This window comes from Kitasatospora sp. NPDC087861 (assembly GCF_044742585.1).
In the GTDB taxonomy this organism is placed as follows: domain Bacteria; phylum Actinomycetota; class Actinomycetes; order Streptomycetales; family Streptomycetaceae; genus Kitasatospora.
Window position 1 is genome coordinate 1 of sequence record NZ_JBIUUS010000003.1, and the last position, 57,671, is coordinate 57,671.

The window sequence follows — 57,671 nt, forward strand, 5'->3', positions numbered from 1 at the left end:
CCCCCGTCATCACCCTCGACGCCCGCCGCCGCGACAGCGCCAAGAGCGCCCTCATCACCCTCGTCGAACACGCCCTCCTCGCCCGACTGCGATGACGGACACGGCCGTGACCCACGGACCTTCGCGCGGAGGTCCGTGGGCCGCGGCCGTACCGGGCGCCCGCTACGCGGTGGGCTCCAGCCCGGCCCGGATCAGCCCGTAGGTGTAGGCGTCCTCCAGCGCCAGCCAGGAGGCGGCCACCACGTTGTCGGCCACCCCGACGGTGGACCAGGTGGACGTGCCGTCGGTGGACTCGATCAGCACCCGGGTCTTGGAGCCGGTGCCGTGCTGGCCCTCCAGGATGCGGACCTTGTAGTCCACCAGCTCGAACCGGGCCAGCGGCGGGTAGATCCCCTCCAGCGCGATGCGCAGCGCCTGGTCCAGCGCGTTCACCGGGCCGTTGCCCTCGCCGGTGGCGATCCGGCGCTCCCCCTTCGCCCAGAGCTTCACCGTCGCCTCGTTGCCGGTGAAGCTGTTCGGACCCTGCTCGCTGATGGTCCGCCAGGACTCCAGGGTGTAGAAGCGGTCCCGGCTGCCGCTCACCTCGTCGCGCAGCAGCAGCTCGAAGGAGGCGTCGGCGGACTCGTAGGTGTAGCCGAGGTTCTCCTGCTCCTTCACCTTGGCCACCACCCGGCCGGCCAGGTCCCGGTCGGTGGACAGGTCGTAGCCGAGTTCCTTGCCCTTGAGCTCGATCGAGGCGCGGCCGGCCATGTCGGAGACCAGCATCCGCATGGTGTTGCCGACCCGCTCCGGGTCGATGTGCTGGTACAGGTCCGGGTCGACCTTGATCGCGGAGGCGTGCAGGCCCGCCTTGTGCGCGAAGGCCGAGTAGCCGACGTACGGCTGGTGGGTGGAGGGGGCCAGGTTGACGATCTCGGCGATCGCGTGCGAGATCCGGGTCATCTCGGCGAGCCGGCCCGCGGGGAGCACCCGCCGGTCGTACTTGATCTCCAGCGCGCCGACCACCGGGAACAGGTTGGCGTTGCCGACCCGCTCGCCGTAGCCGTTGGCGGTGCACTGGACGTGGGTGGCGCCGGCGTCCACCGCGGCCAGCGTGTTGGCCACCGCGCAGCCGGTGTCGTCCTGCGCGTGGATGCCCAGCCGGGCACCGGGCCGGTAGCTCTCGCAGTGGGCGAGCACGTCGGCGACGATCTCGCGGACGCCGGCCGGCAGCATTCCGCCATTGGTGTCGCAGAGCACCACCACGTCGGCCCCGGCCTGGTGCGCGGTGCGGACCACGGCCAGTGCGTACTCCCGGTTCGCCCGGTAGCCGTCGAAGAAGTGCTCGCAGTCGATGAACACCCGCCGCCCCTGCGCGCGCAGGAACTCGACGCTGTCCCGGACCATCTCCAGGTTCTCGTCCAGGGTGGTGCGCAGCGCCAGCTCGACGTGACGGTCGTGCGCCTTGGCGACGAGGGTGACGACCGGGGCGCCCGAGGCGACCAGCGCGGCCAGCTGCGGGTCCTCCGCGGCCTTCCCGCCGGCCCGGCGGGTGGCGCCGAAGGCGACCAGCCGGGCGTGCCGGAGGTCCAGTTCGGCGGAGGCCCGGGCGAAGAACTCGGTGTCGCGCGGGTTCGCCCCCGGCCAACCGCCCTCGATGAAGCCCACCCCGAACTCGTCCAGGTGCCGGGCGATGGCCAGCTTGTCCGCCACCGTCAGGTTGATGCCCTCCCGCTGCGCGCCGTCGCGCAGGGTGGTGTCGAACACGTGGAAACTGTCGTCGGTACGGCTGACCTCGGTCATGACCCCTGGTTCTCCGTTCGGGGAGGCTTGTACTGCTCTGCCGGATTTCGAGTCCCGGCTCCACTGTCCAGCATCCCGCGCGCGGCCCCGGTGTCCCTGGGCCCCTTGTGGGGGCTCCGGCCGGTCCGAGGAAACAAAAAGACCCCTCGCGGGTGCGAGAGGTCTGCGCGCGGGTCTGGACGCTGGTGGTCGCTCCGCATCGGGTCCTGCGGGAGCGGTCACTGCGGACCGGCGCGCCTGCTGCTAATCATCAGCGACAGCGAGGACACCCTCGCAGTCTGGCACAGGCTCCGGGATCCGGCCTGCCCGTCTCGCGATGCGGAACAGGCAGGCCGGGACGGCTGCGGGCTCAGACGATCTTGTGCAGCCAGCCGTGGGTGTCGGGGGCCTGGCCGCCCTGGATGGCCAGCAGGGCCCGGCGCAGCTCCATGGTGGTCGGGCCGGGCTCGCCGGTGCCGACCGTCCAGTCGGCGGCGGCGGACTTGACCGAGCCGACCGGGGTGATGACGGCGGCGGTGCCGCAGGCGAACACCTCGGTGAGGGTGCCGTCGGCGTTGGCCTGCTGCCACTCGTCGGTGGAGATCTTCCGCTCCTCCACGGCGTAGCCGAGGTCGGCGGCGAGCCGGAGCAGCGAGTCGCGGGTGATGCCGGGCAGCAGGGCGCCGGACAGCTCCGGGGTGACGATCTTCGCGTCCTTGCCCTCGCCGAAGACGAAGTACAGGTTCATGCCGCCCATCTCCTCGACCCACCGGTGCTCGGCGGCGTCGAGCCAGACCACCTGGTCGCAGCCCTTCTCGGCGGCCTCGGCCTGGGCGATCAGCGAGGCGGCGTAGTTGCCGGCGCACTTGGCGGCGCCGGTGCCGCCGGGCGCGGCCCGGACGTACTCCTTGGACAGCCAGACCGAGACCGGCTTGACGCCGCCCGCGAAGTAGGCGCCGGCCGGCGAGGCGATGATCATGAACAGGTAGGAGTTGGCCGGGCGGACACCCAGGCCGACCTCGGTGGCGAACATGAACGGACGCAGGTAGAGGCTCTGCTCGGGCTCGTTCGGCACCCAGGCCTGGTCCTGCTGGACCAGCAGCTCGACGGCCTCGACGAAGGCCTCCACCGGCAGCTCCGGCATCGCCAGTCGGCGGGCCGAGGCCTGGAAACGGGCGGCGTTCGCCTCCGGGCGGAAGGTCGCGATGGAGCCGTCGGCCTGGCGGTAGGCCTTGAGGCCCTCGAAGATCGCCTGGCCGTAGTGCAGGGTCATGTTCGCCGGGTCGATCTCCAGCGGCGCGTACGGCGCCAGCTGGGCGTCGTGCCAGCCCACGCCCTCGGTCCAGCGGATGGTGACCATGTGATCGGTGAAGACCCGGCCGAAGCCGGGGTTCGTCAGCCGGGCCTCGCGCTCCGCGGTGGGCAGCGGGTGGGCGGAAGGCTTGAGGTCGAACGTGATGGGCGCCTGGGTGGGCGTGCTCATGGCTGTTTCCTTCACCGTGGGGTAGGTCCGGGTCGCCACCGCCGGCTGCGCGTCACGGCACGCGAACACCGGAACGAACGCACAGCGGCACGACCCACTGTCGATACTCGCATCCAGAGGGCCGTGCCGAACAGTTGCCAGCTCCTTGGGGAGCTGCAAGCTGCGGTTATGCGGTGCGGCCCGCCCGGGCCGCACCCTTGGTCGGATCCGGCCCGCAGGCCGGGGTCCGTCGCTCGGATCCGGCCCGTCAGCCGGCTACTCGGGTGGCGAGCGCGTCGCCGACCTCGGAGGTGCTGCGGGTGCCGGTGCGCTCGGTCAGGTCCGCCGCGACGGCGGCCTCGACCTTGGCGGCCTCGGCGGCGAAGCCGAGGTGCTCCAGCAGCATGGCGACCGACAGCACGGTGGCCGTCGGGTCGGCCTTGCCCTGGCCCGCGATGTCCGGCGCCGAACCGTGCACGGGCTCGAACATCGACGGGAACTCGCCGCCCGGGTTGATGTTGCCGCTCGCGGCCAGGCCGATCCCGCCGGTGACGGCGGCGGCCAGGTCGGTCAGGATGTCGCCGAACAGGTTGTCGGTGACGATGACGTCGAAGCGCTCCGGCTGGGTGACGAAGAAGATGGTCGCCGCGTCGACGTGCAGGTAGTCGGTGGTGACCTCGGGGAACTCCCGGCCGACCTCCGCGAAGATCCGCGACCACAGGTGCCCGGCGTGCACCAGCACGTTGTTCTTGTGCACCAGCGTCAGCTTCTTGCGCGGCCGCGCCTGGGCCCGGCGGTAGGCGTCGCGCACCACGCGCTCGATGCCGAACGCGGTGTTCAGGCTGACCTCGGTGGCCACCTCCTGCGGGGTCCCGGTGCGCAGCGAGCCGCCGTTGCCGACGTACGGGCCCTCGGTGCCCTCGCGGACGACCACGAAGTCGATGTCCGGCTCACCGGCCAGCGGGGACTTCACCCCGGGGAACAGGCGGCCCGGGCGGAGGTTGATGTGGTGGTCGAAGGCGAACCGCAGCTTCAGCAGCAGCCCCCGCTCCAGCACGCCCGACGGCACGCTCGGGTCGCCGATGGCGCCCAGCAGGATCGCGTCGTGCGACTTCAGCTCCGCCAGCACGCTGTCCGGCAGCGTCTCCCCGGTCCGGTGGTAGCGCCGGGCGCCGAGGTCGTACTCGGTGGTCTCCAGCTTCACCTCGGCGGGAAGCACGGCTCCCAGGACCTTGAGACCTTCGGCCACCACTTCCTGGCCGATGCCGTCACCGGGGACAACTGCGAGACGAATCGTGCGAGACATGCTCGGACCCTACTCCGGCGTCCCAGAGAATGACACCCCATGTCCACTATTCGGACGCGTCATGGTGGTCCGGCAGCCGGCCCGGGCGCGCGGCCACCGACTCGTCACCCCTTCGAGGGGGCGCGTGCGGACGGTGCTGCGCGGGGGCGCGCTTAGGGTGGCGGGGTCCGGGATTCCCTCGTGGGACGGGGTCGAGCAGCAGATGGGCGAGCGGCGGCGGGAGGTGCTGGTCTGCGGGAGTGCGGCCGGGCTGGCGGTGGGCGGGTACACGCTCGCGGTGGGGCTGCACGGGGCGTGGCCGGCCGGGGTGGGCGAGGTCGCCGTGCCGTACCACGCCCACCTGTGGGACCTGCTGCACGGGCGGACCGCCGGGGATCTCCTGTTCAACTGGAACAGCGGGTACGGCGTCCCGTTCCTGGCCGACTTCTTCGCCTACCTGATGAACCCATTCTCCTGGCCGACCGCACTCCTCCCCCGCGACCAGGGCCGGCTCGCGGTCCTCCTGGTCACCCTGGCCACCATCGGCCTCGGCACCGCCCTGATGGCCCACCTGCTCGGACGGCTGCACACCGGCCCGCACTGGCTGCGGGCGCTCGCCGCCGTCGGGTACGGGCTCTGCGCCTGGGTGCTGGACGTCGGCGGGGCGGCGCCGATGTGGCTCTGGGGCCTGGTCTCGCTGCCGCTGCTCGGCCTGGCCACCGACTGGTGCCTGCACGAGCGCCGCTGGGTGGCCGGCTCGCTGTGCGTCACCCTCGCCTGGGCGGGCAACCTGTACACCGCCGCGCTGGCCTCCCTGATGGCCGGACTGCTGCTGGCCGTCCGGCTGTTCGCCACCCCGCGGCTGTTCCGGCACCGGGTGCGGGTCACCGGGCGGGCCGTCACCATGGCCACCGCCGGCGTCCTGCTCGCCTCCCCCGTACTGTTCGTCGCCGTCCGGGCCGCGCGCGGCGCCCAGCCGGAGTCCCCGGTGCAGCCGCTCGGCCCGTCCGGTCTCGGCGGGCACCTCGCGCAGCTGCTGCCCGCCACCCACGGCGGGCGGCCGCTGCCGGACGTCGCGATCGGCCTGCTGGGGCTGCTGCTGGTGTGCGGGCTGCCGTTCAACCGGCGGGTGCGGGTACGGGAGCGGGCGGTGTGGTGCGGGGTGCTGGCGCTGGTGGTGCTCAGCTTCGTCTGGACCCCGACCGTGCTGGTCTGGCACGGCCTGGCGATCCCGGCCGGCGGGCCGTACCGGGTCGCGTTCGCGCTCAGCGGCCTGCTGGTGCTGGCCGGCTGGGTGTCGCTGGCGCACCGGCCGGACCTGCTCACCCTGCTGGGCGGCGCCGCCGTGGTCGCGGTGATCGCCGTGCTGGCGGCGGGGCGGCACTCGGTCCGCACCTCCACCTGGGTGCTGCTGGCCGTCGGCGGCGCCGTCCTGCTCGCCGCGCTCCGGACCCTGGACCACCGGCACACCGACCGCCGGGCCGTCGCCGTCGCCACCTGGGTGGTGGGCGGCGCGGTGCTCGGCAACGCCGTCTGGTCCGGCTACGCGGCGCTCTCCGCCGCCCCGGCCGGCGGCCCCTCGGCCGCCGCCGTCCGGGCCGGGTACACGGCGGTCCGCAGCGCCGCCGACTGGCCCCGGGGCCGCAGCGACCCCGGCCCGCACGCCTTCACCGCCAACGACCCGCTGCTGCTGGACGGCCAGGGCGGCGGCTACTTCAGCGGCTACCTGCCCACCGTCGCCGCCCTGCTGCCGCACGACCTCGGCGCGGGCTGGACGGCCGGCGGGCGACAGACCACCAGCGTCACCGACCCGGTCGGGCAGGCCCTGTTCGCCGTCCGCGCCCACCTCGACGACGGGCCGCCCCCGGACGGCTTCACCCCCGGCCGGGCCGCCGCGCCGCCGCTGGTCACCGTGCTGCCGCCGGGCGCCCGGCCGGACACCTCCTCGGTCTGGTCCCGGCAGGAGTCGCTGCTCGGCAGCCGGGTGTACGACGCCCCGCTGCCCACCCCGGCGGGCGGCCCGGCACCCACCCTGCACGGCACCAGCGGTTGGTCGCTGCCCGGCGGCGCCGAAGGCACCGTCCTCACCGCGACCTGCACCCCCGGCGGGACGGCCTACTTCCACGGCGTCTGGTACCGGGGCACGGTCAGCGGCCTCGGCACCACCTACCGCAGCGACGGCGAGCAGCCCACCACCGCCGTCGCGATCCACCGGCTCGGGCCCGTCCCCGCCGACGGGACGGTCCGGGTGACGCTGCGGTCCGACACCGTCGGACAGATCCCCGCCCGCCCGATCGGCTGCCTGCGGCCCGGCGCCCTGGACGCCGCGGTCGCCCGCCTCACCGCCACCGGCGCGACGCAGGTGGCGGCCGGCGGGCACTCCCTCTCCGCGACCCTCCCGGCCGGCTCCACCGGCACCGCGCTGCTGTCCGTCCCGGCCACCGAGGGCTGGACCTGCGCGGCGGGCGGCGGCCGGTACGCCGTGCCGACGCCGGTCCTGGGCATGATCGGGGTGCCGCTCGGCGGCGGAGCCGACCGGATCGCCTGCGCGTTCCGCCCGCCCGGCCTCACCGAGGGCCTCACCGTCACCTCCGCCACCGCCGCCGCCCTCGCCCTGGTCACCGTCTTCACCCGGCTCTCCCGACGCCCCACCCGCACCCCGCGCCGCACCCGCCGCCTCGCCACCCGGGCCGCCGGCCGCGTCTGAGCGCAGCGCCCGGCGCGGGTCTCACCGCCGCGGCGGGGCGAGCCCGGCGGAGGAACGCCGAAGGGGCGGCCCACTGGAATCGGCGGGCCGCCCCTGGTGCACGGCCGGTCAGGGCAGGGCGATCACCTGGCCCCGGTGGGCGGCGGTGTTGAGGTGGTGGAGCAGCAGGAGGCGGGAGGTGTCGCCGGTGGCGCGGTGGACGTCGAGGACGGTGCCGGGCCGGACCGCGGTGGCGATGGCGGCGGGGCCGCCGAGGCCGGCCCGGATGTCGACGGCCGGGTGGAGGACGTCGAGCGGGAGGCCAGGGCGGGTGCCGCGCAGGCCGATGGTGGAGTAGGCCTCGGCCGGGTCCGGCTTGCCCGGGGAGACGGTGCCGGTCCAGACGCCGTACTGGACGGTGCTGTGGCCTTCCCGGATGCCGGGGAGGGCGCTCAGCCGGACGGGGAGGACGAGGACGTCGCTGTCCAGCAGGCCGGTGTCGGTGTCGCCCCAGTGGCCGTTGAGCGGCTGGACGTCGAGTTCGGCGCCGGTACGGGCGTCGAGGGCGCGGGAGACCAGGACGTCGCTGCCGCGCAGCCGGTCGGCTTCGAGGATGACGTCGGCGGTGCCGTCGCCGTCGGTGTCCAGGGAGACCCGTACGCCGTAGAGCCCGACCGGGGTGGCGGCCGGGGCCCAGAGTTGGGCGCCCACGTAGAGCAGGTCGGCGGAGGCGGCGGCGCCGGCAGCCCGCAGGTTGGCGGCCCGATCGCCGGGGTGTTCGACGCAGACGTCCTGCGGGGGTCCGGCCGGGTCCGCGGCGCCCTCGGGCCGGATGCCGGCGCCGGGTCCGACGGCGGCGCCGCCGTCCGGCGGGCAGTCGGCCCAGCGCGTGCCCTCACCGCCGAGGGTGAGGGCGGTGACGAGTCCGGGCCGGTTCCCGGGGACGGCGCTGCCGCCGAGCACGACGAGGGTGCCGTCCCGGGTGGTGCGGGCGGCGGCGGTGGCGGTGAGGTCGCCGACCGGGCGCGGGGCGGCGAGGACGGGGACGCGCAGTTGGGGCAGGGCCGGGTCGGTGACGGGGGTGAGCAGGACGCGGCCGGAGAGTTCGCCGCGGTAGCTGCGGGCCTTGCCGCCCTGCAGGGTGTCGATGGTGGGGTCGGGGGCGCGGCCCAGCTCCCCGGGGACGGCGAGGGTGACGTGCACCCGCGCGGTGCCGCCGGCCGGGACGTCGACCTGCGCGGGCGTCACCTCGAAGCCGGCGCCGGGCTGTTCGGTGGCGGCCGCGTAGCCGGTGCGGTAACGCAGCGGCCGGTCCGCGTGGTTGCGCACCTCGATGTCGCGGCCGAGGGTGGTCGGCCCGGCGATCTCGACCGGCCCGAAGGAGACGCCGACGCTGCCCTCGGGCGCGCCCTCGCCGGCCGCGTAGGCGACGACGGGGGTGTGGACGGCCCGGTCGACCTGGGCGCGCCCGGCGCCGGTGCGTTCGGGGCCGTAGACCGGTCCGCCGTGGTCGTCGCCGAGCCAGGTGTCGCCGGCGGTGTTCATCAGCGCGGCCTTGAGCTGCTCGACCGGCCAGTCCGGGTGGGCGGCGCGGACGAGGGCGGCGAGGCCGGTGACGTGCGGGGTGGCCATCGAGGTGCCGTCCTCGCGCTGCCCGCCGCTGCCGCTGGCGACCAGGGCGGACCAGATGGTCTCGCCGGGGGCGGCCAGGTCGGGCTTGACGACGCCGGGGACGCCGATGCCGCGGGAGGTGAAGTCGGTGAGGGTGTCGGTGCGGGCGGGCTGGTTCTGGGAGACCGAGCCGTGCAGCGGGTTGCCGGGGGCGGCGAGCCGGATCCGCACGGGCCCGGCCGCGGCGGCCTGCCGGAGCCGTTCGCCGTCGGCGTGGGCGAGCAGGGCGGCCGGGATCCGGTCGTTGCCGGAGATCTCGGCGAGGTGGTCGGTGTCCGCGGCGTACAGCGCGCCGATCGCGCCGGCGTCGGCGGCGTGGTCGGCCCGGGGGCCGGAGTTGCAGGGCCGCTCGGTGTCGCGGGTGCGCCAGGCGAGGACGGCGATCTTTCCGGCGAGCCGCTGCCGGTCGGCTTCGCTGAAGGCGGCGCAGCCGTCCGACTGGTCGGCGGGCAGGGCGAGTTGGCCGCTGACGTCGGTGGTGGACCAGCCCTGGTAGCGCTCGCTCCAGTGCGCCGGGACGACCCCGGCCAGGTCGGCGGGGGCGAGCACGGTGAGGCCGTCGGCGTCGCTGTGCGGATCGACGGAGGCGGCGACGGCGATGGCCCGGGCGGCGGTGCCGGGGCTGCCGCCGATGCCGTAGACGTCGCCGTCGTTGCCGGCGGCGGCGACCACGACGGTGCCGAGTGCGGCCAGCCGGTCGACGGCGAGGGCGTCGGTGTCGTCGGAGCTGCCGAAGCGGCTGCCGAGCGAGAGGTTGACGACGTCGAGGCGGTCGCCGAGGTCGCCGTCGCCGTTGGGGTCGGCGGCGACGTCGAGGGCCTGGGCGAGCCGGTCGGTGGAGCCGTCGCAGCCGAAGACCCGGATCGCGTACAGCTGGGCGCCGGGGGCGGCGCCGGGGCCGACCTTGAACGAGGCGGGGTCGAGCCCGGGCCGGTAGGGGCCCGCGTACGGGTGGCCGTCCGCGGTGACGCCGTAGCCGGCGGCGGTGCCGGCGACGTGGGTGCCGTGCCCGTTGCGGTCGCAGTCGATCGGGTTGTCGCTGGGGTGCGGGACGGGCTGGTGGTGCGGGGAGGACGGGTCGGGGTTGTAGTCGTCGCCGACCAGGTCCTTGCCGCCGACCACCTTGGCGTTGGGGAACAGGGCGGGCGGGGCGGGCTTGCCGCGTTCGACGGAGCGGAAGGCGGCCTCGGTGCCGGGGCCGCCGAAGTCGGCGTGGGTGTAGTCGATGCCGCTGTCGATGATCCCGATCCGCACCCCCTGGCCGGTGTTGCCGTCGCCGGTGGCACCGGCCCAGACCTGCGGGGCGCCGGTCAGCGGGACGGAGTAGGCGTTGTCCCGCTGCTTGCGGACGATCGGGTGGACGGCCCGGACGCCGGGCAGCGCGCGCAGGGCGGGCAGCCGGGCGGCGGGCGCGGTGACCGCGAGGCCGGTGAACAGGGTGCGGGTGCGGTAGATCTCACCGGCGCCCGGGACCACCCGGTGGACGCCCTCGGCGAGCCGGTCGAGGGCTTCGTCGGCCTTGGTCCGCTGGGCGGCGCCGGCGTCGGCAGCCTCCCGGCGGACGGCCTCCGGGGAGCGCCGGGCCCGCCGGGCCCCGTCGGCCGCGCGCCGCCAGGCGGGGCCGGCCGGCTCGGTGGTGAGTTCGAGCAGGACGGAGGCCGTTCGGTCGGCCCGCGCCGGCTCCCTCGGGGGGCCGCCGGAGGCCGGGGGGGCGGCGAGCACCGCGGTCCCGGCCAGCACGGCGAGGGTGAGGCCGATCCGGGTGACGGGTCGACGGACGGGTGGCAGGCGCACTGGGCCCTCTCCCCCGGCAGGGGGGCTTGATCCGCACACCGTGTCGCTGACGCCCGCCCGCGCGAACGTCGATCACCCTTCCGGGGGCCCCAAATTAGGATGATCGCGCTGACGAGCGCGAGCAACTTCCCTCGGACGGCCGCCGGTTGCACTCGACGGAGTGACCCGGCGTCAGGCCGAGCGGCCTATTCGACGGATGAACGGCGGCGGCCGAGCACCGAGGGCCACGCGGGCGGCCGAATGCCGGAGCGCACCCGGCCCCGGCGGCGGCTCCCTCAGCGGTGCCCGGTCGCACCGCCGTTGTCGCGGCGGTCCAGCGAGCGCTGCAGGGCGGCGGCCGCGAAGGGGGTCCGCTCGGCGGCCCGGCGGCGGCGCGGGGCACGGACGGGAGTGGCGGCGGAGGCGGGGGTGGCGTGGCGGTCTGCGATGGCGGGCATACCGGGCTCCTTGGGGGCGACGCGTGCACCGGGCACGCGGAGAGTGGGGAGGTCAAGGGGTGTCGCGCGCAGGGCGTCGCACACGGGCGACGGGAGAGGGCCCGGGGCAGGGGTCACCTGCCGATGAGGGCGCACGCGCACACGGGCCGCACGCCCTGGCTGCAGGGGCGGCACACCGTATGGCCCTTCCACGGTACGGCCGGGCCCGGGCCGTGTCTGCACGAATACTTGGATTTCCTAGTATCTGAGACGGTCACCACCCGGAGGAACGCAACGGGGCCCGGACCGCCGGCGAACGGCGGTCCGGGCCCCGGGGGGCGTCCGGGCTCAGGCGCCCAGGTCGACCGAGCGGGCGAAGCGGGCGCCGATCTCGGCGGCGATCGCCGACAGCACGTCCTGCGGGATCTGGCTGTCCACGGTGATGGAGGCGAGCGCGCCGCTGCCGTCCCGGGCGACCTGCATGCCGGCGATGTTGATGCCGGCGTCGCCGAGGTGGCGGCCGAGCACGCCGACCACGCCGGGGCGGTCCTCGTACTTGAAGAAGGCCATGTGGTCGGTGAGCGCCACGTCCACGTCGAAGGCGTCCACGCCGACGATCTTCTGGGTCTGCTTCGGGCCGGCCAGGGTGCCGGAGATGGAGATCTCCTCGCCGTCCGCGAGCGTGCCGCGGACGGTGATCACGTTGCGGTGCTCGGCGCTCTCGCTGGAGGTGGTCAGGCGCACCTCGACGCCGCGCTCCTGGGCGAACAGCGGGGCGTTGACGTAGGACACCGTCTCCGCCACCACGTCCTCGAACACGCCCTTCAGCGCGGACAGTTCGAGCACCTTCACGTCGTGCTGGGTGATCTCGCCGCGGACCTCGACGTCGAGCCGGACGGCCACCTCACCGGCCAGCGCGGTGAAGATCCGGCCGAGCTTCTCGGCCAGCGGCAGACCCGGACGGACGTCCTCGGCGATCACGCCGCCCTGGACGTTGACGGCGTCCGGTACCAGCTCGCCGGCCAGCGCGAGGCGCACCGAGCGGGCGACCGAGATGCCGGCCTTCTCCTGCGCCTCGTCGGTGGAGGCGCCCAGGTGCGGGGTGGCGACCACGTTGTCGAAGGCGAACAGCGGGGAGTCGGTGCACGGCTCCTTGGCGTACACGTCCAGGCCGGCGCCGGCCACCCGGCCGTCGCGCAGGGCGCCGGCGAGCGCCTCCTCGTCCACGATGCCGCCGCGGGCGGCGTTGACGATGCGCACGCTCGGCTTGACCTTGTGCAGCGCCTCGTCGCCGATCAGGCCGATGGTCTCGGGGGTCTTGGGGAGGTGGACGGTGATGAAGTCCGAGACCTCCAGCAGCTCCTCCAGGGTGACCAGCTTGACGCCCATCTGGGCGGCGCGGGCGGCCTGGATGTAGGGGTCGTACGCGACGATCTTCATGCCGAACGCGGACATCCGCTGGGCGACCAGGACACCGATCCGGCCGAGGCCGACGACGCCGAGGACCTTCTCGCTCAGCTCGACGCCGGTGTACTTGTTGCGCTTCCACTCGCCCTGCTTGAGCGCGGTGTTGGCCGGCGCGATGTTGCGGGCGACGGAGATCAGCAGGCCGCAGGCGAGTTCGGCGGCGGTGACGATGTTGGAGGTCGGCGCGTTGACGACCATCACGCCGGCCTTGGTGGCGGCGGCGACGTCCACGTTGTCCAGGCCGACGCCGGCCCGGGCGACCACCTTGAGCTTGCGGGCGGCGGCCAGCGCCTCCGCGTCGACCTTGGTGGCGGAGCGGATCAGGATCGCGTCGACGTCGGCGATCGCGGTGAGCAGCTCGGTGCGGTCGGCACCGTTGCAGTGGCGGATCTCGAAGTCGGGGCCGAGGGCGTCGACGGTGGCGGGCGACAGCTCTTCGGCGATCAGAACGACGGATTTGCTCACGACAGTGTTGTCCTTAACTGTCCGGTTCCCCCGGCACGTAGGTGGCGTGGAAGGGCGAGGGAAGGTGGCATGCCGCGTAGGTAGACGCACGACGCTGTGGGCCTGACGCGCACTCGGAAGTGTATCGACGGGCTGGTTACCAGGCTGCTCCCGTCCGGCGAAATCACCCGGACGGGAGCAGCCTACTTGTACAAGGACGTGACAAAACCGGGCCGGGCCCGAGGCCGGTTCAGGCCTTCTCGTTGACCCAGCTCATCAGCGAGCGCAGCTTCTTGCCGGTGGTCTCCAGCAGGTGGTCCTCGTCGGCCTTCTTGTACTCGTTGTACTTGGGCAGACCGGCCTTGTACTCGGCGATCCAGGTGTTGGCGAAGGTGCCGTCCTGGATCTCGGCGAGGACCTTCTTCATCTCGGCCTTGGTGGCGTCGGTGATGATGCGCGGGCCGGTGACGTAGTCGCCCCACTCGGCGGTCTCGGAGACCGACCAGCGCATCTTCTCCAGGCCGCCCTCGTACATCAGGTCGACGATGAGCTTCAGCTCGTGCAGGCACTCGAAGTAGGCGATCTCCGGCTGGTAGCCGGCCTCGACCAGGGTCTCGAACCCGGCCTTCACCAGGGCGGCGGTGCCACCGCAGAGGACGGCCTGCTCACCGAACAGGTCGGTCTCGGTCTCCTCGGTGAAGGTGGTCTTGATGACGCCGGCCTTGGTGGCGCCCAGGCCCTTGGCGTAGGACAGCGCCAGGTCGAAGGCCTTGCCGGAGGCGTCCTGCTCGACGGCGACGATCGCGGGGACGCCGCGGCCCTCCTCGTACTGGCGGCGGACCAGGTGGCCCGGGCCCTTCGGGGCGACCATGCAGACGTCGACGTCCGCCGGGGGCTTGATGAAGCCGAAGCGGATGTTCAGGCCGTGGCCGAAGAACAGGGCGTCGCCGGCCTTCAGGTGCGGGGCGATGTCGGCCTCGTAGACGTCGGCCTGGATCGGGTCCGGCACCAGGATCATGATGACGTCGGCCTCGGCCGCGGCCTCGGCCGGGGTGACGACGCGCAGGCCGGCCTCCTCCGCCTTGGCGCGGGAGGTGGACTCCGGCTTCAGGCCGACCCGGACGTCGGCGCCCGAGTCGCGCAGGGACAGCGCGTGGGCGTGGCCCTGGCTGCCGTAGCCGATGACCGCGACCTTGCGGCCCTGGATGATGGACAGGTCGGCGTCGTCTTCGTAGAACAGCTCGGCCACGGGGGCACATCTCCTTGCGTGATGGTTGCCGGGTACGCGCTCTCTACCGTAGGCGTACTGGCGGGGGTGTGGGTCGGTGCTTCAGGGGGTGAGACGGTCGGAGTCTCGGGGCTGTCAGGCGCTGCGGTCGAGGGCGCGCAGCGAGCGGTCCGTGATCGAACGGGCGCCGCGCCCGATGGCGACCAGGCCGGACTGGACCAACTCCTTGATGCCGTAAGGCTCCAGCATCCGGAGCATGGCCTCCAGCTTGTCCGAGCTGCCGGTGGCCTCGATGGTCACCGCGTCGGGCGACACGTCGACGGTCTTGGCACGGAACAGCTGGACGATCTCGACGATCTGCGACCGGGTCTCGTTGTCGGCGCGGACCTTCACCAGGACCAGTTCCCGCTGGATCGCAGCGGACTGGTCGAGTTCGACGATCTTTATCACGTTCACGAGCTTGTTGAGCTGCTTGGTGACCTGTTCCAGCGGGAGGTCCTCGACGTTGACCACGATGGTCATCCGGGACACGTCCGGATGCTCGGTCGGGCCGACGGCGAGGGAGTCGATGTTGAAGCCCCGACGGGAGAACAGCGCGGCGATGCGGGCGAGCACGCCGGGCTTGTTCTCGACCAGGACGGAGAGGGTGTGCTTGGACATGGGGTTCCTCAGTCACATGAGGGGCCCGGCGTAGCCGGCCGTAAGAAGGGTGGCGGTGGGCGGGGGGCCTCAGTCGAGGTCGTCGCCGAAGTCGGGGCGGACGCCCTTGGCGAACTGGATCTCGTCGTTGCTGGTGCCGGCGGCGACCATCGGCCAGACCATGGCGTCCTGGTGGACGATGAAGTCGATGACGACCGGGCGGTCGTTGATCTCCATCGCCTGCTTGATGACGGCGTCGAGGTCCTCGGGGCGCTCGCAGCGCAGGCCGACGCAGCCCATCGCCTCGGACAGCAGGACGAAGTCGGGGATCCGGGTGCCCTGGGCCGGCGGCGCGATGCCGTCGTGGTCGGGGCCGGCGTGCAGCACGGTGTTGGAGTAGCGCTGGTTGTAGAACAGCGTCTGCCACTGGCGGACCATGCCGAGCGAGCCGTTGTTGATGACCGCGACCTTGATCGGGATGTCGTTCAGGGCGCAGGTGACCAGCTCCTGGTTGGTCATCTGGAAGCAGCCGTCGCCGTCGATCGCCCACACCACGGTGTCCGGGCGGCCGGCCTTGGCGCCCATCGCGGCCGGGACGGCGTAGCCCATGGTGCCCGCGCCGCCCGAGTTGAGCCAGGTGCCCGGCTTCTCGAACTGGATGAACTGCGAGCTCCACATCTGGTGCTGGCCGACGCCCGCGGCGTAGACCGCCTCCGGGCCGACCAGCCGGCCGATCCGCTCGATGACCTGCTGCGGGGACAGCTGGCCGCCGGGGGCCGGCTCGTAGCCCAGCGGGTAGGTCCGCTTCCACTCGTCGAGCTTCTCCCACCACTCCGCGTAGTCGCTCCTGTGGCCGGCGTCGAACTCGGCCTGGACGGCCACGATCAGGTCGGCCAGCACCTCGCGGGCGTCACCGACGATCGGCACGTCGGCGGGGCGGTTCTTGCCGATCTCGGCCGGGTCGATGTCCGCGTGGACGACCTTGGCGTACGGGGCGAAGCTGTCCAGCTTGCCGGTGACGCGGTCGTCGAAGCGGGCGCCGAGGGTGAACAGCAGGTCGGCCTTCTGCAGCGCGGTGACCGCCGGGACGGTGCCGTGCATGCCGGGCATGCCCAGGTGCTGCGGGTGGCTGTCGGGAAAGGCGCCGAGCGCCATCAGGGTGGTGACCACGGGGGCGCCGGTCAGCTCGGCGAGGATCCGCAGCTCGGCCGTGGCCTGAGCCTTGATCACGCCGCCGCCGACGTACAGCACCGGGCGCTTGGCGCCCACCAGCAGCTTCGCGGCCTCGCGGATCTGCTTGGCGTGCGGCTTGGTGACCGGGCGGTAGCCGGGCAGCGAGGTCTCGACCGGCCAGCGGAAGGTGGTGGTGGCCTGCAGGGCGTCCTTGGCGATGTCGACCAGGACCGGGCCGGGGCGGCCGGTGGCGGCGATGTGGAACGCCTCGGCGATCACCCGGGGGATCTCGGCCGGGTCGGTGACCAGGTAGTTGTGCTTGGTGATCGGCATCGTGATGCCGCAGATGTCCGCCTCCTGGAAGGCGTCGGTGCCGATCGCCTTGGAGGAGACCTGACCGGTGATCGCGACGATCGGCACCGAGTCCATGTAGGCGTCGGCGATCGGGGTCACCAGGTTGGTCGCGCCCGGTCCGGAGGTGGCCATGCAGACCCCGACCCGGCCGGTGGCCTGGGCGTAGCCGGTGGCGGCGTGGCCGGCGCCCTGCTCGTGCCGGACCAGGATGTGGCGCACCTTGGACGAATCCATCAGCGGGTCGTACGCGGGAAGGATGGCCCCGCCCGGGATGCCGAAGACGGTGTCCGCGCCTACGGCCTCCAGGGAGCGGATGAGCGACTGGGCGCCGGTCATGGTTTCGACGACGTGCTGGGGAGCGGGAGCGTGTGCGGCCGGGGTGTCCCCGCGGCGGGGGGATGCGGCGTGCTCAGTCATCTGCCTGTCTCTTCTCGGATTTTGCCGGCCCGGTGGTTGCGGGCCCCGTGGTGCGAGGGGGGTCCCGGTTTCGGGCCGATCGCCGGCTCTGCCTCAATCGTCCCGCTTCCTCCCCGCGAGTCGGGGCGGATCGGGCGGTCGGGGCCAGGGGTCTTGCGGTGGTGGAACAGCGTCAGTGCAACAAAAAACCCCTCGTGCCAAGGGCATGCGAGGGGTGGCGCGTCGGTCTGTCACAAGCGGGGCGTGTGAGCCCGCTCAGCCGACGCGCCCGCCAAGTACGAGAATTCGGGTGCGCATGGCAACGACCCTCCTCCTGACCGGGGGCACGTGTCAAGCAGGTGGGATGACCGTCTCGCCATGCGGACCTGGTCCTGGACCGGTCGCCGCGCGGTGTTCGGGCAGGTCGGGGGCACCGTGGTGATGTACGACACGCCCCCCGCCGCCCTCCCCGCAGCCACCCGTCCGGGTCTCTGCGGCGAGGTACGCGCGCCGGGCCGAGACCGAGCCGAGCGGCCTCGGCAGCGGGTAGCCGCGGCGCACCAGCGCCCGGCGCAGCCGGGTCTCGTCCAGCGGCGGCGCGAAGGCCGAACCCTGGCCCTGCCGGCAACCCAGCTCCTGGAGCGCGGCCACCTGGCGGGGCAGGTCCACCCCCTCGGCGGCGGTGACCAGACCGAGGTCGCGGCCGAGCCGCAGGGCGTGCCCGGCGAGCGTGCGACTGAGGGCGGACTCCCCGAGGTCCTGCACCAGCGTGCGGTCCAGCTTGAGCCCGTCGAGGGGCAGCCGGGCCAGCTCGCCGAGCGAACCGCTGCCGGCGCCGTAGCCGGCCAACACGGTGGTGACCCCGAGTCGGCGCAACGCGGCCAGCCGGCGGCCGAGTTCGTCGGCAAGCGAGTCCGGACCCATCCGGGCCACCTCGATCACCAGCTCGCCGGCCGGCAGCCGGCTGTCGCGCAGCGCCGCGGCCACCGTCTCGTACAGGCCGGGCGTGCAGAGCCGCTCGGTGGAGAGCCGGACCGAGACCGGGACGGGAGCGGGGGCCGTGCGGTTGCGGCCGGACTGACCGCGCCGGGCGGCGGCGGCCGTCACCGCCTCCTGGATCAGCCAGCGGGAGAACCGGGTGGCCGCGTCGCCGTGCTCGGCCGAGCGCAGGAACTCGGCCGGGGTGAGCAGCAGGTCGCCCGCCGAGCGCCAGCGGGCCTGCGCCTCGACGCCGGTCACCGCGCCGCTGCCGAGGTCCACCACGGGCTGGTGGAGCAGGGTGAAGCCGCCCTCCCGGACGGCGATCCGCAGCCGTTCCTCCAGTTCGGTGCGGCGCTCCAGGTCGGCCCGCATCGCCGGGGTGTAGAGCACCACCCGGCCCTTGCCCTCGGACTTGGCCCGGTACATCGCGAGATCGGCGTTGCGCATCAGCTCGTCGGTGGCCGCCCGCGGGTCGGCGGCCGGGCCGCGTTCGGGGGTGCCGAAGGCGATGCCGATGCTGGCGGCGACGCCGAGTTCGGCGCCGCCGATCCAGTACGGCTCGGAGAGCGCGATCCGCAGCCGCTCGGCGAGTTCCTGGACCTGGAGCCGGCCGAGCGGGCCGCAGACCAGTGCGGCGAACTCGTCGCCGCCGAACCGGGCGACGGTGTCCCCGCAGCGGACGGCGCCCTGGAGCCGACGGGCGGCCTGCACCAGCAGTTCGTCGCCGACCTGGTGGCCGGCGGTGTCGTTGACCGCCTTGAAGCCGTCCAGGTCGAGGAAGAGCACCGCGACCCCGGCGCCGGCCTCGCCCTGCTGGCCACGGGCGCCGAGGGCGGCCCACAGCCGCTGGGCGAACAGCGCCCGGTTGGGCAGGTCGGTGAGCGGGTCGTGGAAGGCGTTGTGCTGCAACTGGGCCTGGAGTATCACCCGTTCGGTGACGTCCCGGCTGTTGAGGAGCAGCCCGTCGCGGTGCCGGCTGACCGTCGACTCGACGTGCAGCCACTCGCCGCCGCCGGAGCTGATCCGGCACTCCACCCGGGCGGACGGTTCGGCGGCACCCGGGGAGCGGTGGGCGGTGAGCCGGACCCTCGCCAGGTAGCGGCGGACCTCGGCGAGCACCCGGTCCACGTCCTCGGGGTGGACCAGGTCCAGCAGGTTGCCGCCGACCAGTTCCTCCGGGTCCCGCCCGTAGACGCCGAGCGCGGCCGGGGAGACGTAGGAGAGCACGCCGTTGGCGCCGGCGATCATGATGACGTCGCTGGAGCCCTGCACCAGGGAGCGGAAGTGCGCCTCCTTGTGGGCGAGTTCCTGGGCGAGCGACAGGTTGTCCAGCAGCATCACACCCTGGCGCAGGATGAGCGCCAGGCCGACGGTGCAGGCGGCCGCGGCCACCACCCGGTCCAACTCCCGCCCGCCCAGCGCGTTGTAGAGGATTCCGGCGGTGCACACCGCGGCGGCCGCGTACGGGGTGAGCGCGCTGAAGGTGGTGGCGACCCGGCGGCGCGGCAGGCCGCCGACCGAGGGGTGCTCGCGCAGCGGGCGGCGCCAGCGCGGCGACCAGGGCGCCCAGGCCAGCAGCAGGCTGCCGGAGAACCAGCCGGCGTCCAGCAGTTCGCCCGAGTGGTAGTCGCTGCGCAGCTCCGGGGAGGTGAACAGGGCGTCGCACAGGACGGTGACGGCGAGCGCGACCATCGCGGTGTGCACGGCGGCCCGGTTGCCGTCCCGACCACCGAAACGCAGTCCGACCACCAGGCTGACCAGCAGGATGTCCAGCACCGGGTAGGCCAGGTTGAGGGCCAGGCGCAGCGGCGAGCCGTCCTCGCCGGCGGCGATCCGGCCGAGTGCCAGGCTCCAGCTGAGGGTGAACAGCGAGCCGGCGATCAGCCAGCCGTCGAGCAGCAGGCAGAGCCAGCCGGCGGCGGAGCGCGGGCGCTGGGCGAGCACCAGGACACCGGTGATGGCGAGCGGGGAGAACAGCAGGAAGGCGTACTCGGCGAGCGAGTCCTGCGGCAACGGGGTGCGGGCGACGAGTTCGTACCAGCCCCAGGTGCCGTTGCCGAAGGCCACCACGAGCGAGGAGAGGCCGAACAGCAGCCACGCCGTTCGGGCGTGCCCGCCGACCGTGCAGCCGTACACCAGGCAGGACAGTGCGGCCGCGAGGGCCGCCGCGGCCAGGCCGAAGTCGCCCATGAAGATGGAGAGTTGTGGCGATCCCCAGCCGGTGGAGGCGCCCAGGGCGTAGGCCAGACAGAGTGCGCCCAGGACGAGGCCGGGCAGGGCGCGGCTCCCCCGGAGCCGGCGCAGCGGGCCGCGCCGGTCGGGTGCGGACACGCCGGGAACGGACGGGTCGGTGGGCGGCACGCCCGGCTGTCCGGCACCGGGCCGCACCGTATCGGTGGAGCTCACTCGACCTCTCCCCCTCCGACCCGAGGCCCGGCGCCCCGGCCACGGGCCGCCGGCCGCGCATCCCTTGGCCGTACGCGGTGGCCTGGCGCCCCGTCAGGACGGCGGCCCAGGGGGTGGGCGGCCTTCCGGTCGCCGCACCGCACCGATGTTCCCGATCGGGACCCTACACCAAATCCGTCACTCAATGACACGCACACTCAACTTAGAGTAATGGCGCGAGGGTGGGGAAATACACCTGATTCCGGCGGATCGGCCCGGTTGGCGGCGGCGCTCGGCCGGGGGCTCACGCGGCGCGCACAGGAGCACGTGACGGCGCCCGGCCGCCGGGCCCCGGACCGGCGACGGTCGGGGGCCCGGCGCCGGGCGCGTGGATCAGCGGACGGCCGGGGTCAGATCGTCCGGGAACAGCCGCAGCCGGTGCGCCAGCGCGGCCGCCTCGCCCCGGCCGGTGACCGCGAGCTTGCCCAGGATGTTGGAGACGTGCACGCTCGCGGTCTTCGGAGAGATGTACAGCTCCTCCGCGATCTGCCGGTTGGTCCAGCCGCGTGCGAGCAATCGGAGCACGTCCCGCTCACGGGGGGTGAGGCCGAAGGACTCCCCGGCGGGCGGGGGCACGGCCGGCCCGGCGGCCGGGCGTGCGGCCGGCGCCGGGGTCAGCGTCAGCCCGGCCCGGTCGGCCAGCCCCGCGATCTCCGCCAGTAGCGGGCGGTCACCCCGGACGGTGGCCAGCTCCCGCGCCTCGCGCAGCAGTTCGGTCCCGGCCTCGCGCCGCCCGGCCTGCACCTCGGCCTCGCCGGCCCGCAGCAGGGCCGCCGCCAGCGGGTACGGCAGCCCGGTCGGCCGCAGCGCGGCGACCGCGGCGGCCCACTGCGCCGGGGTGTCGGCGGCCTCGGCGCGGGCCAGCTCGCCCTCCAGCAGTCGGGCCCAGCCGTGGTGCAGCGGCGCCCGCGGCCGGAGCCGGGTGGCCGCCTCGGCGATCGCGGCCAGCACCTCGGCCCGGCCCGCCGCGGCCTCCGGCAGGCCCCGGCTGTCCGCCTCCACCGCGGCGGCCTCGACCAGCAGCGGGTACACGTCGGACTCGTGGCCGAGCCTCCCCTCCTCCGCCAGCGCGGCGAGCAGTTCCTCCCGGGCCTCCAGCGGCCGCCCGCCGAGCGCGGCGACCCGCACCGCCAGTCGGCTGATCGGCATGCTGTGCTGGAGCTGGCCGACCCGGTTGGCCGACCGGGCCTGCGCCAGCATGGTCGCCGCGCCGGCCAGGTCGCCGCGCAGCACGGCGAGGTCGCCGCGCATCCGGTCCAGGAACTCGGCGTGGGTGCCGGTCAGGCTGGTCAGCTCGCAGGCGGCGAGCACCTCCTCGGCCTCCGCGGCCCGCCCGAGGTCGGTCAGCGCCTCGGCCAGGTTGCCGGTCAGGATGGTGCCGATGTTGCGCAGCAGGCCGTTGCCGTCCGCGAAGACCAGGCCCTCGCGGGCCAGCGCCACCGCCTCCTCGGCCCGGCCCAGCCCGCGCTGCAGGCTGGCCAGGTTGTTGACGCCGCGCAGCAGCAGGTCGGGCACGCCCAGCCGGCGGGCCGTCTCGACCGCCCCGGCCAGTTCGGCCAGCCCGCCCTCGGCGTCGCCCTGCACGTCGTACCGCAGGCCGCCGAGCGTCATCCGGGCGTGCACCTCGACGGAGTGCGCACCGACCTCCTGGGCGATCCGGATCGCCCGCTCGGCGAGTCCGAGGTGCTCGGGGCCGGGCTTCTTGAGCATCGCCACCCCGGCGCCGAGCGCGAACACCTCGGCCTGGACGGCGGACGGCGGCAGGTGGTCGACCAGCCGGTGCGCGTACAGGATCTCCTCGTCGTCCCCGGAGCGGCGCAGATTGCCCAGCATCCGGGCCCGGTTGATCCGGAACCAGGCCGCGCGCACCGGGTGCACCGTCTCGTCGACCAGCCGCAGCCCCCGCCTGGCGAGGCTCAGTCCGCGCTCGCGGTCGCCGCAGCGCCGGGCCGCGACCACCGCCTCGGCCAGGACGTCGATCAGCTGGATCCGGTCGCAGTCCTCGTCGGCGGTGCTGTGGTCGCAGGAGCCCGGCGGGTAGGTCTCGGCCCAGTCGTACGGGCGCAGGGTGTGCGCCAGCACCTCCTCGGAGACCATGTCCCACAGCTCCAGGGCGCGTTCCAGCATGCCCAGTTGCTCGGCGAAGGCGTTGCGGCGCCGGGCCGCGCGGGCGGCGTCCAGGGCGGTCGGCAGGGCGCGGGCCGGATCGTGCGCGTGGTACCAGTAGTTGGCCAGCCGGGCGGGCAGGGCGTCACAGGAGACCAGGTGCGGCTGCGCCTCCACGGCGAGCGCGAACTTGCGGTTGATCCGGTGCCGCTCGCCGGGCAGCAGGTCGTCCGAGACGGCCTCGCGGACCAGCGCGTGCCGGAAGCGGTAGCCCTCGCCGTCGCTGTCCGGGCGCAGGATGTTGGCGCCGACGGCCGCCCGCAGCGCCTCGATCAGCGCCTCCTCGTCGTCGTCCAGGACGGCCGCCAGCAGGGCGTGTTCGACGTGCGAGCCGCCCTCGGCGGCGATCCGTACCACCCGCTGGGCCTCCTCGTCCAGGGTCTCCACCCGGACCAGCAGGATGTCGCGCAGCGAATCGGTGAGCCCGGCGCCGCAGCCGTCCTCGAAGGCGGTGGCCAACTCCTCGACGAAGAACGGGTTCCCCTCGGAACGGCGGTGGATGCGGTCCACCAGCTTCCGGTCGGGGTCGGCGGTGCCGAGGATGCCGGCCAGCTGGGCGGCGACCTCGCCGCGGCCGAACCGCTCCAGCTCCAGCCGCTGGACGGTGCGCAGCCGTTCGAGCTCGGCCAGGAAGGGGCGCAGCGGGTGCCGGCGGTGCAGGTCGTCGGAGCGGTAGGTGGCGACCAGCAGCACCCGGGAGCGGTGCAGGGTGCGGACCAGGAAGGCGAGCAGCTCGCGGGTGGAGCGGTCGGACCAGTGCAGGTCCTCGACGGCGAAAACGAGGGTACGCTCCGCGCCGAGCCGCTCGAACAGCCTCGCGGTGTGCTCGAACAGCCGGGCCCGGCCATACTCGTCGTTCGGCTCGCCGTCGGCCTCGCCGAACTCGGGCAGCAGCCGGGCCAGATGCCCCTCGCTGCCGGCGGCCGCGGCCTCCAGCTCTGCGCCCAGCGAGCGGTGCAGTCGACGCAGCGCGCCGGCCAGCGGGGCGTACGGCAGGCCCTCGGCGCCGATCTCCAGACAGCCGCCGAGCGTGGTGACCGCTCCCCCGTCGCCGGCCCGCTTCAGGAACTCCTCCAGCAGGCGGGTCTTGCCGACGCCCGCCTCGCCGCCGATCAGCACGGCCTGCGGGCTGCCGGAGCCGGCCCGGCGCAGCGCGTCGGTCAGTTCGGTGATCTCGCTGCCGCGGCCGACGAAGACGGGACTCACCGATATCTGCTGCATGGAGGCGAGCATGCCATAGCCGGAGCCGGCGGGCCGAGCGGATATCCCGCCCCGTGGACGCCCGGAGGGGGAGGCGCTCCCCCGCAGCGCCTCCCCCTCGGATGTTCCCTCGGCACCGTCGTGGTGCCGGTCCGTCAGCATTCCGGCTGACGCACGGGGCGCCGCTGGAAGCGGGCGGCCACCGGACGCTGCCGCAGGCGGCGCGCCTCCTTGGCCTCGCGTACCAGGCGCTGGTGCTCGGCGCGGGCGGCAAGCTCGTGGGCCTGCTGCTGGATGAGCTCGTACTCGATCACTTCGGTTCCCCTTGTGGGTCTCACTGCGTTTCGCTGTCGAGTAAGAGCTTCCTCTCCCAGCGGGGGGTGCCACATCGGAAGCCCTACCGATCTTCCGGGCCCCGGATGCCTTAGATCGGGGCCCGGGGGACGACAAAGGCCCGGTCTTACCTCGATACAGAGGTGAGACCGGGCCTTAGGCCTTACTTAGAGGGCCTTAGATGCCTTAGGAACCTTAGGAACCTCAGACAGAGGCGCCCAGCGCCTACTGTCCTTCCACGCCCAGCCGCTCCAGGATCAGATCCTTGACGCGGGCCGCGTCGGCCTGGCCGCGGGTGGCCTTCATGACCGCGCCGACCAGCGCGCCGACCGCCGCGACCTTGCCGTCGCGGATCTTGGCGGCGATCGCCTCGTTGTCGGCGATGGCCTGGTCGACGGCGGCGCCGAGCGCGGAGTCGTCCGAGACGACGGCCAGGCCGCGCTTCTCGACGACCTCGTCCGGCTCGCCCTCGCCGGCCAGCACGGCCTCGATGACCTGGCGGGCCAGCTTGTCGTTCAGCTTGCCCTCGGCGACCAGCGCGGTGACCCGGGCGACCTGCGCCGGGGTGATCGGCTGCTCGCTCAGCTCGGTGCCGGTCTCGTTGGCCCGGCGGGCCAGCTCGCCCATCCACCACTTGCGGGCCTGGTCGGCCGGGGCGCCGGCGGCGATGGTCTCCAGGATCGGCTCGACGGCGCCGGCGTTCAGCACCGACTGCATGTCCTTGTCGGACAGGCCCCACTCGGCCTGCAGCCGCGCCCGGCGCACCCGCGGCAGCTCCGGCAGGCCGGCGCGCAGCTCCTCGACCCACGCGCGGGCGGGGGCGATCGGCACCAGGTCCGGCTCGGGGAAGTAGCGGTAGTCCTCGGCGTTGTCCTTGATCCGGCCCGAGGTGGTGGAGCCGTCCTCCTCGTGGAAGTGCCGGGTCTCCTGGACGATCGTGCCGCCGTCGGTCAGCACGGTGGCGTGCCGCTGGATCTCGAACCGGGCGGCCCGCTCCACGCTGCGCAGCGAGTTGACGTTCTTGGTCTCCGAGCGGGTGCCGAAGGTCTCGGTGCCGTTGGGGCGCAGCGACAGGTTGACGTCGCAGCGCATCTGGCCCTTGTCCATCCGGGCCTCGGAGACGCCCAGCGCCTTGATCAGCTCACGCAGTTCGGCGACGTACGCCTTGGCGACCTCGGGGGCGCGCTCGCCGGCGCCGACGATCGGCTTGGTGACGATCTCGATCAGCGGGATGCCGGCCCGGTTGTAGTCGAGCAGCGAGTGGGTGGCGCCGTGGATGCGGCCGGTGGCGCCGCCGACGTGGCTGGACTTGCCGGTGTCCTCCTCCATGTGGGCGCGCTCGATCTCCACGCGGAAGGTCGAGCCGTCCTCCAGCTGCACGTCGAGGTAGCCGTTGAAGGCGATCGGCTCGTCGTACTGCGAGGTCTGGAAGTTCTTGGGCATGTCCGGGTAGAAGTAGTTCTTCCGAGCGAACCGGCACCACTCGGCGATCTCGCAGTTCAGCGCCAGGCCGATCTTGACGGCCGACTCCACGCCGATCGCGTTGACCACCGGCAGCGAGCCCGGCAGGCCCAGGCAGGTCGGGCAGGTCTGGCTGTTCGGCTCGGCGCCCAGCTCGGTCGAGCAACCGCAGAACATCTTGGTCTTGGTACCCAGCTCGACGTGGACCTCAAGGCCCATCACCGGGTCGTACGACGCGAGAGCGTCCTCGTAGGAGACCAGGTTCATGACGCTCACAGCGTCCCCTTCACTAAAAGACTTGGGAGGTACGGGCCCGGCCGCCGCTCGCGCGGGGCCGGGCCGGGGCGCTCAGCTCAGCCCAGCAGTACGTCGTCGGAGCCGAGCCGGCGCAGCTCGCGCACCAGCAGGGCGGTGCCGGTGATCAGCGCGGCGGCGCCGACCAGGGCGTTGACCAGCTTGAGGGTGTCGCTCTCCTCGCGGGCCTTGCGGACGTCCTTGACCACGGAGACCGCGCCGAAGGCGCTGCTGCCGATGGACAGCCAGAGACCGGGCTTCGAGTGCTTGAAACCCTTGAGCGAAGCGGACTGGGCCTTGGCCTTCTCGATCTTGCTCACAGAGCCGGTGCCTCCTCCAGCAGGGTGTGCCCCCACTTGTCGTTGAGTGCGGCCTCGACGGCGCCGCCCACCCGGTACAGGCGGTCGTCCGCCATCGCGGGCGCGATGATCTGCAGGCCGACCGGGAGATTGTCCTCCGGGGCCAGACCGACCGGCAGCGACATGGCCGCGTTGCCCGCGAGGTTCGACGGGATCGTGCAGAGGTCGGCCAGGTACATCGCCATCGGGTCGTCGGCGCGCTCGCCGATCGGGAAGGCGGTGGTCGGCGTGGTCGGCGAGACCAGCACGTCCACGCCCGCGAAGGCGGCGTCGAAGTCGCGCGAGATGAGGGTGCGGACCTTCTGGGCCGAGCCGTAGTAGGCGTCGTAGTAGCCCGAGGAGAGGGCGTAGGTGCCCAGGATGATGCGACGCTTGACCTCGTCGCCGAAGCCGGCCTCGCGGGTCAGCGCGGTGACCTCCTCGGCCGAGCGCGAGCCGTCGTCGCCCACCCGCAGGCCGTAGCGCATCGCGTCGAAGCGGGCCAGGTTGGACGAGCACTCGCTGGGCGCGATCAGGTAGTACGCCGGCAGCGCCAGGGTGAAGGACGGGCAGGAGACCTCGACGACCTCGGCGCCCAGCTCGCGCAGCAGCTCCACCGACTCGTTGAAGCGCTGCATCACGCCGGTCTGGTAGCCCTCGCCGGCGAACTCCTTGACCACGCCGATCCGCATGCCGCGCACGTCGCGCAGCTTCGCGGCCTCGACCACGGCCGGGACGGGCGCGTCGATCGAGGTGGAGTCCAGCGGGTCGTGCCCGGCGATGGCCTCGTGCAGCAGCGCCGCGTCCAGCACGGTGCGGGCGCACGGGCCGCCCTGGTCCAGCGAGGACGAGAAGGCGACCAGGCCGTAGCGGGACACCGAGCCGTAGGTCGGCTTGACGCCGACGGTGCCGGTGACGGCGCCGGGCTGGCGGATCGAGCCGCCGGTGTCGGTGCCGATCGCCAGCGGGGCCTCGAAGGCGGCCAGCGCCGCGGCCGAGCCGCCGCCGGAGCCGCCGGGGATACGGGAGAGGTCCCACGGGTTGCCGGTCGGGCCGTAGGCGGAGTTCTCGGTGGAGGAGCCCATCGCGAACTCGTCCATGTTGGTCTTGCCGAGGATGACGACGCCGGCGTCCTTGAGACGGCTGGTCAGCGTGGCGTCGTACGGCGGGATCCAGCCTTCGAGGATCTTGGAGCCGCAGGTGGTCGGGATGCCCTCGGTGGTGAAGACGTCCTTCAGCGCGAGCGGGACGCCGGCCAGCGGGCCCAGCTCCTCGCCCTTGGCGCGCTTCTCGTCGACGGCCCTGGCGGCCTTCAGCGCGCCCTCGGTGTCCACGTGCAGGAAGGCGTTGACCTTCTTGTCGACGGCGTCGATGCGGTCCAGGTGCGCCTGCGCGACCTCGACGGCGGACACCTCGCCCTTGGCGATGGCGGAGGCCGTCTCGGCGGCGGTGTAACGGATCAGCTCGGTCATCTCGGTCAGTCCTCCCCGAGGATCTGCGGCACACGGAAACGCTGCTCCTCGGCGGCCGGAGCGCCGGACAGCGCCTGGTCCGGGGTGAGCGACGGCCGCACCTCGTCCGCGCGCATGACGTTGGTCAGCGGGAGCGGGTGGGAGGTCGGCGGGACGTCCTGTCCGGCGACCTCGGAAACGCGGGCGACCGCGCCGATGATCACGTCGAGCTGCTCGGCGAAGTGGTCCAGCTCTTCGGGCTTCAGCTCAAGACGCGACAGCCGGGCGAGGTGGGCGACCTCCTCGCGCGTGATGCCAGGCATGCAGCGATCCTCAGGGTGAGTTCTGGTGAGACCCGGCACCGCGCTCAGGCGGTACCGGGCCCGGGCAGGAGCAACCGGTCCGGTGCTCCGTCCTCGTGGTCTTTGGACCCATCCTATGGGGCCCGGCCCGGCCACCGACCAACGCGTTGACGCGCGCGCCCGTCACTGCGGCCTGGTACGGGCCCAACTCTGCGTGCCCGGCGCCTGGATCTCCAGCTGCGCGGCCGGCACCGGCTGGGGCACCGGCCCGGCCTGGACGGCCTGGACGGCGGGCGGCAGCACCGGCGGGATGACGGGCTGGACGACCGGCGGCAGCACCGGCTGGCCCCCCTGCATCGCCCGGAGGGCCGCCGGCAGCTGGCCGCGCGAGGCCGCCAGCCGCTCCACCGGCGGGGCGCCGGTGCGGTGCACCCGCAGCCAGGCGGTGGCCTGCTCGGCCGGCAGCGCCGCCGACACCAGCCAGCCCTGGACGGCGTCCACGCCCATGCAGTGCAGCCGCTCCCAGGTCTCGTCGTCCTCGACGCCCTCGGCGACCACGGTCAGGCCCAGCGAGTGGGCGAGCTCGACCGAGCAGCGCACCACCGCCGCGTCGTGGTCGTCGGCGACCATCCGGGAGACGAAGGAACGGTCGATCTTCAACTCGCCGACCGGCAGGCTGCGCAGCCGCACCAGCGAGGAGTGGCCGGTGCCGAAGTCGTCCAGGGACATCCCGACGCCGTAGCCGCGCAGTTCGGCCAGGGTGTCGGCGGCGCGCCGGGAGTCGTCCAGCAGCAGCCGCTCGGTGATCTCCAGCTGGAGCGCGTGGGCCGGCACCTGGTGGCGGACGAGGTGGCCGGCGACGCGCTGCGCGAAGCCGGGGTTGAGCACGTCGCGCGGGGAGACGTTGACCGCGACCTGCACCTGCAGGCCCTGGTCCCGCCAGGAGGCGAGCTGCCCGACGGCGGCCTCCAGCACGTAGTCGGTGAGCCGGGGCATCAGGCCGCTGGACTCGGCGAGCCCGACGAACTCGTCCGGCGAGACCCGGCCCTGGCCGGGCCGCTCCCAGCGCAGCAGTGCCTCCAGGCCGACCACCCGGCCGTCGAAGGCCACCTTGGGCTGGTAGTGCAGCTGCACCTCACCGGTCTCCAGGGCCCGCCGCAGATCGCCGAGCAGCCCTATCCGGTACGGCGTGTCGGCGTCCTGGGTCTCGTCGTACTGCGCGACGCCGCTGCAACCGCGCTGGGCGTGGCCCATCGCCACGTCGGCGCGGCGCAGCAGCGACTCGGCGTCCTGGGCGTGCTGCGGGTAGACGCAGACCCCGGCGCTGGCCTCCAGTACGAGCAGCAGTCCGTCCAGCCGGATCGGCGCGGCGAGTTCGGCGATCAGCGCCTTGGCGACCCGCTCCAGGCTGTCCGGGCAGTTGATGCCGGGCAGCAGCACGGCGAACTCGTCGCCGCCCATCCGGGCCACCATCGGGCGGCCGCGCCGGTAGTGCCGGGGCAGGCCGGCGAAGACGTCGTCGATGGACTCCCGGGTGGCACTGCCGGCCGGACCGCCGGAGCGCAGCGCGCGGTGCAGCCGACGGGCGATGTGCACCAGCAGCCGGTCGCCGGCGGTGTGACCGAGAGTGTCGTTGAGCGATCGGAAGCGATCGAGATCGAGCAGGATGAGACCGACGCTGTAGCCGTCCGCACGCTCCGCTATCGCCTCCTGGGCGGCCATCAGCAGGGCCTGACGGTTGGGCAGGTCCGTCAGCGGGTCGGTCAGCTGGTCGCGGGCGCGGTCGCGGGCGATCCGCCAGGCGGCGACCAGCACCGCCAGCGGCACCGCGAACAGCGGCAGCAGTTCGGGTTCGTACCGGTAGACCAGGACGGCCAGCGGGATGAGCGGCGCTGCACCGGCCAGCAGCACGCCGAGCAGCAGGACCGCACCCGCCACCCCCTGCGGCGGGCGTGTGGGCGCACCGCCGGTCGTACGATCCATAAGCCCTGTCCTCCGTCGGGCCCGCCCCGTCAGGCCGCCGTACGGTGAGGCACCGTGCCGGTACCGACTGCTGCCGGGCATGGAGCGACCCCGCGGAGTACCGGCTCAGCCGGTGCCCCCACCCCTGCTGACACTCTGTTGCGCTCCAGAGTATGCCGGGGTCCACCCGGTGGGCAGACTTTCGGACAACCGGAAACGCGCCACCGCGCCCGGGTGTCGCACAGTGACACAATGCCCGCCTTCACGGCGCGACACCCGGTGACGTTGCATCAGGACGATAACAAGACGGATTCGGTCAGGCGCCGGTCGGGTCGGCCTCCGGGGCGGCCTCGGCGGGGGCCTGCTCGACCTCGGGCAGGCCGAGGTGGGCGCGGGCCGCGGCCGCTCCGTCGGCGAGCAGCACGGCGAAACCGGCGTCGTCCAGGACCGGCAGGCCGAGCTGAACGGCCTTGTCGTACTTGGACCCAGGGTTGTCACCCGCGACGACGAAATCGGTCTTCTTCGACACCGAACCGGTCACCTTCGCGCCGCGCGAGGTCAGCGCCTCCTTGGCCCCGTCCCGGGTGTGCCCGGCCAGGGTGCCGGTCACCACCACCGTCAGGCCCTCCAGCGGACGCTCGCCGAGCTCCTCGTCGGCGAACTCCTCGGTGAAGCGGACACCGGCCTCGCGCCACTTCTCCAGGATGCCCCGGTGCCACTCCTCCGCGTACCACTCCTTGATCGAGCGGGCGATGGTCGGACCGACGCCCTCGACCGCCGCCAGCTCCTCCTCGCTCGCCTCGAAGATCTTCTCCAGGTCGCGGAACTCGCGCGCCAGCTCCTGGGCCGCCACCGGACCGACGTGGCGGATCGACAGGCCGTTGACGAACCGCGCCAACGGGCGCTGCCTGGCCTGGTCGAGGTTGTCGAGCAGCGTCCGGAGCGACTTCTTCGGCTCGCCCTTGGTGGTGGCGAAGAAGAACACCTCCTTCTGCTTGCCGGTCTTGTCGTCCAGCTTGGGCATGCCCGTCTTCGGGTCCCGGACCAGCACCTTGATCGGCAGCAACTGCTCCTCGGTGAGGCCGAAGACGTCGCCCTCGTTGCGCACCGGCGCCTCGGCCGGCTCCAGCGGCTGGGTCAGCGCGGTGGCCGCGACATAGCCGAGGCCCTCGACGTCCAGGCACTGCCGCCCGCCCAGGAAGGCGATCCGCTCGCGGATCTGGGCCGGGCAGAACTGCGCGTTCGGGCAGCGCAGATCGATGTCGCCCTCGGCCATCGGGCGCAGCTCGGCGCCGCACTCCGGGCAGTGCGAGGGCATCACGAACTCCCGCTCGCCGCCGTCCCGCAGGTCGTAGACCGGGCCGAGGATCTCCGGGATGACGTCACCGGCCTTGCGCAGCACCACGGTGTCGCCGAGCAGGACGTCCTTGGCCTTGACGATCTGCTGGTTGTGCAGGGTCGCGTACTGGACCATCGAACCGGCCACCTTCACCGGCTCGGCCAGCACCGCGAACGGGGTGGCCCGGCCGGTGCGGCCGATGCCGACCTTGATCTCGGCCAGCTTGCCGGTGACCTCCTCCGGCGGGTACTTCCAGGCGATCGCCCAGCGCGGGGACTTGGAGGTGGCGCCCAGCCGGCCCTGCAGGGCGATCTCGTCGACCTTCACCACCACGCCGTCGATCTCGTGCTCGACCGAGTGCCGCTGCTCGCCGAAGTGCCGGATGAACGCCCGCACCTCGTCGAGGGTCTTCACCACCTTGTTGTGCCGGGCGGTGGGCAGGCCCCAGTCGTGCAGCAGCCGGTAGGCGTGCGACTGGTCGTCGATGTCGAAGCCGACCCGGGCGCCGATGCCGTGCACCACCATGTGCAGCGGGCGGGACGCGGTGACGTGCGGGTCCTTCTGGCGCAGCGAACCGGCGGCGGCGTTGCGGGGGTTCATGAACAGCCGGATCAACGCCCGGGGCCGCTTGCCCTCCTTGGCGCGCTCCTCGTTCTCCTGCCGGCGGCGCTCGTTCTCCTCCGCGAACGAGGCGTTGAGCGCGTCGAACTCCTCGGTCGGGAAGTAGACCTCGCCGCGGATCTCCACCAGCTCCGGGATGTCGTCGCCCTTGAGCTGGTGCGGGATCTCCTTGATGGTGCGGACGTTCGCGGTGATGTCCTCGCCGACCCGGCCGTCGCCACGCGTCGCCGCCTGCACCAGGTGGCCGTTCTCGTAGGTGAGGTTGACCGCCAGGCCGTCCACCTTGAGCTCGCACAGGTAGTGGTAGTCGATGCCGTGCAGTTCGGTGGCGACCCGCTCGGCCCAGGCGGCGAGCTCCTCCTCGTCCATCGCGTTGTCGAGGCTGAGCAGCCGCTCGCGGTGCTCGACGGCGGCGAACAGCTCGGTCGGCGCACCGCCGACCCGCTGGCTCGGCGAGTCCGGCGTCACCAGGGCCGGGTGCTCGGCCTCCAGCGCCTCCAGCTCGCGCATCAGGGCGTCGAACTCGGCGTCGCTGACGACCGGGGCGTCCTGCTCGTAGTACCGGGCGCGGTGCTCGGTGATCTCCACGGCCAGCTCGGCGTGCCGCCTGCGCACCTCCGCCGGGACGTCCTCCCAGCCCTCGACAGCCACCACCGCAAGCCCTCCTACGTTCTCATTCCGGGTTGTCCACCAGGCTCTGCGCCGCCCGCGCCGCAAGCGACAGCGCCTTGCGCGCGTACGCCGGGGACGCCCCGGCCAGCCCGCAGGTCGGCGTCACCAGCACGCGTCGGCCCAGCAGCTCCGGGGCGAACCCGAGCCTGCGCCACAAGGTCCTGACACCCTGGACACTACCGGCCGGGTCGGACACCGCCTGGTCGGTGGAGGGCACGACACCAGCGAGGATCACCGTGCCCGCCTCGACCGCCTCGCCCAGGTCGTCGTCCTCCCGCCCGGTCAGCAGCGAGAAGTCCAGCGAGACGCCGGCCGCCCCGGCCCGGCGCAGCAGCGGGATCGGGACGTCCGGCGCGCAGCAGTGCACGACGACGGGCACGTCCAGGCCCCGGATGACCTCGCGCAGCACCTCCTCGGCCACCTGCCGGTCCACCGAACGCAGCCGCTGGAAGCCGCTGGCGGTCTTCACCGCGCCGGTCAGCACGGCGGGCAGCGAGGGCTCGTCGAGCTGGAGGACCAGGTGGGCGCCGGGCACCCGCCGGCGGACGTCGGCGAGGTGGCGGCGCAGGCCCTCGGTCAACGAACCGGCGATGTCCCGGCAGGCGCCCTGGTCGGCGAGCGCCTTCTCGCCGTGCTTGAGCTCGATGCTCGCCGCCAGCGTCCACGGCCCGACCGCCTGCACCTTGAGCGCGCCCTGGTGGCCCTGGGTGAACTCCTCCAGCGCGTCCAGGTCCTCGCCCAGCCAGGAGTGGGCCCGCCGGGTGTCCCGGCCCGGCCGGTCGGCGAACCGCCAGCCGCTCGGCTCGGTCTGCGCGAACAGCTCGACCAGCAGCCCGGCACCGCGGCCGATCATGTCGGCGCCCGGCCCGCGGGCGGGCAGTTCGGGCAGGAACGGCAGCTGCTCCAGCGCTCCGGTGGAGGTCTTGGCGGCCTCCCGCGCGTCGGTGCCGGGCAGCGAACCGACGCCGGTGGCGGCGCCGCGCAGGTCGGGGAAGGGCTGTGGGGTGCTCACCCGCCCGAGCCTACCCACGAGGACGGCCCCGGTGCCGAGCGCGGGGCTCGGCACCGGGGCCGCGGGAGGGTGGTGCTTCGGGATCAGTACGCCTCGTAGCCGAACTCGTCGACCACCAGGTGCAACGGCGCGGGGCTCGCGTTGTAGAGCGAGACGTAGCCGTCCTTGACCGGGACCACGACCTGGTTGGGGATGGTCTCCCCGGGCAGGAAGTTGAGGTTCGAGGCGTCGGGCGCCTTGTCCCCGTGCGGGTAGACGGTGAGGTGCCCCTCGGCGCCCGGTTCGGTGACCGTCACGTTCAGGGTCACCGCGGTGACCCTGATCTCGGAGACCGGGATGTCCAGGGTGCCCCAGGCCGGGACGGTGCCCGCCGGACGCTCGGAGCTCTCCCAGCGCCGGTCCTCACGGGTGTCGATGAGCCGGTACGGCCCGTCGGGGCGGTAGCTGGTCTTGCCCTCGGCGGTGTAGTAGCCGGCGAGGTCGGCGATCAGGTGCACCGTCCCGCCCGAGGCGTTGTAGAAGGACACCTTGCCGTCCTTCACCGGCACCGTCACCAGGTTCGGAATCGTCCGACCCGCCACCCAGTTGAGGTTGGAGGCGTCCGGCGCCTTGTCACCGTGCGGGTAGACCGTCAGGTGACCGTCCTGCGTGGGCTCGGTCACCGTCACGTTCATCGTCACCGCCGTCACACCGGTCGCCGGAACACCGGCCACGCCCGCCACCGGCAGGTCCACGCTGCCCCACGCCGGGACGGCCTGTGCCACCGGGACGCCGACCGGCTGCCGGGTGTCCAGCAGCCGCGTCGGCCCCTGGGGGTGGAACAGCGAGCCCTTCGGGCTGTAGTAACCCTCCAGGTCGGCGATCACGTGCACCGAACCGCCGGAGGCGTTGTAGAAGGACACCTTGCCGTCCTTCACCGGCACCGTCACCAGGTTCGGGATCGTCCGACCCGCCACCCAGTTGAGGTTGGAGGCGTCCGGCGCCTGGTCACCGTGCGGGTAGACCGTCAGGTGACCGTCCTGCGTGGGCTCGGTCACCGTCACGTTCATCGTCACCGCGGTCACACCCGTCGCCGGAACACCGGCCACACCGGTCACCGGCAGGTCCACGCTGCCCCAGGCCGGCACGGCCTGTGCGACCGGGACGCCGATCGGCTCACGGGTGTCCAGCAGACGGGTCGGGCCGGCCGGGGTGAAGGCGCTGCCGACGTCGAGGTCCTCGTTCGCGCCGCGATCGCGAGTGCCGCTGCCCGTACCGGTGTTGGTGACGGTCGGGTTGTCCACCGGGGCGTAGCCGTAGGAGTCGCTCGGCAGCATGCCGGGGGCGTTCTCGTCGGCCGAGTCGATCCGGTGGTCGACCGGGGCGTCCGGGCCCTTCGGCACATAGCTCGGGGCCACGAAGTCGTGGACGCCCTGACCGGTGTTGGCGGTGAGCTGGTTCTGGGTGGCGAAGGCGGTGCCGGCCCAGCTGTAGGGCGCGCCGCCGCTGACCGGGTCGATCAGGTTGTAGTCCACCTTGGTGCCCGCGGTGGCGTTCGCCCCGACGGTGATCCCGGTGGCGGCGGCCGGGTTGGCGCAGGCCGAATTCTGGTTCTTCGCGGTGTTCACCACGTTGTTCTCGACCACCGCACCGGCCGACGTGCCGTCGAGCACGATCCCGGCGAAGCAGGAGGAGATGACGCTGTTGGCCACCACGACGGTGTTCGGGGCGTCCTTGACCAGGATGCCGGTCATCTCGGGCACGTAGTTGGCCTGGACGACGTTGGTCGTCAGCACCGTGTTGGTGGAGCCGCCGTCCACGGTGACCGCCGGGCCCTGCACGTAGCCGAACTTGCCGCGGCCGTACAGGACCTTGTCGGAGCCGTTGGTGATCCGGATGCCGTTGCCGCCGGTGACGTTGGTGTTGTCGAACGTCACGTCGTGGGCGCCGTCCACCAGGACGGTCGGCTTCTGGAAGGCCGAGAAGATGTTCAGGTTCTCGAACCGCAGGTGGTCGGCGCCTTTGACGACGAAGCCGCTGACGGACTTGGTCCAGTCGCCGATCCGGGCGCCCGAGGGCCCCGGGAAGGTGTTGTCGGCCTTCGCGGCACGGAAGGTGACCGGCGCGACGGCGGTCCCGGACCGGGTGATGGTCAGGTCCTCCGGGTAGAGGCCGCTGCCGATCTCAACCGTCTGCCCCGGCTGGACGACGGCCGCAGCCGCGCCGATGGTGCAGAACGGCGCCGACTGGGCGCCCGTGCCGCTGTCGGTGCAGTTGGCACCGGCGGCGTTGTTGACGTAGAGCGTGGTGGCCGCGGCGACCGCGGAGTTCACGCCGACGGCCGGCAGGCCGGCCGCCCCGAGCAGCGCCGCACCGATGGCGAGCGCTGTACGTGTTCTGGAAATGAAAAGCCCCCTGGGCATGACGAAGCGCTGTGGCGCTGACCCTCTGGCGTTCGTGAAGATCGAACAAAAAAACCGAGCGGATCATTGCACAGGGGACTGGGCCGCACCAGCGCGATTCCGCCGCCCCGGACAGTGCGCGGGAACGCCTGCGGCCCCGGGGCCGAGCGCGGGGCTCGGCACCGGGGCCGCGGGGGGTGCGGAGACGCGGTCAGTACGCCTGGTAGCCGAACTCGTCGACCACCAGGTGCAGGGACGCGGCGCTCGCGTTGTAGAGCGACACGTAGCCGTCCTTGACCGGAACCACGACCTGGTTGGGGATGGTCTCCCCCGGCAGGAAGTTGAGGTTCGACGCGTTGGGCGCCTTGTCCCCGTGCGGGTAGACGGTCAGGTGGCCCTCGGCGCCCGGCTCGGTCACGGTGACGTTGAGGGTCACCGCCGCGACGTTCGGGAGGTCGCCGACGGGGACGTCCACGGTGCCCCAGGCCGGGACGGTGCCCGCCGGGCGGGAGCCCATCTCCCAGAAGCTGTCCTCACGGGTGTCGAGGATCCGGTCCGGGCCGAGCGGGCGGTAGGTCGTCCGGCCTTCGGTGCTGTAGTAACCGGCCAGGTCGGCGATCAGGTGCACCGTCCCGCCCGAGGCGTTGTAGAAGGACACCTTGCCGTCCTTCACCGGCACCGTCACCAGGTTCGGAATCGTGCGCCCGGCCGTCCAGTTGAGGTTGGAGGCGTCCGGCGCCTTGTCTCCGTGCGGGTACACGGTCAGGTGTCCGTCCGCCTTCGGCTCGGTCACCGTCACGTTCATCGTCACCGCCGTCACCCCGGACGACGGGACCCCGGCCACACCGGCCACCGGCAGCTCCACCGTGCCCCACGCGGCGACGGGCTGCGCCACCGGAACACCGATCGGCTCACGGGTGTCGAGAAGACGGGACGGGCTCTGGGCGTGGAACAACGAGCCCGTCGGGCCGTAGTAGCCGGCCAGATCCGCGATCACCTGCACGGTGCCGCCGGAGGCGTTGTAGAAGGACACCTTGCCGTCGTTGACCGGCACCGTCACCAGGTTCGGGATCGTCCGACCCGCCACCCAGTTGAGGTTGGAGGCGTTCGGTGCGTTGTTCCCGTGCGGGTAGACGGTGAGGTGGCCGTCCGCCTTGGGATCGGTCACGGTCACGTTCATCGTCACGGCCGTCACGCCGGTCGCCGGGACCCCGGCCACACCGGCCACCGGCAGATCCACCGTGCCCCACGCGGGCACGGGCTGCGCCACCGCTACGCCGATCGCCTCACGGGTGTCCAGCAGGCGGGTCGGACCGGCCGGCGTGAACGCGCTGCCGAAGTCCATCCGCTCGATCGCGCCACGGTCGCGGATGCCGCTCCCCGTCCCGGTGTTGGGCACCGTCGGGTCGTCCACGGAGGCGTGGCCACCGCGCTCGGTCTCCAGCATGCCGGGGGCGGTCTCGTCGGCCGAGTCGATCGTGTGGTCGACCGGGGCGTCCGGGCCCTTCGGCACGTAGCTCGGGGCCACGAAGTCGTGCGCGCCCTGGCCGGTGTTCGCGATGAACTGGTCCTGTGTGGTGAACGCCGCGCCGGCCCAGCTGTACGCGGCGCCTCCGCTACGCGGGTCGACCACGTTGTAGTCCACCTTGGTGCCCGCCGTGGCGTTCGCCCCGACGGTGATCCCGGTGGCCTTGGCGGGAGTGCCGCACGCCTGGTTCTGGGTGGTCGCGGTGTCCACCACGTTGTTCTCGACCACCGCGCCGGTCGACGCGCCGTCCAGCACGATCCCGGGGAAGCAGGACGAGTTGACGGTGTTGCTGACCACGACGGTGTTCGGGGCGTCCTTGACCAGGATCCCCGTCATGTCGGCGGTGCTGTTCGCCCGGACGACGTTGGTGGTCAGGACCGTTCCGGTGGAACCGCCGTCGACCTGGAACACCGGCCCGGGAAGGTAGTCGAAGTCACCACGGGCGTAGGTCACCTGGCCGGAGCCGTTGGTGACCTGGACGCCGCCGCCGGAGACCGCGAGGTTCGTGAACGAGACGTCGTGTGCGCCGTCGACCACGACGGCCGGCCGCTGGTTGCTCCTCAACGACAGGTTCTCGAACCTGAGGTGGTCGGCGCCGCGGACCACGAGGGCGTTGTCCGGATAGTTCGGAGCCCCGCCCTGGATCCAGGGGCCGCCCGCCGGGTACGGCCGGGCCTGGCCGCGGAAGGTGATCGGGGCCTCGGCCGTCCCGGACCGGGTCACGACCACCGCGAAGCCGTTGTAGGAGCCCTGGGCGATCTCGACTGTCTGCCCCGGTTGCACGACCGCGGCGGCGGCCGCGACCCGGCAGAACGGTGCGGCCTGGGTCCCGGTGCCGCTGTCGGTGCAGTTGGCACCGGCGGCGTTGTTGACATAGAGCGTGGTGGCCGCGGCGGCCGCCGAGTTCACGCCGACGGCCGGCAGGCCGACCGTCCCGAGCAGCGCCGCACCGATGGCGAGCGCTGTACGTGTTCTGGAAATGAAAAGCCCCCTGGGCATGACGAAGCGCTGTGGCGCTGACCCTCTGGCGTTCGTGAAGATCGAACGAAAACCGAGCGGATCATCGCACAGGGGACCGGGCCGTACCAGCGCGATTCCGCCGCCCCGGACATCGCACAAGGGAACGGCCCCGGGGCCGAGCGCGGGGCTCGGCACCGGGGCCGCGGGGGGTGCGGAGACGCGGTCAGTACGCCTGGTAGCCGAACTCGTCGACCACCAGGTGCAGGGGCGCGGCACTCGCGTTGTAGAGCGACACGTAGCCGTCCTTGACCGGAACCACGACCTGGTTGGGGATGGTCTCCCCCGGCAGGAAGTTGAGGTTCGACGCGTTGGGCGCCTTGTCCCCGTGCGGGTAGACGGTCAGGTGGCCCTCGGCGCCCGGCTCGGTGACCGTGACGTTCAGGGTCGCCGCGCCGAGGCCCGGCACCTCGTGGAGGTCGAGCTCCACCGTGCCCCACGCCGGGACGGCACCGCTGTCGCGGGTGTCCATGAGCCGGTCCGGGCCGCCCGGATCGAAGGTCAGTTTGCCCTCGGTGGTGTAGTAGCCGGCCAGATCCGCGATCACGTGCACGGTGCCGCCCGACGCGTTGTAGAAGGACACCTTGCCGTCCTTCACCGGCACCGTCACCAGGTTCGGGATCGTCCGCCCCGCAGGCCAGTTGAGGTTCGACGCCGTCGGCGGCTTGTCTCCGTGCGGGTAGACGGTCAAGTGGCCGTCCGCCGTGGGTTCCGTCACCGTCACGTTCATCGTCACGGCCGTAACCCCCGTGGCCGGCACACCCGCCACACCCGCGACGGGCAGATCCACCGTGCCCCACGCCGGGACGGGCTGCGCCACCGAGACGCCGACCGCCTCACGGGTGTCCAGGAGACGGGTCGGACCGGCCGGCGTGAAGAGGCTGCCGAAGTCCGTGTTCTCGAACGCGCCTCGGTCGCGGATGCCGCTGCCCGTAGCGGTGTTGGCCACCGTCGGGTTGTCGACGGGCACGGTGCCCCAACGGTCGGCCGCCAGCATGCCGGGGGCGTTCTCGTCGGCCGAGTCGATGAGGTGGTTGACCGGCGCGTCCGGTCCCCGCGACACCCAGGCGGGGGCCACAAAATCGTGCGCGCCCTGACCGCTGACCGCGGTGAACGCGTCCTGGGCGGTGAAGGCGGTGCCGGCCCAGCGGTAGGCCGCGCCGCCGCTGCGCGGGTCGACCACGTTGTAGTCCACCTCGGTGCCCGCCGTGGCGTTCGCCCCGACAGTGATCCCGGTGGCCTTGGCGGCCTTGTCGCCGCACGGGTCGGCGCCGCCCTCTGCGGTGTCCACCACGTTGTTCTCGACCACCGCACAGGTGGACGCACCGCTCAGCACCAGACCGGCGAAGCACCGCCCGAGGACGGTGTTGCTCACCACGACGGTGTCCGGAGCCTCGTCGACCACCAGGCCGGTGGGGGCGCCGGCGCCGCCGTTGAGCAGGTTGGTGGTCACGACCGTCCCGGTGGACCCGCCGTTCACGGTGAACGGCGGGTGCCCGGGGCCCGAGCCCACCGAGCCGGCGGCGTAGGTGACTTGGCCGGAGGCTCCGGTGATGCGGACGCCGCCATTGTCGATGTCGACCCGCCGGAACGACACGTCGCGGCCGCCGTCGACGAGCACGCCGCCGTCGAAGTCCGACATCACGACGAGGTGCTCGAACCTGAGGTGCGAGGCGCCGCGCACGGTGATGCCACTGCCCGGGATGCTCCCCGAGCCGATGCCGGCGATCGAGTCCCCGGTGCCGCCGCTGCGGAAGGTGATCGGGGCCTCGGCCGTTCCGGAGCGGGTGACCACCAGGCTCTCCCGGTACGTGCCGGGCTGGATCTCGACGGTCTGGCCGGGCTGGGCCACGGCCGCCGCCGCACCCACGGTGCAGTACGGCGCGGCCTGGGTGCCGGCGCCGCTGTCGGTGCAGTCGGCGCCGGGCCGGTTGTTGACGTACAGCGTGGTGGCTGCGGCGGAGGCCGTCGACTGGATGGCCGGCAGACCGATCGCGCCGACGAGCGCCGCACCGACGGCCAGCGCTATTCGGACTCTGGACAAGAAGTCCCCCCTTGTGACAGCGATGCGGCATCGCTCTGAGCCCTTGCGCCCGTGGTCACGGGGCAGGGCGCGGCGCATGCTGTCACAGGGTCGTCGGTCGTGCCAGGCAGATTCGTTCGGGTCCGGAGCAGGAAGTCGACCGGGCCGACTTCCTGCTCCACGGGCCTACCGGCCGGGGCGGACGGTGATGTCGGTGAGTTCCGCGTCGCGGGAGGCGTCGAGGGCGGCGAGGATCGCCTTGGCCACCGACTCGGGGGCGATCCAGCGGTCCTCGTCGTAGGCCTTGCCCTCCTGCTGGTGCACCTTGGCCTGCATCGCGGTGGCGGTGCGGCCCGGGTAGACCGAGGTGACCCGGACGCCGTTCGGGTGCTCCTCCTGGCGCAGCGCGTCGGCCAGCGCCTTCAGGCCGTGCTTGCTCGCCGCGTAGGCCGACCACTCGGCGTGGGCGTTCAGCCCGGCACCGGAGTTGACGAAGACCACGTGCCCCTTGACCAGGCGCAGCGAGGGCAGCAGCAGCCTGGTCAGCTCGGCGGGGGCGACCAGGTTGACGTTGAGCGTCTCCTGCCAGGCCTTGACCGGCAGCTCGCCGACCGTGCCCAGCTCGACCATGCCCGCGACGTGCAGCACGGAGTCCAGCTCGACGGGCAGCGCCTGGTGGCCGAAGGCCCAGGAGAGCTTGGCCGGGTCGCCGAGGTCGCCGACCAGGGTGCGGGCGCCGGGGAAGCGCTCGCGCAGCTCGGTGGCGCGGCGGGCGTCGCGGGCCAGCAGCCAGAGGTCGTCGCCGCGCTCGGCGAGGCGTTCGGCGAGGACGGCGCCGATGCCGGAGCCGGCGCCGGTGATCAGATGAGTGGCCATGGTGGTGATCCTCTCAGGCCTTGAGCTGCGCGAAGACCTCGGCCGGGGTGTCGGCGAACCGGATCAGCTCGGCGAGCGGGCGGGGCAGGAAGCCCTCGGCGTCCATCCGCTCCATCTGCGTGCGCAGGCCCGTGTAGAAGCCCTCGGTGTCCAGGACGACCACCGGCTTGTCGAACAGCCCGTGCTTCTTGAGCTCCAGCACCTCGGTGACCTCGTCCAGCGTGCCCAGCCCGCCCACGAGGACGACGATCGCATCCGCCCGGGCGGCCAGCTCCGCCTTCCGCTCGGCCAGGTCGCGGGTCATCACCAGCTCGTCGGCGCCGACGTACCCCTTGTGCTTCAGCAGCTCGACCAGCACCCCGACCAGCTTGCCGCCCGCCGCCTTCACCTCGTCGGCCAGCAGCCCCATCAGCCCGGCGTTCGACCCACCCCAGACCAGGGTGTGCCCGCCCTCCCCGAGGAGCCGGGCGAACTCGGCGGCGGGAGCGGTGTAACGGTCGTCGAGCGAGTACGCGGAGCAGAAGACAGTGATGTTCATAGTGCCATCTGGTCTATCACGCCCCGGCGGGACCACTCACCGGCATTACGCCCCCGGGCATCCACTGCTGTGCCCCTCGCCTGACAGTTCCGGAGCATCAGTCCTTGTACGGAACGAGCTTCGACAGGCTCAGCGTGAAGCCGAAAGGCTCCGGAATACTGATCGCGTCGCCGAACTTCCGATCGCTGCGGGTGTGGTACCGGTCGTGGTCCGGCTCGGAGAACAGCGTCACCGTCTGCTGGCGCGGGTCCACGATCAGATAGATCGGGATGCGCATCACGGCGTAGTCGTGCAGCTTGTCCATCCAGTCGTTGCCCGGGTTGGACGGCGAGACGATCTCCACAGCGATCAGGGCTTCCGCAGCGGGGGCCTTGTTGCCCGGCTCGGAGAGGACCTCCACCGGCAGGTATGTCAGGTCCGGCTCGCGCCCCTTGGAGACATCCGGGCTGACGATTTCGCTCCACTCGCTGGGGAGATAGCCGTCAGGAGCATGCTGCTCGAACTGCCTGCGCACCTGGGCCACGTTGAGCTGATGGATATTGGACGGCGACGCCTGCATGATCAGCGTGTCTCCGGACCATTCGATCCGGACACCTTCCGGAGCGATCCGCTCCAACTCCTCGATGAAATCGCGGTGCTGCTCGTAGAAGGTCATGCCGTCCTCTCCGGAGGGCGTATCGGCCGCCTCGGCGAGTTGCCGATCCGGCCTTCGGACTGCCGAGAAGAGGCCCCTGCCCGGTCGGGCAGGGGCCTCCCGGGGGTTCTCTCCCGGGGCTCAGATCTCGCCGAACTCGCCGAACTCGCCGGCCTGGACGGCGGCGACGAACGCGCTCCAGGCTACGGCCGGGAAGACGAGAGCGGGGCCCTGCGGATCCTTGGAGTCACGGACCGGGGCCAGCCCGGAGAAGTTCGGGGCCACCTCGACACAAGACCCGCCGTTGTTGCTGTAGCTGGACTTGAACCACGCGGCGCCTGACAGGTCTACAGGGGGGATCATGACGTTCCCCTCACGCCTTGCGAACTGCGGATCATCTCCAGCGACGCGGCCTTCGACAACGCTTCCACCTGGAGCTGGTGGTAGTCCCGCTCCCAGGCCCGGGCAGTCGCGTTGTCCCGTGCGAGGAAGCCGCGCAGCTGGCACTCCGAGTATGCCAGGAGCGTTCGGCCCGGCATGGTCAACAGCGTGACGACCACGGTGAACGGCAGCTCCTCCGCGAGCGAGAACGGAGCGACCTGGATCGTGATGTTCGGGCGGTCGGCGAGAGCCTGGAGGTGTTCCAACTGCCGCGCCATGACCCCCGGTCCTCCGACCGTCCGGCGCAGCGCCCCTTCGTCCAGGACGAAGTGGAGATGAGGAGCCGGCTGCCGGTCGAGCAGGCGCTGGCGGGTGACGAGGAAGTCCAGGCGTTCCAGCACCTGCTTCTCGGTGATGCTGCCACGCCGAACGGCAGTGGAAGCGAACGCCTCGGCGTAGTCCGGTGTCTGGAGCAGACCGGGCACGACGCCCAGTTCGAAGTGCCGGATCTCAAGGGCCCGGGTCTCGTGGAGCGCGTACTCGGGGAAGCCCTCCAACAGGGATGCGCGGGAGTACATCCGCCACAACTCCTGGAAGGTGCCGCCGGTTTCGAACACCTCGTCGGCTTTCACCGCAAATTTAAGGGTCACAGGCTTCTTCGCTCGTTCGATGTACGAGACCAGCCCGTGCGAATAGCCCATCCGCTTGCCGAGGTAGGCCTGAGACCAGCCCTTCGCCCGCCGCAACCGGTCTGGACTGCCCTTGGGGTGTCGGCCGCTGCCGGGCTGCACATCGTCGTTGCGGCCCTGATTCTGATCAACCGCTCCCACTGGAACCCCCGCCCGCGTCGCCGGGCAGGCGGCGCGGGCGGGATCACCAACTCGCTTCTGCCACACAGCGATCTACCTGGCAGTGGAAACAGCACGTCTGGCTGGACTCCCCGGACAACCCCGTTCCACAGCACCGAACGAGCCCGGCCGTCCGCGCCGGACGGCCGGGCCCCGAGAGCGGGACTGCGCGCGACCGATCACGGGTGCTGGAAGAGCACCTCCGGGTTCGTCGCCGACGGGCCGTCGAGCAGGGGCTGGTGGATTCCCTTCAGGGTCTGGTCGAAGAAGGCTCCGACGTACTCCCGGGTCAGCTGCGTCCCGCGCGCCGGCGAGGTGGTCGTCCCCGGAGGGGCAGGGATGCCGGCCTCGGCGGCCAGGACGGTGACGTCCGTGAAGCTGCCGTGGTTGGTGCCCGCGACGGTCAGCCAGGGCTTGTAGCCGTCCCAGCCCGCCCAGGTCTGTCCCCATGACCCGTCCCCGCCGCCGGCGGAGTGGTCGCTCTCCTTCCCGAGCAGGAGGAACGAGCGGCCCTTGAGCGTGTCGGTCGGGACCGGCGGCCAGAACCTGCCGTCCATGTTCACCCCGGCGAGGATCCGCCGGTCCCCGGCCATCGCGTTGAGCGTCGACGCGCCGCCGATCGAGTGCCCGGCCATCCCGATCCGGTCCCGGTCGATCAGGTGGGACAGGCGCCAGACCGGGTGCTGCCCGGTCAGCTGGTCCAGGACGAAGGACACGTCCTTCGCCCGGCTGTCCGGGAGTGAGTCCGGCGCGCCGGTGTCGCACAGCGCGCAGCCCGGGGTGCTGCCGTCGGCGAGCGTCTCGCCGGAGTCCTCGTAGGTGTGACCGACCAGGGCCACGACGTAGCCGTGGCTGGCCAGGTCGGTCGCCAGACCGGTCAGCGTGGCGCGGGGGTTCTCGAAGCCGGGTGAGAGGACCACCAGCGGGAACTTCCCGCTTGCGGCCTTCGCCCCGGTGTAGGCGTAGGTCTTGGTGTCCACGACGTCCTGCGGCTGGAGTCCGGTACCCGCCGGGACCCGGGTCGCCACGAAGCCCTGCGCTTCGCCGAGGGTCATGTACGGAGCGGGCTCGCCGGTGTCCTGCCGGGCCGGGTAGAACATCGACACCGCCAGCTGCCGTGGCCCGGCCGAGGGTACCCAGGGGTCGGTGCGGCTCCGGTCGGTCAGGCGCAGCACCTCCTCGCCGGCCGCGTACCGCCCGGTCGGGCGGGGCAGCTCGCCGTGGAAGGCGGCAGGGGCCGAGGCATCGGCGACAGCCGCCGGTGCAGTGGCGAACGGCGACGACGAGGCCATCGCGGCCCCGGCCATCGGGAGGGGCAGGGCGAGGACAAGGGCTGCGACAGCCGCGATACGGCGGGATCGGTTCATGGCCCTGAGATTAGGTTCGTGGCCCGGACCGTCGAATCAGCCCAATGGATGCAATCTCCAGCCGTGGTCATCCCGGGGATTCAGCGGCGTCATCCATCGGGATGACCGCTCAGGCGTGGATCGCCGGGCGCTCGGTGCTGGCGATGGTGGCCGAGCCGACGACGCGGGTGCCGTCGTACAGCACCACGGCCTGGCCGGGGGCGATGCCGCGGACCGGGGTGTCCAACTGCACCCGCAGCTCGCCGTCGACGACCGCGGCGTCCACCGGCACCTCCTCGCCGTGGGCACGCAGCTGGGCGGTGTACCGGCCGTCGGAGAGCGGCTCGGTGCCGCACCAGCGCGGCCGGATCGCGGTGAGCGCGGTGACGTCCAAGCCCTCGACCGGGCCGACGGTGACGGTGTTGTTCACCGGGGAGATGTCGAGCACGTAGCGGGGCTTGCCGTCCGGGGCCGGGCGGCCGATCCGCAGGCCCTTGCGCTGGCCGATGGTGAATCCGTACGCGCCGTCGTGCTCGCCGAGCTTGCTGCCGTCCACGTCGAGGATGTCGCCGGTGGCGGTGCCGAGGTGCTTGGCCAGGAAGCCCTGGGTGTCGCCGTCGGCGATGAAGCAGATGTCGTGGCTGTCCGGCTTCTTGGCGACGGCCAGGCCGCGGCGCTCGGCCTCCTCGCGGATGACGTCCTTGGTGGTGTCGCCGAGCGGGAACAGCGAGTGGGCGAGCTGGTCGGCGTCGAGCACGCCGAGCACGTAGGACTGGTCCTTGGCCGCGTCGACGGCGCGGTGCAGCTCGCGGCGGCCGTCCGGCAGGTCGACGATCCGGGCGTAGTGGCCGGTGCAGACCGCGTCGAAGCCGAGCGCGATCGCCTTGTCCAGCAGCGCGGCGAACTTGATCTTCTCGTTGCAGCGCAGGCAGGGGTTGGGGGTGCGGCCGGCCGCGTACTCGGCGACGAAGTCGTCGATGACGTCCTCGCGGAAGCGCTCGGCGAGGTCCCAGACGTAGAACGGGATGCCGATCACGTCGGCGGCGCGGCGGGCGTCCCGGGAGTCCTCGATGGTGCAGCAGCCGCGGGCGCCGGTGCGGAAGGACTGCGGGTTGGCGGACAGTGCCAGGTGGACGCCGGTCACCTCGTGCCCCGCTTCGGCGGCGCGGGCGGCGGCGACGGCGGAGTCGACGCCGCCGGACATCGCCGCGAGCACGCGCAGGCGGCCGGTGGACGGAGCGGTCGGGGCACCCGGGAAGTCAGTCATGATGGGTCCAAGCGTACGTCCTGCGGCCGCTGTTCCCGGAGCCGGCAACAGCGCGCGCGGTGGTCAGCGGCGCACCGCCACCAGGCCCGCGTTGCGGGCCCGCTGGGCGGCCGGCGCGATGGCCTCGGCCAGCGCCGTCACGTCCTCGCGCACCGAGGTGTGCCCGAGCGAGAACCGCAGCGAGGCCCGGGCCAGCAGCGGGTCGACGCCCATCGCTAGCAGCACGTGGCTGGGCTGCGGCACGCCCGCCGAGCAGGCCGAGCCGGTGGAGCACTCGATGCCCTGGGCGTCGAGCAGCATCAGCAGCGCGTCGCCCTCGCAACCGGGGAAGGAGAAGTGGGCGTTGGCGGGCAGCCGCCCCTCGGCGGCCGGATCGCCGTTGAGCACCGCGTCGGGGACGGCGGCCGCCACGGCGGCGATCAGCTCGTCGCGCAGTGCGCCGAGCACGACCGCGTGCTCGGGCTGGCGCTCGACCGCGAGGGCCGCCGCGGCGGCGAAGCCGGCGGCGGCGGGCGCGTCCAGGGTGCCGGAGCGGACGTCGCGCTCCTGGCCGCCGCCGTGCAGCAGCGGGACGGGCGTGGCGCCGCGGGTGAGCAGCAGCGCGCCGATGCCGAACGGGCCGCCGATCTTGTGCCCGGTGACGGTGAGCGCGGTGAGCCCCGACTCGGCGAAGGAGACCGGGACCTGACCGAGCGCCTGCACCGCGTCGGCGTGCATCGGGATGCCGTACTCGGCCGCCACGGCGGCGAGTTCGCGCACCGGCTGGACGGTGCCGACCTCGTTGTTGGCCCACATCACGGTGACCAGGGCGACGGACGCCGGGTCGCGCTCGATCGCCTCGCGCAGCGCCTGCGGGTGGACCCGGCCGAGCGGGTCGACCGGCAGGTACTCGACGTCGGCGCCCTCGTGCTCGGAGAGCCAGTGCACCGCGTCCAGCACCGCGTGGTGCTCGACCGGGCTGCACAGCACCCGGGTACGGACCGGGTCGGCGTCCCGGCGGGCCCAGTACAAGCCCTTGACGGCCAGGTTGTCGGACTCGGTGCCCCCGCCGGTGAGCACGATCTCGCTCGGTCGGGCGCCCAGCGAGTCGGCCAGCGACTCGCGGGCCTCCTCGACCACCCGGCGGGCCCGGCGGCCGGCCGCGTGCAGGGACGAGGCGTTGCCGACCACCCCCAGGTGCGCCGTCATCGCGGCGATCGCCTCGGGCAGCATCGGCGTGGTCGCCGCATGGTCCAGGTATGGCATAACCATCCGATTGTAGAGGGCGCTCCCCGGGCTGTAGAGGGCGCTCCCGAGGACCGTCCCGGTATGCGCACCGATCCGGCCACAACGCGGCTCCCGAGTGCGCCCACCGAACGGCGGTGTCCGGCACCCGTTTGACCCGCCGCGCGGCCGAGCGGTTAGCCTGGCGGACGCTTCCCGACGGGCAGGCTCTCCGGCCGCGCCCCACGGACACCTCCCACGAACACTTCCCATCGGCGCGGACAGGAGGGGGCGCCATGTCGCAGTCGGTCGATCGCGCCCTGACCCTGCTCGGGTCCCTCGGCGACGGGCCGGTCACCCTGGAACAGGCCGCCACCAGCATCGGCGTGCACAAGTCCACCGCACTGCGGCTGCTGCGCACCCTGGAGGAGCACGGCTTCGCGCGGCGCCAGCCCGATCTGCGCTACCGCCTCGGCGGCCGGGTGCTCTCGCTGGCCCACCGGGCGCTGGAGGAGATCGACGTCCGGCAGGTCGCCGCGCCGTACCTGGCGGCGCTCAACGCGCGCTGCGGCTACACCGTCCAGCTGGCCGTGCTGCAGGACGGCGAGGTGCTGTACCTGGACGAGGTGGCCGGGAGCTGGGCCGGGCCGGGCACCGGGCGGGCGTCCCGGATCGGGCGGCGGGCACCGGCCGGCGGGACGGCGATCGGCCGGGTGCTACTGGCCGGGCTGCCCGAGGACGGCACCCCGGACGAGGAGTTGCCGGCCGAGCTGGTGGCGGTGCGGCGCCGGGGCTGGGCGGCGGAGTCGGCCGAGCACCGGGAGCCGGTGACCTGCGTGGCCGCGCCGGTAGCGGGCAGCGGCGGCCGGACGGTCGCGGCCTGCGCGCTGAGCGCCCCGGCGAGCCAGGTGTCGCCGGCCGAACTGGCCCGAATGGTGCCGGAACTGCTCTGCACGGCGGAGGCGATCTCGCTCGCGTACGGCGGCTCGCCTACTCCTCGCTGGTGCGAGAACCGTTGCGGTGCCAAGCCCGCGGGGCGCGCCAGCCGTACTTCAGGGCGAGCATCCGCAGCCCGAAGGCGGTGAGCGCGGCGGCGGTGCCGGTGGCACCGGTCAGCCGGTCGGTACCGATCAGCACCGCGACCAGGGCTGCGCCGACCAGGGCCGGCACGGCGTAGATCTCCCGGTCCCAGCGCAGCAACGAAGGGATCTCGCCGGCCAGCACGTCGCGGATCACCCCGCCGCCGGCCGCGGTGACCATGCCGAGTGCGACGGCCGCCACCGCGCCGAGCCCGTAGTCGTGCGCCTTGGCGGTGCCGGTGACGCAGAACAGTCCGAGGCCGAGGGCGTCCAGGGTCTGCACCGCCCGGTTGATCCGCTCGACCTCGGGGTGCAGGAAGAACACCACCAACCCCGCCACCAGCGGGGTGACGAAGTAGCCGAGGTTGCTGAAGGCGGCGACCGGGGTCGCGCCGATCACCAGGTCCCGGATCACACCGCCGCCGAGCGCGGTGACCTCGGCCAGCACCGCGATGCCGAAGATGTCCATGTTCTTGCGGACGGCGAGCAGCCCTCCGGAGAGGGCGAAGACGAAGATGCCGACGAGGTCCAGCGACTGCTGCACGTCGGAGGGGAAGATCTGCGAGGTCACCGGACAACTATGACCGGCGCAGACCTCCCCTCCGGACCGCGAGGTGTCAGACCGTGGCGACCTGAAGATCAACGCCCTCGCGCTGCTCGGGGCGGTGCTAGTCGTTCCCCTCGCGCTGCTCGGGGCGGTGCTAGTCGTTCCCCTCGCGCTGCTCGGGGAAGTGGCACGCCACCTGGTGCCCGGTCTTCAGCGCGGTCAGCGGCGGCTCCTGGCTCGCGCAGACGTCCTGGGCCTTCCAGCAGCGGGTGCGGAAGCGGCAGCCGCTGGGCGGGTTGATCGGCGAGGGGACGTCGCCCTTGAGCAGGATCCGCTCGCGGCCGGCCCGCTGGCGCCGGCGCGGGTCGGGCACCGGCACCGCGGACATCAGCGCGTTGGTGTACGGGTGCATCGGGTTCGCGTACAGGGAGTCGCGGTCGGCGATCTCGACGATCTTGCCCAGGTACATCACCGCGACCCGGTCCGAGACGTGCCGGACCACCGAGAGGTCGTGCGCGATGATCAGGTACGTCAGGCCGAGTTCGCGCTGGAGGTCGTCCAGCAGGTTGACCACCTGCGCCTGGATGGAGACGTCCAGGGCCGAGACCGGCTCGTCCGCGACGACCATCTTCGGCTTCAGGGCGAGCGCCCGGGCGATGCCGATGCGCTGGCGCTGGCCGCCGGAGAACTCGTGCGGGTAGCGGTTGTAGTGCTCGGGGCTGAGCCCGCACAGCTCCAGCAGCTCCTGGACGGCCTTCTTGGTGCCGCCCTCGGTCGCCACCTTCTGCAGCCGGAACGGCGCGCCGACGATGGTGCCGACGGTGTGCCGCGGGTTGAGCGAGGAGTACGGGTCCTGGAAGATCATCTGGATGTCGCGGCGCAGCGGCCGCATCGCGCCGACGCCCAGGTGGGTGATGTCGGTGCCCTCGAACTCGATCTTCCCGCCGGTCGGTTCGTCGAGCCGGGTGATGAGCCGGCCCATGGTCGACTTGCCGCAGCCGGACTCGCCGACGACGCCGAGCGTCTCGCCGGCGTTGACGGTGAAGTCGATGCCGTCGACGGCCCGCACCGCTCCGGTCTGACGCCGCAGCAGTCCGCCGCGGATCGGGAAGTGCCGGGTCAGACCGGTCACCCGGAGCAGCGGCTCGCGGTCGGAGGCGGGCGCCGGCGAAGGGATCGCGGCCGCCTGAGTGTCCGTCATCGGTTCTCTCCAGAAAGGTGGTACGAGGCCGGGCTCACAGCCGGGGCGCGATCTCTTCGGCGAAGATGCGGTGCCGTTCGGCGGCCGGGAGGTGGCAGGCCGCGTGGTGCCCGGGCGCGGCCTCGACCAGCACCGGCACCTCGCTCGACGAGCGCCCGCCGGTCAGGTCGGCGTACGGGCAACGCGGGTGGAAGGCGCAGCCGGACGGCACGTTGATCAGGCTGGGCGGGGTGCCCTTGACCGGGACGAGCCGGTCCTGGAGCTCGCGGTCCAGGCGCGGCATGGATCCCAGCAGGCCCCAGGTGTAGGGGTGTTCGGGCGCGTCGAAGAGGGTCTCGGCGGGGCCCCGCTCGATGCACTTGCCGCCGTACATGACCAGGATGTCGTCGGCGAGCTCGGCGACCACCCCGAGGTCGTGGGTGATGATGATGACGGCCGAGCCGAACTCCTCCTGGAGGTCGCGGATGAGGTCCAGGATCTGCGCCTGGACGGTGACGTCCAGGGCGGTGGTGGGCTCGTCGGCGATCAGCAGGGAGGGGTCGTTGACCAGCGCCATGGCGATCATGGCGCGCTGGCGCATGCCGCCGGAGAACTGGTGCGGGTAGTCGTCCACCCGGCGGTCGGGCTGCGGGATGCCGACCCGGTCGAGCATCTCGATCGCGCGGGCCCGGGCCTGCTTCTTGGACGCCTCGGGGTGGTGCACCCGGTACGCCTCGATGATCTGCGCCCCGACGGTGTAGTAGGGGTGCATCGCGGTCAGCGGGTCCTGGAAGATCATCGCCAGTTCACGGCCGCGCAGCTGGCGCACCCGCTCGGGGCCGGCCGCGATCAGCTCCTCGCCGTTCAGCCGGATCTCGCCGCTGATCCGGGCCCGCTTGGAGCGGTGCAGGCCCATGATGCCGAGCGAGGTGACGGACTTTCCGGAGCCGGACTCACCCACGATGCCGAGGGTGCGGCCCTTGTGCAGGTCGAAGCTGACCCCGTCCACCGAGCGGACCAGGCCGTCGTCGGTGTCGAAGTGGATCCGCAGGTCGCGGACGGAGAGGAAGGGGTCGCCGGACGGGGTCCGCCCGGTGTCCGCCGGGGTCTTCTGGAGCTCGGTCACGAGAGCCTCACGCGGGGGTCGACGAGGGCGTACAGGAGGTCGACCACGAGGTTGCAGGCGACGATGAAGAAGGCGGCGAGCAGGGTGACGCCGAGGATCTTGGGCAGGTCGTTGTCCGCGATCGCCTGGACGGCGAAGGCGCCGACGCCCTGGAGCGAGAAGACCTGTTCGGTGATCAGGGCGCCGCCGAGGAGCAGGCCGAGGTCCATGCCGAAGATGGTGACGATCGGGGTGAGCGCGGCGCGCAGCCCGTGCCGGGTGACGACCTTGCGCTCGACCAGGCCCTTGGCCCGGGCGGTGCGGATGTAGTCCTCGCTCATGGTCTCCAGCATTCCGGCGCGGGTGAGCCGGGCGTAGAGCGCGGAGTAGAGGAAGGCCAGCGAGATCCACGGGAGGATCAGGTTGCGGGCCCACATGAGCGGGTCGTCGGTGAAGTCGACGTACTGGAGGTTGTCCAGGATCGGCCACTGGTAGCTGAAGAGGGTCAGCAGCAGCGCGCCGGTGAAGAAGACCGGCAGCGAGACGCCGGTGAGGGCGATGCCCATGGCGAGCCGGTCGAAGATCGAGCGCGGCTTGAGGGCCGAGATGACGCCGGTGGTGACGCCGGAGACCAGCCAGCACACGGCCGCGCCGATGGCCAGCGAGAGCGTGATCGGGATGCGCTTGGTCAGCTCGGGCCAGACCTCCAGGTGGTTCTTGAAGGAGTAGCCGAAGCACGGGACGTGGCAGGTGACCGGATCCGGGCCGAACTTGTACTCGGCGCCGCTGACCAGGCCCTTCAGGAAGTTCCAGTACTGGGTGTACAGCGGCTGGTCGAAGCCGAGGTTCTGCTTGACCGCGGCGATCGCCTCGGGCGACGGGTTCTTCCCGACGTACTGCGTGGCCAGCTGGTCGGCCGTCTCGCCGGCGATGCGCGGGAGCAGGAAGAAGATCGCGAAGGTGACCGCGCTGACCACCAGCAGCAGCACGACGGCTGCGAAGATCCTGCGGATGATGTAGGCAAACACAGTAGGGCGGCTCCGGCGGCCCGCCGCCGTCCGGGATCTTCCGGACGACGGCGGGCGCCGCTGCCTTCACCTGCCTTCAGGGATGCGGAGCCAGGCTCTTTACTTGGTGGTGCCGATGTTCAGGTAGTCGTACTCGCCCGAGAAGGCCGACGTGGACACCAGGTTGGTGGCGCTGTCCGGGCGGTACAGGAAGACCTTGAAGTCGGTCAGCGGGACGTAGACCGCCTGGTCCATGATCTTCTTGTCGATCTGGCCGTAGATCTTCTCGCGCGCCGACTGGTCGGTGTTGGTGATGGCGTCGTCGAGCAGCTTGTTGACCTCGGGGTCGTTCAGCTGGGCCAGGTTGCTGTTGCCGGAGGCCTTGATCGCGCGGCCGTCGGAGATCTGCTGCAGGAAGCCGTAGCCGGTCGGCCAGTCGGCGCCCCACTGCATCATCATCAGGCCGATGTTGTGGTCCTGGGTGAACTGCGGGACACCGGCGGCGTCCGAGAAGTACTTGCCCTGCGCGTACTTCTGGATCTCGACGTTGATGTTGATCTTCTTCAGCGCGGCCTGGATCGCGGTCGCCGCCTGGACCTCCGGGTCGCGCTCGGTGCGGGCGGTGATCACCGTGTTGAAGCCGTCCGGCTTGCCGCAGGCCTTCAGGGCCGCCTTGGCCTTGTCGAGGTCGCCCTTGTTGTCCTTGGTCTCCCAGACGTTGAAGTCCTGGTGGCCCGCGATGTCCGGCGGGAGCACGGTGTTGGCGATCTGGCCGCGGATCGGGCCGCCGAGCGTGGTCTGCACGGAGACCTTGTCGATCGCGTACTGGACGGCCTTGCGGCACTCGATGTTGTCGAACGGCGCGACCTTGGTGTTGATCGCGGTGTAGACCAGGCGACCGCCGTAGGCGTTGTCGGTGTTGGCCTTGAGCTTCGGGTTCTGCAGGATCTGCGCCTGGGTCTGCGGGTCGACGCCGCCGCCGACCAGGTCCACCTGGGCGTTGCCGGCCATCAGGTCCTTGTCGATGGTGGACTGCTCCATGCCCATCCGGACCACGATCTTGTCCGCGAGCTGCTTGCGGATCGGGTCGGTGGCCGGGTCCCAGTTGGTGTTCGGGACCAGGGTGAGCTGCTTGCCGTCGTCGTAGGAGTCGAACTTGTAGGCGCCCGAGGAGACCACGTGCTTGACGTAGCCGGAGCCGTCGTCCTTGGCCTGCGGGACCGGGACCGTCTGCGGGGCGCTGACCAGGTAGTCGAAGTCCGCGAACGGCTGCTTCAGGTGGAAGACGATGGTCTGGTCGTCCGGGGTCTCGATCGAGTCCAGGCCGCCGGTCTTGTCCTTGTACGGGCCCTGGTACGGGGTCGCGTTGTCGACCAGAAAGTCGTGGAAGTACGTCGGGCCGTTGGAGTTCACGTCCGGCGCGAAGTTGGAGCGCTCGACGGCGTACTTGACGTCCTTCGAGCTGATCGGGGTGCCGTCGTCGTACTTCAGGCCCGCGCGCAGCTTGTACGTCCAGGTCAGGCCGTCCGCACTGGGCTTGCCCAGGGACTCGGCGAGGTCCGGGACCAGCTTGTTGCCGTCCGCGCCGGCACCGGGGGCGAAGGTGGTCAGCGGACGCCCGTACAGGCGCGAGAAGTTGTAGATGTAGGCGTAGTACGTGTTGCCCGGGTCGAAGGAGTCCGGGGCACCCTTCATCTCGTAGGTGACCGTCCCGCCCTTCTTGTCCGAGGCGTTGACGACGCCCTTGGTTGCCGCGTCGGCGCCGCCGCCACCGGCGCTGCCACTGGCGGAGGAGGAACCGGAGCTCTTGCTGCCGGACGAGCAGCCGGTCACGATCAGGACCGCGGCGGCTGCCGCCGCGGTCAGCGCGACGGTACGGGACCTACGCATGGGTGAGATCAACCCCTTGAGGATGTGGAGAGATAGGGAGGGCTCTGACGCGACGTCAGTTGCTCTTGGGATCGAGGGCGTCACGCAGCCCGTCGCCGAGCAGGTTGAAGGCGAGCACGGTGATGAAGATCGCCAGACCGGGGACCACCATGTACTGGGGGTCCACCTGGTAGTACTTGATCGCGTCCTGGAGCATCCCGCCCCAGGAGGCCTGCGGCGGCTGGATGCCGACGCCGAGGAAGCTGAGCCCCGCCTCGAAGAGGATGTTGGTCGGGATCAGCAGGGTCGAGTAGACCAGGATCGGACCGACCAGGTTCGGCAGCAGCTCCTTGAACAGGATGAACGGGCCGCGGGCGCCCAGGCTGCGGGCCGCGTGGACGAACTCCCGCTCGCGCAGCGAGAGCGTCTGCCCGCGCACGATCCGGCCCATGTAGGGCCAGTTGAAGAAGCCGATCACGAAGATCAGCACCGCGATGTGCAGCGGCAGTCCGTCCAGGCCGAACGCACCGCCCTGCAGCGAGGTCGAGATCGCGATGGCGAAGAGCAGCAGCGGGAAGGCCAGGAAGACGTCCATGATCCGGCTGATCAGGGTGTCCACCCAGCCGCCGTAGTACCCGGCCATCACGCCGAGGACGGTGCCGATCACGTTGGACAGCACGGTCGCGCCGAAGGCGACCAGCAGCGAGACCCAGGAGCCCTCGATGACCCGGGAGAGCAGGTCACGGCCCTGGGCGATGTCGACGCCGAGCGGGTGGTCCCAGCTCATCCCGCCCCAGTCCCCGAGCGGGATGCCACCGAGGTTGGCGTCCAGCAGGTCCTGGTGGAGGGCGTCCGGGTCGAGGCCGAACACCGCCTCCATCGGCTTGGCCAGCAGGGCCAGCAGGATCAGCAGGATCACCACGATGCCGCCGGCGACGGCGGCCTTGTCCCGCTTGAAGCGGGTCCAGGCGATCCGACCGAGGGAGCGTCCCTCGATCGTCTTGGCCGGGGTCGTGGAGGCGGGCGCCTCGGGCTCGTTCCCGGCGGTTGTGGCGGTTGCGGTCATGGTCAGTTGGTCCCCTCGCCGACGGTGGCCGGCCCACGGGCGCCGGTCACCGGTTGGCGGTACGGCTGCGGACGTGCGGAGGTGCTAGGAGCGGGTGTTCGCGGCAGTACGTCGTGCACAGGTACTGCCCCCACGCGGGATGGGCGTCGCGTGGTTCTGGCGGTCGGCGTGCGCGTTCACCTTCGTGGGGTTCCCAGTACGCGCGGTGCGTTGCGCAGAACTCTCTGCCATCCGAACTGGCTTACGCCAGCCCTGACCACCGACAGATGCCCAACTGTGATCTGTACGCATGCACCTCCCGATCTTCGGCATATCCCTCTTCACATGACTGCAACTGGCATGTCAAGATGCCTGACAGCACCGGCCGGAAGGTCGTCCGGAAAACACCGAAGCCGACCTGATGCAAGATCAAGTCGGCTTCGGTGAAGAGATTTTGGATCTATCGTCCGGGGTATCCGGGCCACGGCTGCTGCGGCTGCGGCTGCGGCTGCTGCCCGGGCCAGCCCTGCGCGGGCGGGCGGGTGGCGTAGCCGTACCCCGGCCCCTGCTGCGACGGGTACGGCGGGGGCGGCACCGGCGGGTAGGGACCGGTCGGCGGCCGGCCGGCCTCCCGGTCGAAGAACGGGCGCGCGTGGGCCCGCATCCACAGCGCCACCGGGTCGTACTCGTCCGCCATCGCCACCGTGGACACCGCCAGCCCCTCCGGGGCCACCGCGATCGCCCGCTGCATCAGCGCCCGCACCGCCTCCACCGCCGGCGGCGAACTCTCGTACAGCTCCAGGCCGATCGCCAGGTACGGCTCCCCCACGGCCGGCTGCACCCAGGCCCGGCGCAGCGCCCGCACCGCGCGCACCTCGCCGGCCTGCCGCTCCAGCAGCGCGAAGAACTGCTGGGCGTTCAGCTGCGGCTCGCTCAGTTTCAACGGCCCGGCCGGCAGCCGCTCCAGCCCCGCGGCGATCCGCCGCAGGTCCGCCCAGGGCACGCCGACCCCGCCGCCGGGCGCGTGCGGGTTGAGCCACAGGCCCCAGCGGGTCCGGTACAGCGAGGCGGCGATCTCCCGCCCGGAGATGACCTCGTGGGCCCGCGCCCAGCCGGAGGCCGTCAGCTGCTCGGGCGAGGTGACGGCCGGCGCGTAGCCGTGGCCGCTGATCTCCATGTTCCCGTACTGGGCGTCGGCGCTGCCCGGCGTGCCGTGCCAGAGCAGCATCCAGACCTGGCCGTCGGCCAGCGCGTGCAGCAGTTGCTCGTACGCCTCGTAGCGCTCCGGCGCGACCTCGCGCAGGGCGCGCTCCAGCGCGCCCGGATCCGCTCCGGGGCGCCCGGCGGATGCCTGGCCCCAGGGCCCCGGTGCACCGCCCGCTACCGCTCCCGCACTCATGCGCCCACCTCGCCGCGCCTCTTTCCTCGACCCCGCCGACCCGTCGGCCGTCTGCACGCACCCTATGGCGCGGCACCGGCCACCGCCACGGCGACGTGCCTACGAACGAACGTCGCTCACACCCGGGCGTAGAAGGGGAGTACCCGGGTGAGCAGCCACTCGACCACCGGATCATCGGCGAGATCGAGCAGTACGAGGTGGACGCCCCCCGGCAGCGGCGCGGTTCCCAGCGCCCGGCCGAGCGCCTCGTTCACCGCGGCCGGGTCGGCCGGGGCCGCCGGGTCCAACTGGACGCCCACGAACATCACGGTCGGTTCGCCCTCGACGCTGGCCAGCGCCCGGCGGGCGGTCAGCACTCCGGGCAGGGCCGACAGTTCGGCCCGGCAGGCGGCCAGGAAGTACTCCGGGTCCTCGCCCGGCACCGGCTCGCGCAGCGCCACCCGGCCGCCGGTCGGCTCCTCCTGGGCCTGGTGCCCGCCCTGGTCCGGGCCCGCCCAGCGCTCCTCACGCGGGCCGCGCCGCAGCTCCGCCACGCCCTGCGGCGGCACCGGGATGCCCACCGCCGCCTCCGGGTTGACCGCGATTCCCACGCCCAGCGGCAGCCCGCGGGCGAACTCCCAGACCGGCGCCACCGCGAAGGCCATCCCCGGCGCCTGGCGCAGGAACACCTCCTGCGAGGAGAACACCGGCACGTACGGGTCGCCGGCCAGCTCGATGGTCGGCAGGTCCAGCGCCGGCCCCTGCGGGTCGCCGCCCGAGGGCAGCGGGATCCACACCTGGCTGCGGGCCAGCACCTCGATCACCCGCGGCGTCGCACCCGGGTCGCCCAGCGCGGCGGTCAGCACCTGTTCGAGCTCGTTGGCCGGCCACCCGCCGCCCGGCGGCGCCGACTCCGGGCTGCCCCACCCCTGCTGCTGCTCCACCGGGTACCCCATGCGCGCCTGATCCGCCCTCTGCCGGTCGGCCGCCCTCTGCTGCGCCGACGCGCAGCAGTCTAGGGCTCCCGACCGGGCTCCCGTTCGGTACCGGACGGGGTGACCGGCGG

General features: G+C 72.5%; 39 protein-coding genes and 2 pseudogenes. 3 read left to right on the forward strand and 38 right to left on the reverse strand.

Features of this window, described 5'->3' with window-relative positions; translation table 11 throughout:
* Window positions 1-95, forward strand: a pseudogene (locus ACIOJE_RS05160) (ATP-binding protein); the annotation flags it as partial.
* Between the two features lie 67 nt (window positions 96-162).
* Here the strand turns inward: ACIOJE_RS05160 and cimA are convergent.
* The 3 genes from cimA to ACIOJE_RS05175 form a co-directional block, all read right to left on the reverse strand.
* Window positions 163-1,782, reverse strand: coding sequence for a citramalate synthase (gene cimA, locus ACIOJE_RS05165; protein WP_400773436.1), 1,620 nt, complete (start codon window positions 1,780-1,782; stop codon window positions 163-165).
* A 349-nt stretch (window positions 1,783-2,131) separates the two neighbouring features.
* Entirely contained in the window at window positions 2,132-3,244 is a 1,113-nt protein-coding gene (locus ACIOJE_RS05170) for a branched-chain amino acid aminotransferase (RefSeq protein ID WP_280675825.1), read from the reverse strand.
* A gap of 247 nt (window positions 3,245-3,491) precedes the next feature.
* Complete coding sequence (locus tag ACIOJE_RS05175) at window positions 3,492-4,529, reverse strand: 3-isopropylmalate dehydrogenase (protein ID WP_280675827.1); 1,038 nt, start codon at window positions 4,527-4,529, stop codon at window positions 3,492-3,494.
* A 202-nt stretch (window positions 4,530-4,731) separates the two neighbouring features.
* Here ACIOJE_RS05175 and ACIOJE_RS05180 point away from each other — a divergent pair, with 202 nt between their 5' ends.
* Window positions 4,732-7,215: a YfhO family protein gene (locus ACIOJE_RS05180; RefSeq protein ID WP_400773438.1), complete on the forward strand. Its 2,484-nt coding sequence runs from the start codon at window positions 4,732-4,734 to the stop codon at window positions 7,213-7,215.
* 108 nt (window positions 7,216-7,323) lie between these two features.
* On the opposite strand, the gene ACIOJE_RS05185 is transcribed toward ACIOJE_RS05180, so the two are convergent.
* From ACIOJE_RS05185 to ACIOJE_RS05315, 27 genes and pseudogenes are all read right to left on the reverse strand, one after another.
* The gene (locus ACIOJE_RS05185) at window positions 7,324-10,659 is read right to left on the reverse strand and encodes a S8 family serine peptidase (protein ID WP_400773441.1); all 3,336 of its coding nucleotides are present in this window, start codon (window positions 10,657-10,659) and stop codon (window positions 7,324-7,326) included.
* 275 nt (window positions 10,660-10,934) lie between these two features.
* A complete protein-coding gene (locus tag ACIOJE_RS05190) occupies window positions 10,935-11,096 on the reverse strand; it encodes a hypothetical protein (RefSeq protein ID WP_400773444.1) in 162 nt (53 codons plus the stop codon).
* A gap of 327 nt (window positions 11,097-11,423) precedes the next feature.
* Window positions 11,424-13,007, reverse strand: coding sequence for a phosphoglycerate dehydrogenase (gene serA / locus ACIOJE_RS05195; protein ID WP_280675835.1), 1,584 nt, complete (start codon window positions 13,005-13,007; stop codon window positions 11,424-11,426).
* Between the two features lie 229 nt (window positions 13,008-13,236).
* Entirely contained in the window at window positions 13,237-14,235 is a 999-nt protein-coding gene (ilvC, locus tag ACIOJE_RS05200; protein ID WP_280675837.1) for a ketol-acid reductoisomerase, read from the reverse strand.
* A gap of 114 nt (window positions 14,236-14,349) precedes the next feature.
* Window positions 14,350-14,874: an acetolactate synthase small subunit gene (gene ilvN / locus ACIOJE_RS05205; RefSeq protein WP_030302941.1), complete on the reverse strand. Its 525-nt coding sequence runs from the start codon at window positions 14,872-14,874 to the stop codon at window positions 14,350-14,352.
* A 69-nt stretch (window positions 14,875-14,943) separates the two neighbouring features.
* Window positions 14,944-16,797: an acetolactate synthase large subunit gene (locus tag ACIOJE_RS05210; RefSeq protein ID WP_400773447.1), complete on the reverse strand. Its 1,854-nt coding sequence runs from the start codon at window positions 16,795-16,797 to the stop codon at window positions 14,944-14,946.
* 330 nt (window positions 16,798-17,127) lie between these two features.
* Complete coding sequence (locus ACIOJE_RS05215; RefSeq protein ID WP_280676584.1) at window positions 17,128-20,061, reverse strand: bifunctional diguanylate cyclase/phosphodiesterase; 2,934 nt, start codon at window positions 20,059-20,061, stop codon at window positions 17,128-17,130.
* A gap of 474 nt (window positions 20,062-20,535) precedes the next feature.
* Entirely contained in the window at window positions 20,536-23,589 is a 3,054-nt protein-coding gene (locus tag ACIOJE_RS05220; protein ID WP_400773450.1) for a helix-turn-helix transcriptional regulator, read from the reverse strand.
* Between the two features lie 134 nt (window positions 23,590-23,723).
* Window positions 23,724-23,882 (reverse strand): hypothetical protein, encoded by a 159-nt coding sequence (locus tag ACIOJE_RS05225; RefSeq protein WP_280675847.1) that lies wholly within the window; start codon window positions 23,880-23,882, stop codon window positions 23,724-23,726.
* Between the two features lie 244 nt (window positions 23,883-24,126).
* A complete protein-coding gene (gene gatB, locus ACIOJE_RS05230; protein ID WP_280675849.1) occupies window positions 24,127-25,638 on the reverse strand; it encodes an Asp-tRNA(Asn)/Glu-tRNA(Gln) amidotransferase subunit GatB in 1,512 nt (503 codons plus the stop codon).
* A gap of 77 nt (window positions 25,639-25,715) precedes the next feature.
* Window positions 25,716-25,976: a hypothetical protein gene (locus tag ACIOJE_RS05235; protein ID WP_280675851.1), complete on the reverse strand. Its 261-nt coding sequence runs from the start codon at window positions 25,974-25,976 to the stop codon at window positions 25,716-25,718.
* Window positions 25,973-27,466 (reverse strand): Asp-tRNA(Asn)/Glu-tRNA(Gln) amidotransferase subunit GatA, encoded by a 1,494-nt coding sequence (gene gatA / locus ACIOJE_RS05240; protein WP_280675853.1) that lies wholly within the window; start codon window positions 27,464-27,466, stop codon window positions 25,973-25,975. The genes ACIOJE_RS05235 and gatA overlap by 4 nt, the downstream gene beginning before the upstream one ends.
* Before the next feature lie 5 nt (window positions 27,467-27,471).
* Window positions 27,472-27,768: an Asp-tRNA(Asn)/Glu-tRNA(Gln) amidotransferase subunit GatC gene (gene gatC / locus ACIOJE_RS05245; protein ID WP_280675855.1), complete on the reverse strand. Its 297-nt coding sequence runs from the start codon at window positions 27,766-27,768 to the stop codon at window positions 27,472-27,474.
* Between the two features lie 162 nt (window positions 27,769-27,930).
* A pseudogene (locus ACIOJE_RS05250) lies at window positions 27,931-29,667 on the reverse strand (putative bifunctional diguanylate cyclase/phosphodiesterase); the annotation flags it as partial.
* Between the two features lie 358 nt (window positions 29,668-30,025).
* On the reverse strand, window positions 30,026-32,320 hold the full coding sequence (ligA, locus tag ACIOJE_RS05255; RefSeq protein WP_280676585.1) for an NAD-dependent DNA ligase LigA: 2,295 nt from the start codon (window positions 32,318-32,320) through the stop codon (window positions 30,026-30,028).
* 22 nt (window positions 32,321-32,342) lie between these two features.
* The gene (locus tag ACIOJE_RS05260; RefSeq protein ID WP_400773454.1) at window positions 32,343-33,353 is read right to left on the reverse strand and encodes a methionine synthase; all 1,011 of its coding nucleotides are present in this window, start codon (window positions 33,351-33,353) and stop codon (window positions 32,343-32,345) included.
* Window positions 33,354-33,436: 83 nt separating this feature from the next.
* Entirely contained in the window at window positions 33,437-35,755 is a 2,319-nt protein-coding gene (locus ACIOJE_RS05265; RefSeq protein ID WP_400773457.1) for a right-handed parallel beta-helix repeat-containing protein, read from the reverse strand.
* A gap of 190 nt (window positions 35,756-35,945) precedes the next feature.
* Window positions 35,946-38,261 (reverse strand): right-handed parallel beta-helix repeat-containing protein, encoded by a 2,316-nt coding sequence (locus ACIOJE_RS05270; RefSeq protein WP_400773460.1) that lies wholly within the window; start codon window positions 38,259-38,261, stop codon window positions 35,946-35,948.
* A 184-nt stretch (window positions 38,262-38,445) separates the two neighbouring features.
* On the reverse strand, window positions 38,446-40,323 hold the full coding sequence (locus tag ACIOJE_RS05275; RefSeq protein WP_400773463.1) for a right-handed parallel beta-helix repeat-containing protein: 1,878 nt from the start codon (window positions 40,321-40,323) through the stop codon (window positions 38,446-38,448).
* A gap of 165 nt (window positions 40,324-40,488) precedes the next feature.
* Window positions 40,489-41,178: an SDR family oxidoreductase gene (locus ACIOJE_RS05280; RefSeq protein WP_400773466.1), complete on the reverse strand. Its 690-nt coding sequence runs from the start codon at window positions 41,176-41,178 to the stop codon at window positions 40,489-40,491.
* A 13-nt stretch (window positions 41,179-41,191) separates the two neighbouring features.
* The gene (locus ACIOJE_RS05285; RefSeq protein ID WP_280675867.1) at window positions 41,192-41,716 is read right to left on the reverse strand and encodes a TIGR00730 family Rossman fold protein; all 525 of its coding nucleotides are present in this window, start codon (window positions 41,714-41,716) and stop codon (window positions 41,192-41,194) included.
* 97 nt (window positions 41,717-41,813) lie between these two features.
* Window positions 41,814-42,371, reverse strand: a complete 558-nt coding sequence (locus ACIOJE_RS05290) for a Uma2 family endonuclease (RefSeq protein ID WP_280675869.1) — start codon at window positions 42,369-42,371, stop codon at window positions 41,814-41,816.
* Between the two features lie 120 nt (window positions 42,372-42,491).
* Window positions 42,492-42,713, reverse strand: coding sequence for a DUF397 domain-containing protein (locus tag ACIOJE_RS05295; protein ID WP_400773471.1), 222 nt, complete (start codon window positions 42,711-42,713; stop codon window positions 42,492-42,494).
* Entirely contained in the window at window positions 42,710-43,627 is a 918-nt protein-coding gene (locus ACIOJE_RS05300; RefSeq protein ID WP_400773474.1) for a helix-turn-helix transcriptional regulator, read from the reverse strand. The genes ACIOJE_RS05295 and ACIOJE_RS05300 overlap by 4 nt, the downstream gene beginning before the upstream one ends.
* Before the next feature lie 131 nt (window positions 43,628-43,758).
* Window positions 43,759-44,946: an alpha/beta hydrolase family protein gene (locus ACIOJE_RS05305; protein WP_400773476.1), complete on the reverse strand. Its 1,188-nt coding sequence runs from the start codon at window positions 44,944-44,946 to the stop codon at window positions 43,759-43,761.
* A gap of 109 nt (window positions 44,947-45,055) precedes the next feature.
* Complete coding sequence (gene mnmA, locus ACIOJE_RS05310; protein ID WP_400773479.1) at window positions 45,056-46,192, reverse strand: tRNA 2-thiouridine(34) synthase MnmA; 1,137 nt, start codon at window positions 46,190-46,192, stop codon at window positions 45,056-45,058.
* Window positions 46,193-46,255: 63 nt separating this feature from the next.
* Window positions 46,256-47,437: a cysteine desulfurase family protein gene (locus ACIOJE_RS05315; RefSeq protein ID WP_280675877.1), complete on the reverse strand. Its 1,182-nt coding sequence runs from the start codon at window positions 47,435-47,437 to the stop codon at window positions 46,256-46,258.
* A 254-nt stretch (window positions 47,438-47,691) separates the two neighbouring features.
* On the opposite strand from ACIOJE_RS05315, the gene ACIOJE_RS05320 reads away from it, so the two are divergent.
* Window positions 47,692-48,480: an IclR family transcriptional regulator gene (locus ACIOJE_RS05320; protein ID WP_280675879.1), complete on the forward strand. Its 789-nt coding sequence runs from the start codon at window positions 47,692-47,694 to the stop codon at window positions 48,478-48,480.
* On the opposite strand, the gene ACIOJE_RS05325 is transcribed toward ACIOJE_RS05320, so the two are convergent.
* From ACIOJE_RS05325 to ACIOJE_RS05360, 8 genes are all read right to left on the reverse strand, one after another.
* Window positions 48,386-49,045, reverse strand: a complete 660-nt coding sequence (locus tag ACIOJE_RS05325; protein ID WP_280675881.1) for a trimeric intracellular cation channel family protein — start codon at window positions 49,043-49,045, stop codon at window positions 48,386-48,388. The two genes, ACIOJE_RS05320 and ACIOJE_RS05325, sit on opposite strands and share 95 nt — an antisense overlap.
* Before the next feature lie 130 nt (window positions 49,046-49,175).
* A complete protein-coding gene (locus ACIOJE_RS05330; protein WP_280675883.1) occupies window positions 49,176-50,222 on the reverse strand; it encodes a dipeptide ABC transporter ATP-binding protein in 1,047 nt (348 codons plus the stop codon).
* A gap of 34 nt (window positions 50,223-50,256) precedes the next feature.
* Window positions 50,257-51,327, reverse strand: coding sequence for an ABC transporter ATP-binding protein (locus ACIOJE_RS05335; RefSeq protein WP_400773484.1), 1,071 nt, complete (start codon window positions 51,325-51,327; stop codon window positions 50,257-50,259).
* Window positions 51,324-52,334: an ABC transporter permease gene (locus ACIOJE_RS05340; RefSeq protein ID WP_280675887.1), complete on the reverse strand. Its 1,011-nt coding sequence runs from the start codon at window positions 52,332-52,334 to the stop codon at window positions 51,324-51,326. Before ACIOJE_RS05340 ends, ACIOJE_RS05335 begins: the two co-directional genes overlap by 4 nt.
* Before the next feature lie 99 nt (window positions 52,335-52,433).
* A complete protein-coding gene (locus ACIOJE_RS05345; protein WP_280675900.1) occupies window positions 52,434-54,203 on the reverse strand; it encodes an ABC transporter substrate-binding protein in 1,770 nt (589 codons plus the stop codon).
* Between the two features lie 55 nt (window positions 54,204-54,258).
* Window positions 54,259-55,248 carry an ABC transporter permease gene (locus tag ACIOJE_RS05350; RefSeq protein ID WP_280675902.1) on the reverse strand — a complete coding sequence of 330 codons (990 nt, stop codon included), beginning with the start codon at window positions 55,246-55,248 and terminating at the stop codon, window positions 54,259-54,261.
* Between the two features lie 439 nt (window positions 55,249-55,687).
* Window positions 55,688-56,626 carry an enhanced serine sensitivity protein SseB C-terminal domain-containing protein gene (locus ACIOJE_RS05355; protein ID WP_400773486.1) on the reverse strand — a complete coding sequence of 313 codons (939 nt, stop codon included), beginning with the start codon at window positions 56,624-56,626 and terminating at the stop codon, window positions 55,688-55,690.
* A gap of 116 nt (window positions 56,627-56,742) precedes the next feature.
* Window positions 56,743-57,561 (reverse strand): enhanced serine sensitivity protein SseB C-terminal domain-containing protein, encoded by an 819-nt coding sequence (locus ACIOJE_RS05360; protein WP_280675907.1) that lies wholly within the window; start codon window positions 57,559-57,561, stop codon window positions 56,743-56,745.
* Window positions 57,562-57,671: the final 110 nt, after the last annotated feature.

Coding starts and splice junctions, on each gene's coding strand:
- cimA (WP_400773436.1), bottom strand. CDS start 1,782: ATGACCGAGGTCAGCCGTACCGACGACAGTTTCCACGTGTTCGACACC.
- ACIOJE_RS05170 (WP_280675825.1), bottom strand. CDS start 3,244: ATGAGCACGCCCACCCAGGCGCCCATCACGTTCGACCTCAAGCCTTCC.
- ACIOJE_RS05175 (WP_280675827.1), bottom strand. CDS start 4,529: ATGTCTCGCACGATTCGTCTCGCAGTTGTCCCCGGTGACGGCATCGGC.
- ACIOJE_RS05180 (WP_400773438.1), top strand. CDS start 4,732: ATGGGCGAGCGGCGGCGGGAGGTGCTGGTCTGCGGGAGTGCGGCCGGG.
- ACIOJE_RS05190 (WP_400773444.1), bottom strand. CDS start 11,096: ATGCCCGCCATCGCAGACCGCCACGCCACCCCCGCCTCCGCCGCCACT.
- ilvN (WP_030302941.1), bottom strand. CDS start 14,874: ATGTCCAAGCACACCCTCTCCGTCCTGGTCGAGAACAAGCCCGGCGTG.
- ACIOJE_RS05210 (WP_400773447.1), bottom strand. CDS start 16,797: ATGACTGAGCACGCCGCATCCCCCCGCCGCGGGGACACCCCGGCCGCA.
- ACIOJE_RS05220 (WP_400773450.1), bottom strand. CDS start 23,589: ATGCAGCAGATATCGGTGAGTCCCGTCTTCGTCGGCCGCGGCAGCGAG.
- gatA (WP_280675853.1), bottom strand. CDS start 27,466: ATGACCGAGCTGATCCGTTACACCGCCGCCGAGACGGCCTCCGCCATC.
- gatC (WP_280675855.1), bottom strand. CDS start 27,768: ATGCCTGGCATCACGCGCGAGGAGGTCGCCCACCTCGCCCGGCTGTCG.
- ACIOJE_RS05265 (WP_400773457.1), bottom strand. CDS start 35,755: ATGCCCAGGGGGCTTTTCATTTCCAGAACACGTACAGCGCTCGCCATC.
- ACIOJE_RS05270 (WP_400773460.1), bottom strand. CDS start 38,261: ATGCCCAGGGGGCTTTTCATTTCCAGAACACGTACAGCGCTCGCCATC.
- ACIOJE_RS05280 (WP_400773466.1), bottom strand. CDS start 41,178: ATGGCCACTCATCTGATCACCGGCGCCGGCTCCGGCATCGGCGCCGTC.
- ACIOJE_RS05285 (WP_280675867.1), bottom strand. CDS start 41,716: ATGAACATCACTGTCTTCTGCTCCGCGTACTCGCTCGACGACCGTTAC.
- ACIOJE_RS05290 (WP_280675869.1), bottom strand. CDS start 42,371: ATGACCTTCTACGAGCAGCACCGCGATTTCATCGAGGAGTTGGAGCGG.
- ACIOJE_RS05295 (WP_400773471.1), bottom strand. CDS start 42,713: ATGATCCCCCCTGTAGACCTGTCAGGCGCCGCGTGGTTCAAGTCCAGC.
- ACIOJE_RS05305 (WP_400773476.1), bottom strand. CDS start 44,946: ATGAACCGATCCCGCCGTATCGCGGCTGTCGCAGCCCTTGTCCTCGCC.
- mnmA (WP_400773479.1), bottom strand. CDS start 46,192: ATGACTGACTTCCCGGGTGCCCCGACCGCTCCGTCCACCGGCCGCCTG.
- ACIOJE_RS05315 (WP_280675877.1), bottom strand. CDS start 47,437: ATGCCATACCTGGACCATGCGGCGACCACGCCGATGCTGCCCGAGGCG.
- ACIOJE_RS05320 (WP_280675879.1), top strand. CDS start 47,692: ATGTCGCAGTCGGTCGATCGCGCCCTGACCCTGCTCGGGTCCCTCGGC.
- ACIOJE_RS05330 (WP_280675883.1), bottom strand. CDS start 50,222: ATGACGGACACTCAGGCGGCCGCGATCCCTTCGCCGGCGCCCGCCTCC.
- ACIOJE_RS05345 (WP_280675900.1), bottom strand. CDS start 54,203: ATGCGTAGGTCCCGTACCGTCGCGCTGACCGCGGCGGCAGCCGCCGCG.
- ACIOJE_RS05350 (WP_280675902.1), bottom strand. CDS start 55,248: ATGACCGCAACCGCCACAACCGCCGGGAACGAGCCCGAGGCGCCCGCC.
- ACIOJE_RS05355 (WP_400773486.1), bottom strand. CDS start 56,626: ATGAGTGCGGGAGCGGTAGCGGGCGGTGCACCGGGGCCCTGGGGCCAG.
- ACIOJE_RS05360 (WP_280675907.1), bottom strand. CDS start 57,561: ATGGGGTACCCGGTGGAGCAGCAGCAGGGGTGGGGCAGCCCGGAGTCG.